This is a genomic window from Sphingomonas azotifigens NBRC 15497, from assembly GCF_002091475.1.
GTDB lineage: Bacteria > Pseudomonadota > Alphaproteobacteria > Sphingomonadales > Sphingomonadaceae > Sphingomonas > Sphingomonas azotifigens.
In genome coordinates this window covers 57,672-103,927 of record NZ_BCTR01000003.1, presented here as the reverse complement: position 1 = coordinate 103,927, position 46,256 = coordinate 57,672, and the positions used below count along the sequence as shown (strand labels likewise).

At 68.6% G+C, this 46,256-nt stretch carries 35 protein-coding genes (1 of these 35 only partly in view); 22 read left to right on the top strand and 13 right to left on the bottom strand.

Annotated elements, in window-relative coordinates; all coding sequences use genetic code 11:
- Nucleotides 1-102 precede the first annotated feature (102 nt).
- Nucleotides 103-603, bottom strand: coding sequence for a beta propeller repeat protein (locus SAZ01S_RS02190; protein WP_174596074.1), 501 nt, complete (start codon nucleotides 601-603; stop codon nucleotides 103-105).
- 173 nt (nucleotides 604-776) lie between these two features.
- On the opposite strand from SAZ01S_RS02190, the gene SAZ01S_RS02185 reads away from it, so the two are divergent.
- The 5 genes from SAZ01S_RS02185 (at nucleotide 777) to SAZ01S_RS02165 (ending at nucleotide 9,523) form a co-directional block, all read left to right on the top strand.
- Nucleotides 777-1,754, top strand: a complete 978-nt coding sequence (locus SAZ01S_RS02185) for an alpha/beta hydrolase (protein WP_139809901.1) — start codon at nucleotides 777-779, stop codon at nucleotides 1,752-1,754.
- 454 nt (nucleotides 1,755-2,208) lie between these two features.
- Entirely contained in the window at nucleotides 2,209-5,241 is a 3,033-nt protein-coding gene (locus SAZ01S_RS02180) for a TonB-dependent receptor (protein ID WP_245824510.1), read from the top strand.
- Between the two features lie 110 nt (nucleotides 5,242-5,351).
- Nucleotides 5,352-6,848, top strand: coding sequence for a tryptophan halogenase family protein (locus tag SAZ01S_RS02175; RefSeq protein WP_084579613.1), 1,497 nt, complete (start codon nucleotides 5,352-5,354; stop codon nucleotides 6,846-6,848).
- Between the two features lie 51 nt (nucleotides 6,849-6,899).
- Nucleotides 6,900-8,474, top strand: a complete 1,575-nt coding sequence (locus SAZ01S_RS02170) for a GH39 family glycosyl hydrolase (RefSeq protein ID WP_084579611.1) — start codon at nucleotides 6,900-6,902, stop codon at nucleotides 8,472-8,474.
- Nucleotides 8,475-8,569: 95 nt separating this feature from the next.
- On the top strand, nucleotides 8,570-9,523 hold the full coding sequence (locus tag SAZ01S_RS02165) for an alpha/beta hydrolase (RefSeq protein WP_084579609.1): 954 nt from the start codon (nucleotides 8,570-8,572) through the stop codon (nucleotides 9,521-9,523).
- A 24-nt stretch (nucleotides 9,524-9,547) separates the two neighbouring features.
- Here the strand turns inward: SAZ01S_RS02165 and SAZ01S_RS02160 are convergent, their stop codons facing one another.
- Nucleotides 9,548-10,924: an aminotransferase-like domain-containing protein gene (locus SAZ01S_RS02160; protein ID WP_084579607.1), complete on the bottom strand. Its 1,377-nt coding sequence runs from the start codon at nucleotides 10,922-10,924 to the stop codon at nucleotides 9,548-9,550.
- 211 nt (nucleotides 10,925-11,135) lie between these two features.
- On the opposite strand from SAZ01S_RS02160, the gene SAZ01S_RS23920 reads away from it, so the two are divergent.
- Nucleotides 11,136-11,282: a hypothetical protein gene (locus tag SAZ01S_RS23920; protein WP_167693046.1), complete on the top strand. Its 147-nt coding sequence runs from the start codon at nucleotides 11,136-11,138 to the stop codon at nucleotides 11,280-11,282.
- Between the two features lie 63 nt (nucleotides 11,283-11,345).
- Here SAZ01S_RS23920 and SAZ01S_RS02155 read toward each other — a convergent pair whose 3' ends face one another.
- The 3 genes from SAZ01S_RS02155 to SAZ01S_RS02145 all read right to left on the bottom strand — a co-directional run bounded on the left by SAZ01S_RS02155 (nucleotide 11,346) and on the right by SAZ01S_RS02145 (nucleotide 16,017).
- Complete coding sequence (locus SAZ01S_RS02155; protein WP_084579605.1) at nucleotides 11,346-14,390, bottom strand: TonB-dependent receptor domain-containing protein; 3,045 nt, start codon at nucleotides 14,388-14,390, stop codon at nucleotides 11,346-11,348.
- A gap of 676 nt (nucleotides 14,391-15,066) precedes the next feature.
- Entirely contained in the window at nucleotides 15,067-15,225 is a 159-nt protein-coding gene (locus tag SAZ01S_RS23915; RefSeq protein WP_167693045.1) for a hypothetical protein, read from the bottom strand.
- Nucleotides 15,226-15,360: 135 nt separating this feature from the next.
- Nucleotides 15,361-16,017: a TetR/AcrR family transcriptional regulator gene (locus SAZ01S_RS02145; protein ID WP_084579601.1), complete on the bottom strand. Its 657-nt coding sequence runs from the start codon at nucleotides 16,015-16,017 to the stop codon at nucleotides 15,361-15,363.
- Between the two features lie 83 nt (nucleotides 16,018-16,100).
- On the opposite strand from SAZ01S_RS02145, the gene SAZ01S_RS02140 reads away from it, so the two are divergent.
- The 14 genes from SAZ01S_RS02140 (at nucleotide 16,101) to poxB (ending at nucleotide 33,852) form a co-directional block, all read left to right on the top strand.
- Nucleotides 16,101-16,766, top strand: coding sequence for an O-methyltransferase (locus SAZ01S_RS02140; protein ID WP_084579626.1), 666 nt, complete (start codon nucleotides 16,101-16,103; stop codon nucleotides 16,764-16,766).
- Between the two features lie 159 nt (nucleotides 16,767-16,925).
- Nucleotides 16,926-17,498 (top strand): RNA polymerase sigma factor, encoded by a 573-nt coding sequence (locus tag SAZ01S_RS02135; RefSeq protein WP_084579625.1) that lies wholly within the window; start codon nucleotides 16,926-16,928, stop codon nucleotides 17,496-17,498.
- Entirely contained in the window at nucleotides 17,456-18,400 is a 945-nt protein-coding gene (locus tag SAZ01S_RS02130; protein WP_139809900.1) for a FecR family protein, read from the top strand. The genes SAZ01S_RS02135 and SAZ01S_RS02130 overlap by 43 nt, the downstream gene beginning before the upstream one ends.
- Nucleotides 18,401-18,479: 79 nt before the next feature.
- On the top strand, nucleotides 18,480-20,966 hold the full coding sequence (locus SAZ01S_RS02125; protein ID WP_084579597.1) for a TonB-dependent receptor: 2,487 nt from the start codon (nucleotides 18,480-18,482) through the stop codon (nucleotides 20,964-20,966).
- 99 nt (nucleotides 20,967-21,065) lie between these two features.
- Entirely contained in the window at nucleotides 21,066-21,986 is a 921-nt protein-coding gene (locus SAZ01S_RS02120) for a metallophosphoesterase family protein (protein ID WP_084579595.1), read from the top strand.
- Nucleotides 21,987-22,307: 321 nt separating this feature from the next.
- Entirely contained in the window at nucleotides 22,308-24,197 is a 1,890-nt protein-coding gene (locus tag SAZ01S_RS02115; protein WP_084579593.1) for a PAS domain-containing sensor histidine kinase, read from the top strand.
- On the top strand, nucleotides 24,194-24,853 hold the full coding sequence (locus SAZ01S_RS02110; protein ID WP_167693044.1) for a response regulator transcription factor: 660 nt from the start codon (nucleotides 24,194-24,196) through the stop codon (nucleotides 24,851-24,853). The genes SAZ01S_RS02115 and SAZ01S_RS02110 overlap by 4 nt, the downstream gene beginning before the upstream one ends.
- Before the next feature lie 20 nt (nucleotides 24,854-24,873).
- Nucleotides 24,874-25,242, top strand: coding sequence for a response regulator transcription factor (locus SAZ01S_RS02105; RefSeq protein ID WP_084579589.1), 369 nt, complete (start codon nucleotides 24,874-24,876; stop codon nucleotides 25,240-25,242).
- A gap of 147 nt (nucleotides 25,243-25,389) precedes the next feature.
- On the top strand, nucleotides 25,390-26,799 hold the full coding sequence (locus SAZ01S_RS02100; protein ID WP_218018008.1) for an NAD-dependent succinate-semialdehyde dehydrogenase: 1,410 nt from the start codon (nucleotides 25,390-25,392) through the stop codon (nucleotides 26,797-26,799).
- 211 nt (nucleotides 26,800-27,010) lie between these two features.
- Complete coding sequence (locus SAZ01S_RS02095; protein ID WP_084579585.1) at nucleotides 27,011-28,657, top strand: hypothetical protein; 1,647 nt, start codon at nucleotides 27,011-27,013, stop codon at nucleotides 28,655-28,657.
- Nucleotides 28,654-29,748, top strand: coding sequence for an HlyD family secretion protein (locus SAZ01S_RS02090; RefSeq protein ID WP_084579583.1), 1,095 nt, complete (start codon nucleotides 28,654-28,656; stop codon nucleotides 29,746-29,748). Before SAZ01S_RS02095 ends, SAZ01S_RS02090 begins: the two co-directional genes overlap by 4 nt.
- Nucleotides 29,745-31,130 carry an efflux transporter outer membrane subunit gene (locus tag SAZ01S_RS02085; protein ID WP_084579581.1) on the top strand — a complete coding sequence of 462 codons (1,386 nt, stop codon included), beginning with the start codon at nucleotides 29,745-29,747 and terminating at the stop codon, nucleotides 31,128-31,130. The genes SAZ01S_RS02090 and SAZ01S_RS02085 overlap by 4 nt, the downstream gene beginning before the upstream one ends.
- A 163-nt stretch (nucleotides 31,131-31,293) precedes the next feature.
- The gene (locus SAZ01S_RS02080; protein WP_084579579.1) at nucleotides 31,294-32,094 is read left to right on the top strand and encodes an acetoacetate decarboxylase family protein; all 801 of its coding nucleotides are present in this window, start codon (nucleotides 31,294-31,296) and stop codon (nucleotides 32,092-32,094) included.
- A gap of 36 nt (nucleotides 32,095-32,130) precedes the next feature.
- The gene (poxB, locus tag SAZ01S_RS02075; protein WP_084579577.1) at nucleotides 32,131-33,852 is read left to right on the top strand and encodes a ubiquinone-dependent pyruvate dehydrogenase; all 1,722 of its coding nucleotides are present in this window, start codon (nucleotides 32,131-32,133) and stop codon (nucleotides 33,850-33,852) included.
- A gap of 74 nt (nucleotides 33,853-33,926) precedes the next feature.
- Here poxB and SAZ01S_RS02070 read toward each other — a convergent pair whose 3' ends face one another.
- The 4 genes from SAZ01S_RS02070 to SAZ01S_RS02055 are packed head-to-tail and all read right to left on the bottom strand — an operon-like array spanning nucleotide 33,927 to nucleotide 39,808.
- Complete coding sequence (locus SAZ01S_RS02070) at nucleotides 33,927-34,151, bottom strand: GntR family transcriptional regulator (RefSeq protein ID WP_084579575.1); 225 nt, start codon at nucleotides 34,149-34,151, stop codon at nucleotides 33,927-33,929.
- Nucleotides 34,151-35,569, bottom strand: coding sequence for an efflux transporter outer membrane subunit (locus SAZ01S_RS02065; RefSeq protein ID WP_084579573.1), 1,419 nt, complete (start codon nucleotides 35,567-35,569; stop codon nucleotides 34,151-34,153). The genes SAZ01S_RS02070 and SAZ01S_RS02065 overlap by 1 nt, the downstream gene beginning before the upstream one ends.
- Nucleotides 35,570-35,571: 2 nt before the next feature.
- Nucleotides 35,572-38,682, bottom strand: coding sequence for a multidrug efflux RND transporter permease subunit (locus tag SAZ01S_RS02060; RefSeq protein ID WP_084579571.1), 3,111 nt, complete (start codon nucleotides 38,680-38,682; stop codon nucleotides 35,572-35,574).
- A gap of 1 nt (nucleotide 38,683) precedes the next feature.
- Nucleotides 38,684-39,808: an efflux RND transporter periplasmic adaptor subunit gene (locus SAZ01S_RS02055; RefSeq protein ID WP_139809898.1), complete on the bottom strand. Its 1,125-nt coding sequence runs from the start codon at nucleotides 39,806-39,808 to the stop codon at nucleotides 38,684-38,686.
- Between the two features lie 126 nt (nucleotides 39,809-39,934).
- Between SAZ01S_RS02055 and SAZ01S_RS02050 the strand changes: the two genes are divergently transcribed.
- The gene (locus SAZ01S_RS02050; RefSeq protein WP_084579569.1) at nucleotides 39,935-40,612 is read left to right on the top strand and encodes a response regulator; all 678 of its coding nucleotides are present in this window, start codon (nucleotides 39,935-39,937) and stop codon (nucleotides 40,610-40,612) included.
- Complete coding sequence (locus SAZ01S_RS02045; RefSeq protein ID WP_084579567.1) at nucleotides 40,609-41,682, top strand: ATP-binding protein; 1,074 nt, start codon at nucleotides 40,609-40,611, stop codon at nucleotides 41,680-41,682. The genes SAZ01S_RS02050 and SAZ01S_RS02045 overlap by 4 nt, the downstream gene beginning before the upstream one ends.
- 59 nt (nucleotides 41,683-41,741) lie before the next feature.
- On the opposite strand, the gene SAZ01S_RS02040 is transcribed toward SAZ01S_RS02045, so the two are convergent.
- The 4 genes from SAZ01S_RS02040 to SAZ01S_RS02025 form a co-directional block, all read right to left on the bottom strand.
- The gene (locus tag SAZ01S_RS02040) at nucleotides 41,742-43,325 is read right to left on the bottom strand and encodes an alkaline phosphatase D family protein (RefSeq protein ID WP_084579565.1); all 1,584 of its coding nucleotides are present in this window, start codon (nucleotides 43,323-43,325) and stop codon (nucleotides 41,742-41,744) included.
- Nucleotides 43,322-44,305, bottom strand: a complete 984-nt coding sequence (locus SAZ01S_RS02035; protein ID WP_084579563.1) for a FecR family protein — start codon at nucleotides 44,303-44,305, stop codon at nucleotides 43,322-43,324. Before SAZ01S_RS02035 ends, SAZ01S_RS02040 begins: the two co-directional genes overlap by 4 nt.
- A 76-nt stretch (nucleotides 44,306-44,381) precedes the next feature.
- Nucleotides 44,382-44,945 (bottom strand): RNA polymerase sigma factor, encoded by a 564-nt coding sequence (locus tag SAZ01S_RS02030; RefSeq protein WP_084579561.1) that lies wholly within the window; start codon nucleotides 44,943-44,945, stop codon nucleotides 44,382-44,384.
- Between the two features lie 126 nt (nucleotides 44,946-45,071).
- Nucleotides 45,072-46,256: the final stretch of a TonB-dependent receptor gene (locus SAZ01S_RS02025; RefSeq protein ID WP_084579559.1), read on the bottom strand. It continues 1,806 nt past the right edge of the window; only the last 1,185 of its 2,991 coding nucleotides appear in the window; the start codon falls outside the window, past its right edge — the gene reads right to left on this strand; its stop codon occupies nucleotides 45,072-45,074.

The window sequence follows — 46,256 nt, the reverse complement described above, 5'->3', positions numbered from 1 at the left end:
ACGACGTGAAGGTAACGCTGGAGCGCGCCAGCCCCTCCCCTAGCCCCTCCCGCAAGCGGGAGGGGAACGCAGGCGCCGAACCCGGCGCGTGTTGATTCATATTCATTTCCTCTCCCCTGCCGGATCGCCATAGAACAGCCCGCGCCCGTCGGTGCCGAGATATACCCGACCGGCGACGCGCGGGTCGCCCGAAATCACGCGGAAACGCAGGCCCCATTGGTGCCCGTCGTCATTGATCCGCTGCCAATGTTTCCCCAGATCGTCCGAGCGCCATACCGCGCGAAGATCGCCCATCCTGCCGCCGGCATAGAGCGCCGGCACCCGGCCCGCCCCCTTGCCCAGCCCGAACAGCTCGACCTGCAGCGCCCCGCTCGCCGGCACGAAGGACGCGCCGCCATCGGTGCTGCGCCACAGCTGCGCGCCCAGCTTCAGCCGGAGTTCGCCCGCCGCGAAGGGCGAGGCGACCGGGCTGAACACGATGCCAGGCGCATAGCCGCCCCCGCCGACGGTAAGATAGGGGATGGCATCCTGCGCTCGCAGCGGCGCGGCGGCGCCGGTCAGCGCCCATGCCGCAAGCATGCCGAATGCGATGGGACGCCCCATTCCTCTCCCCATGATCCTCCGACAACGTTGCCGGTGCACGATCCTGCTTCCACAGGTTAGCGCTACCACCTATAGAAAGAAACCGCTGATTTGAAATTTGCTTTTACATATGGATGCAGGTTTCGATCGCAGGACGATCCATGCGGCATCGCGGACGAGGAGAGGAAAGGTTTATGATCCAGGATGTTAGCCGCCGCATGCTGCTGGGCGGCATGGCCATGGCCGCCGCCGGCGCGACTGCCCTGCCCGCGCACGCCTTCGCGGATGGCAGCGACGAGGCGCTGCCGCTGTGGCCCGGTTCGCCGCCGGGCGCCCCCGCCCCGCTGCCCACGCCCAAATACGACCAGCGCTCGAAAGACCCGGCGTTCAACGATCGCTGGCTGACCGGCGTCGGCCAGCCCTCGCTCACCGTGCGGCGGCCCGCCCGGCCGAACGGCACCGCGGTGATGCTGGTGCCCGGCGGCGGCTATGGCTTCCTCGCGATCGACAATGAGGGCGAGGAGCAGGCGCGCTGGCTCAATGCGCTGGGCATCACCGCCTTCATCCTGCGGTACCGCCTGCCCACCGAGGGCTGGGCCCATCGCAACACCGCGCCGCTGGCCGATGCGCAACGCGGGCTGCGGCTGATCCGCGCCAACGCGGCGCGCTGGAGCGTCGATCCGGCGCGGGTGCTTGCGCTCGGCTTCTCGGCCGGTGGCCATCTCGCCGGCAGCCTCGCCACCCGCCATGCCGAGCGCGTCTATGCGCCGGTCGACGCGGCGGACCGGCTGTCCGCACGTCCCGATCTGGCCGGACTGATCTACCCCGTGGTCAGCATGGCGGCACCGTTCGCCCATGGCGGATCGCGCGACAATCTGTTCGGCACCGGCGCCGATGCCAGGGCGCTCACCGCCGCCTCGGTGGAAACGCGCGTCACCGCCGATACCTCGCCGATCTTCCTGACCCATGCCAGCGACGACGGGCTGGTGCCGATCGCCAACAGCCTCGCGCTCTACCAGGCGATGCTGGCGGCCGCCCGCCCGGCGGAACTCCACGCCTTCGACCAGGGCGGCCACGGCTTCGGCGTCCGCCTGCCCAAGACCGTCCCCGCCTCCGCCTGGCCTACGCTGTTCGCCGCCTATGCGCGGCGCAGCGGCCTGCTCGCAGCTTGAGCGGAAAGGCGGCCCCGCTGGCATAGCCGCATAGCGGGGCCGCCGCACCGCGGCTCGGCACGCCCAAGCCCGCCACCGCCATTTCGCCTTCACCGACCATGAGTCGGCGCTTACCGCTGGCCCGGGAGCGATTTGCGTCGAGCTGACGAAAGATGAGGTCATGCGCGCAGGCCCGACTACGCAGGGCGACTACCAATCGCGCTAAGGCAATCGATTTCGCACTGACAACGATCCACACAAGCCATTGATCTTACAAGCGTAAAACATGTTAACGATACCACGCTTTTACGGGTAAAGCTGAGTTTCACATTATAGTTGCGATAAATAGGACGGAATGGTAGCGCAAACATCGGATGCCGGGATGACACCGGGACCGCCGTGCAGCGCGCCTCGATCGCGTGCGCCGGCCTCAACCAACTTGCACCTGCGCCGTTCGCGCCGAGGAGGGGACTTCGTGACCTATCGCTTCACATCATCGTTTCATTCGACGTCCATGACCGCCATGCTGCGCGCCAGCGCCTCGCTGGCAACGCTGTCATTGCTCACCCCCGTCGCCGCGCTGGCCCAGACGGCGGCAGCAGCCCCGCAGGGCAGCGAGACGGCGACGCAGGACGACACCCAGGCCGATGGCGCGCAGGAAATCGTCGTCACCGGCATCCGCGCCTCGCTGCAGAGCGCGCGCAACCGCAAGCGCGATGCCGAGCAGGTGGTGGATTCGATCACCGCGCAGGATATCGGCGCCCTGCCCGACCGCTCGGTCTCCGAAGCGCTGCAGCGCGTGCCGGGCATCACGCTCCAGCGCACCAACGAGAACCGTGATCCGGCACGCCTGTCGTCCGAAGGCGGCGGCGTGTTCGTGCGCGGCCTTTCCTGGGTCCGCTCGGAGCTGAACGGCCGCGACGTCTTCTCGGCGAACAACGGCCGCGGCCTGTCGTTCGAGGACGTGTCGTCGGACCTGCTGGTCGGCGTCGACGTGTACAAGAATCCCTCGGCCGACCTGGTCGAAGGCGGCATCGGCGGCATCGTCAACCTGCGTACCCGCAAGCCGTTCGATGCGCCGGGCTATGTCTTCGCGCTCTCGGGCGATGCCAACTATGCCGATCTGCGCAAGAAGACCTATTGGTCGGGCAACGGGCTGGCCAGCGGCCGCTGGAACACCCCGCTCGGCGAGATGGGCCTGCTGCTCAGCTACTCGATCAACAATATCGGCAACCGCACCGACAGCATCTCCAACGGCCGCTATGATCGCGGCACGCTGACCGCCGCGCAGGGCGGGCTGGCCGCGGGCAGCAACGTCTACATCCCCGCCAATATGGGCCTGCGCCGCATCGACTGGCAGCAGAAGCGCACCGCGTTCGACGGCTCGTTCCAGTGGAAGCCGACCAGCACGCTGACCTTCACCGCCGAGGCGCTGATCGCCCAGGCGACGCCGCGCGACATCGAATATGCGATCGGCGACAACGGCACGCCGCCGACCGACGACCCCTCGTACAAGTTCGGCCCGAACAACGAGCTCGTCTCCGGCGTCATCGCCAACCGCCAGCTGAACCTCGACACGCGTTCGGGCTATCAGCGCAAGCGCACCCAGGACTTCTCGGGCAACCTGCGCTGGACCCCCGATACGCACTGGACCGTCACCGGCGACCTGCAATATGTGAAGTCGACGGCGCAGGTGAGCAGCATGACGGCGTTCACCCAGACCAACACGCCGGCCACCTTCGACTTCAACTTCGCCGGCGACGATCCCAAGCTGGTGATCACCCCGACCCCGGCAGGTGGCTCGCTGACCAAGCAGAGCGACTATTGGTGGGCCGCGGCGATGGACCATCTCGAAGACAACGAGGCGCACGAATGGTCAGGCCGCGCCGATGTCGAATACACGTTCGACAGTGGCCTGCTGCGCTCGCTCAAGGTCGGCGGCCGCTATACCGACCGCAACGCGATCACGCGCCAGACCGGCTACAACTGGGCCGAGCTTTCGGCACAATATTGGGATCCCGGCACGCCGGTGTACATGAACCAGACCGGCTTTGCAGGCGGCGCGCAGAACACCGGCCTGCCGAACCAGTCGCAGCTGATCACCTACAACAACTTCTTCCGCGGCAAGGTCTCCTCGCCGGGCGCGGGCTTCTGGTTCCCGGCCGCCAGCCTGGTCCAGAATAGCCCGACCGCCGCCTACGACTCCTATCTGAAATATGTGAGCAAGAGCTGGAAGCCGTATAACAGCGACGTCAGCATCTCCGGCCTGTCGGGCGGCGGCGTCAACGACCAGACCGAGCGCACCTATGCCGGCTATGTCGTCGGCCGCTTCGGTATGGACACCAGCCCGATCGGCCATTTCGACGGCAATATCGGCGTTCGCGTGATCCGTACCGAGATTTCGGCGGTCGGCTCGGGCGCTTCGCTGCCTGCGTACCCGAGCGGCACCTGCGTGGCCGGCACCCCGATCGTCGGCGGTCCGCGCGACGGCCAGCTGACCACCGCGGCAGACTGCGCGCAGTTCACCGCGGCGCAGACCTTCGCCCAGGGCTCGCTCGGCGTGGCAACCAGCGCCAGCAGCTCCTACACGGACGTGCTGCCGACGCTGAACCTGCGCTTCTTCCTGAAGGACAATCTCCAGCTCCGCTTCGCGGCGGGCAAGGCGATCTCGCGTCCGACCTTCGCGCAGCTCAACCCCTATGTGCAGCTGTCGTACAACTTCGCGAGCACGCCGAGCGCCGCGGTGGCGACGGGCACCGGCATCAACGGTCGCCTGACGCCGTTCACCGGCACCGCCGGCAACCCGAACCTGAAGCCGACCCGCTCGAACCAGTTCGACGCGAGCCTGGAATGGTATTTCGGGCGTGCGAACAGCGTCACGGTCGCTGCCTTCTACAAGGATATCAGCAACTATATCTTCGCCGGCACCACCGAGCGCCAGTTCACCAGCAACGGCCAGACGCTCACCTTCGACGTGACGCAGCTGACCAACGGCTCGAGCGGCAAGATCAAGGGCCTCGAGTTCAGCTACACGCAGTTCTTCGACATGCTGCCGGGCGCGCTTTCGGGCCTGGGCTTCCAGGGCAACTACACCTTCGTCGACTCGTCCGGCGGCAAGAACACGGCGATCAACGTGTTCGATTCGAACCAGACCACCGGCGCGGGCAAGGAACTGCCGCTCGAAGGCCTGTCGAAATATTCGTACAACGCCGCTCTCGTCTACGAGAAGTACGGCATTTCGGCGCGCGCCGCGTATAACTGGCGATCGCACTATCTGCTGACGACCTCGGCCGCGAACATCAACTTCCCGGTCTGGTCGGAATCCTACGGGCAGCTGGATGCGTCGGTGCTCTACTCGATCAACAAGCATGTGAAGATCGGCGTGCAGGGCACCAACCTGCTCAACTCGCGGACCTTCCTCGACGTGGGCGATCCGAACCTCAAGCCGCGCTACAGCTGGACGGATACGGACCGGCGCTTCGCCTTCCTGGTCCGCTCGGTGTTCTAACTTCCTCCACCTCCGCCCCCGGACACCACCAGGTATCCGGGGGCGCATTTCTTTGTCGGCTTGCGCTGCCTAGGCTGGCCGGCACAGAGCAGCTCGGGACGGACGCACGCGTGGCGCAGCATATCATCATCGCAGGCGGCGGCAGCGCGGGCTGGATGGCCGCGGCGCTCTTTGCCCGGCTGCGGCCGGCGCCGGATACCCGCATCACCCTCGTCGAATCCGATGCGATCGGCACGATCGGCGTTGGCGAGGCGACCATCCCGATCCTCCGGAACTTCAACCGGCTGCTCGGCCTGCACGAACCCGATTTCGTCGCCGCCACCCAGGGCAGCTTCAAGCTGGGCATCGAGTTCGTCGACTGGGGGCAGACCGGCAACCGCCACTTCCACGGCTTTGGCGATCATGGCGCGCCGATCGACGGTGCCGCCCCGCACCATCACTGGCACCGGCTGCACGCGGCCGGGCGGACCGGCGATCCGATCGACGCCTGGTCGATGCCCGCGCTCGCCGCGGCGCAGGATCGCTTCGCGCCGCCCGAGGCGCTGCGCGGCGAAGCGGCGCAATATCGCTACGCCTATCATTTCGACGCCGGCCTCTATGCCCGGCTGCTCCGCAGCTATGCCGAAGCGCGCGGCGTCACCCGCGTCGAGGGCCGCATCCTTGACCTCGAGCGCGATGCCGAGACCGGCGACCTGCGCGCGCTGCTGCTCGACGACGGGCGTCGGCTGGACGGCGACCTGTTTCTCGATTGCACCGGGTTCGCCAGCCGCCTGCTCGGCCAGGGGCTGGAGGTCGGTTTCGTCGACTGGTCGCACTGGCTCCCCGCCAACCGGGCGCTGGCGCTTGGCTGCGCGCGGGCGGGCCGGTTCACGCCGTTCACCCGCTCGACCGCACACGCCGCCGGCTGGCAGTGGCGGATCCCGCTCCAGCACCGCACCGGCAACGGCCTGGTCTATAGCAGCGCGCACCTTGCCGACGATGCGGCCGAGCAGCTGCTGCGCACCCATCTGGATGGGGCCGCGATCGGCGAACCGCGGCTACTGCGCTTCACCACCGGCCGGCGCGCGCGCTTCTGGGCGCACAACGTCGTCGCGATCGGGCTGGCGGCGGGGTTCATGGAACCGCTCGAATCGACCAGCCTGCAGCTCGTCCAGACCGGCCTCGTCCGGCTCGCCGAGCTGTTGCCCGCCGGTCCGGTCGATCCGGTGATCCTCGCCGAATATAACCGCGAGACGATCGCCGAATATGAGCGGATCCGCGACTTTCTGATCGCGCATTATTGCATCAGCCGGCGACCCGAACCGTTCTGGCGCGACATGGCGGCAATGCCCCTGCCCGACACCCTCGCCTACAAGCTGGCGCTGTGGGACGCGATCGGGCGGGTGCCGCTCTACGCGCAGGAGTCGCACCAGGAGCCGAGCTGGGTGGCGATCCTGCTCGGCCAGGGGCGGTTGCCCCGCGGCCATGATCCCGCCGCCGACCGACCGCCGCTCGACGGATTGGCGACGCTGCTCGCCGAACGCCATGCCGCACTCTCGGCAGCGGTCGGGCGCATGCCGCCACACGATCATTTCGTCGCCCGCACCTGCCGCGCCGAGGCGGCATGACGGCGCCGCGACCATCGACAGACCAAGCATAAGACAGAGGGGAGAGACAGGATGCGCATGGCAGGTATCGCGATCGGCGGACTTTTGCTGGGTTTCGCACCGGCACCGCTGCTCGCACAGGATGCGACGCCACCCGCCCGCACCGTGCGCGTCGACGTGGCGACTGCCGGCGCGCCGGTCGACCGCTTCTTCAATCTCTCGATCGGATCGGACTATCCCGGCACGCTCCAGCGCGACGATTCGATGGCGCAGCTGCGCATCGCCCGCGACGAGCTCGGCATTCGCTATATCCGATTCCACGCGATCTTCCACGACGTGCTCAAGACGGTCCAGCGCAGGAACGGCGTCGTCACCTATGACTGGACCGGCATCGACGCCCTGTACGACAAGTTGCGCGCGCGCGGCCTCAAGCCGTTCGTCGAACTCGGCTTCACCCCCGAGGGGCTGAAGACTTCGGACAATGCGATCTTCTACTGGAAGGGCAACACCTCGCACCCCGAGCTGGGCGCGTGGCGCGATCTGGTCGCCGCCTTTGTTCGCCATGTCCAGGCGCGCTATGGCCGCGACGAGGTGCGCAGCTGGTTCTTCGAGGTGTGGAACGAGCCCAATCTCGACGGCTTCTGGGAAAAGGCCGACCAGAAGGCCTATTTCGACCTGTACGACGCCAGCGCCCGCGCGATCAAGGCGGTGGACCCGGCGCTGCGGGTGGGCGGCCCCTCCACTGCCGGCGCCGCCTGGGTGCCCGAATTCCTCGCCGACATGCACCGGCGCGGCACGCCGGTCGATTTTGTGACGACGCACACCTACGGCGTCGAGGGCGGCTTCCTCGACGAACAGGGCAAGCAGGATACCAAGCTGTCGCCCTCGCCCGACGCGATCGTCGGCGACGTCCGCAAGGTGCGCCAGGAAATCGCCGCCTCGCCCTTCGCCACGCTGCCGCTCTACTTCACCGAGTGGAGCACGAGCTACACGCCGCGCGACCTGGTGCATGATTCCCATGTCAGCGCCGCCTATATCCTCACCAAGCTGAAGGCGGTGCAGGGCATCGTCCAGGGGATGAGCTACTGGACCTATAGCGACCTGTTCGAGGAGCCGGGCCCGCCGACAGCGGCGTTCCAGGGCGGCTTCGGGCTGATGAACCCGCAGGGCATCCGCAAGCCGGCCTGGTTCGCCTACAAATATCTGAACGCACTCCATGGCCGCGAGGTGGCGACAGGCGATCCCTACAGCATCGCCTCGGTCGCGGGCGGAAACGTCGCGCTGGTGCTGTGGGACTGGCATCAGCCCGTGCAGCCGGTGAGCAACCGCTCCTTCTATGCCAAGCTCGTCCCCGCCAAGCCGGAGGCACCCGCGGACATTCGCCTCGCCCATCTGCGCCCCGGCCGCTACCGGCTGCGGCTGTTCCGCACCGGCTATCGCCGCAACGACGCCTTCTCCGCCTATATCGACCTGCACATGCCGGCGACGCTGCGCACGCAGCAGGTCGCCGACCTGCAACAGGCGACGCGCGACCTGCCGGAGCGGGACGAGACGGTCACCGTCCCCGGCAGCGGCCGGCTGCAGGTCAGGCTGCCGCTTCGCACCAACGACATCCTGCTGCTGCGGCTGGAGCCGTTGCGCCGCTGACGGGCGCGGGTGCGTTCCACACGCTCGATTTCGTGGTACCCAAGTCGGCAGGAACGACAGGGCGGGCATATCGCCTTTGCGCGAGGAGCAGGAACATGGCCGGAATCGAGATGACGCGACGTACCCTTCTTGGCGCTGCCGGGGTCGCGGCGGCGTTTCCCGGGCACGCGGCGGCGCAGACCGCGCGCGATCACCGCGGCGCGCTGCCGCCCCGCTGGTTCCAGGCGGAGGTGATCGATCTGTGGGGCGCGGCGATGCCGGAAAGCGGCTTCGCGCCGAAGCCGCTAGCCGCCGATGCGCCGCCCGCGCTGCTGCGCAACGTCGCGCGGCCGACGCTCCACCGGTTTCCGGCAGCCCGCCCGAACGGCACGACGGTCCTGCTCACCCCCGGCGGCGGGTACAGCGTCGTTGTCGGCACGCATGAGGGGACCGATACGGCCGAGGCGCTCGCCGCGCGCGGCTACACCTGTTACGTCCTGATCTACCGCCTCCCCGGCGAGGGCTGGACGCATCGGCAGGACGTGCCGCTGCAGGATGCGCAACGCGCGATCCGGCTGATCCGCGCCCGGGAAAGCTCGCCCCGCGTCGTCGCGCTCGGCTATTCGGCCGGCGGCCATCTCGCCGCCAGCCTCACCACCGGTTATGGCGAAGCCGTCTACACGCCGCGCGACGCGACCGATCGGCTGTCGGCGCGGCCCGATGCCGCGGGGCTGATCTACCCGGTGATCACCAGCGAACGGCCGTTCGCCCATGCCGGATCCTTCGCCCAGCTGCTCGGCCCCTCGCCGGACGCGGCCGCGCTGGCACGGCGTTCGCCCGAGCTGCATGTCGACGCCAACACCCCGCCCTGCTTCCTGGTTCATGCGCTGGACGACACGGCGGTGGCACCGGAAAACAGCCTGAAGATGCTCGCCGCGCTCCGCGCCGCCAAGGTGGCGGCCGAGGCGCATTTCTTCCAGCGCGGCGGGCACGGCTTCGGCCTGGGCACACCCACGCGCCCCGACGGCGAATGGCTCGAAATGTTCGATCGCTGGCTGCGCGAGCTATAATCGCCAGTCTCGCCGCGCGATCGATCAGACGAGCGCGATCTTTCGGGTAACGTCGGGCGTGGTCACCGCATCGAGCAGGCGCAGCGCCCGCTCGAGCCGATCGCGCGACGTCGATCCGCCGATCGAGACGCGCAGCGCCGGGGCCGCGCTCGCCGGCGTCACCGCGAAGGCGTCGCTCGCCACCACCGACAGGCCGTGCGGCCGCAGCGCATTGACGATCTCGGCGGTGTTGGCGCCGTCGGGCAACGGCACCCAGAGATGATAGCCTTCCTCCTGCGCGCGGAAGCTGCCGGGGCGCAGCACCGCGCGGACGATGGCCTGCCGCGCCCGCGCCTCCGCGCGCACGGCTTCGCGCAGCGTGTCGAAGCTGCCGCCCTGCAGCCAGTCGGCGACGACCGCGACGTTGAGCGGCGGCGCCATCACCGCGGTTTCGTGCAGGTCGGCCGCCAGCCGCCAGGCCGCCGCGACATCCGGCGCCGCGACCCACGCCACCCGCAGGCCGGGCGAGAGGATCTTCGAGACGCTGGCGATATGCCAGCTCCGCTCGGGCACCAGCGCGGCGAGCGGTGGCTGCGGCTGTTCGGGGAGCAGGCCATAGGCGTCGTCCTCGATCAGCTTGAGCCCATGGATGCGGATCACCGCCGCCAGCGCCTCCCGGCGCGCGGTGCCCATCGTCGCGGTCGTCGGGTTGTCGTTGGTGGGGACCAGATAGACGGCGGCCACGCCCCCGCCGCAGGCGGCGAGCGCTTCGGGGAGCATACCCTCGGCATCGCTATCGATCACCTGCAGCACCAGCCCATAGCGGCGCGCGACGGCGAGCAGGCCGGGATAGACATAGGGGCCGACCGCCAGCGTGTCGCCGGGGCGGAGTTCGGTGCTGATCACCGCATGCAGCGCATGCTGGCCGCCGGCGCTGACCAGCACGGTATCCTCCTGCGCCGAAAGGCCGCGCGCACGGAGCAGCGCCGCGCCTGCCTCGCGGGCCAGCGCCATGCCGCCGCGCGGCTGGTAATGGAACGGCGCGGGACCGTCGGCACGGCCGAGCAACTGCGCGACCGAGGCGCCGAACGCCTTTTCCAGCTGCCGGTCGGGCAGTTCGGGCGGGGCGTTCATGCCGGCATCGGCCGGCTCCCGGTACGGGATTCCGCCCGGGCTCGCCGGGTTCCGCACGAAGCTGCCGCGCCGGCCATCGCCTTCGATCAGGCCGAGCCGCTGGGCCTCGCCATAGGCGCGGGTGATGGTGGTAAGGTCGACGCCGAGCAGCTCCGCGAGCATCCGCTGCGGCGGCAGCCGATCGCCCGGATTCAGCACCCCCGCCGCGACGTCGCGCGCGATCGCCTGGGCGATGGCGAGATATTTCGGACCCAGCGTTCCGGCAATGTCGGGATTCCAGCCTGGCATCGGCCCTGGCTTAACGGGTTCCATACAAAAAGCCATACACGATGCGGATGACACCCGCGCGCAGGCAGGGGCCCGTCGGTTCGTCGGCGTCAGCCTCCAGGCCGCGCCGCCGCTCTCACCTAAACACACGTATGTCTTTGCTTCGACAAGCGTAGAATGGCGCCGTTCCCGGCACCGGGCGCACATTGCACCAACTCGTGAGGAGGCGAAGATGCGCGTGAACTATGCCCGTAACACCGGCCGCCCCTGGGCGGTTCGCATTCTGCTCGACAGCCCGCAACCGCGCGCATCGCGGCGGGCACAGACGATGCCGTTCGACGATCCGCTGCCGCGCCCGGCGGCGCCCGGCCGCGCATGACGGCCTGAATCAAATCGGGGCGACGCGAACGCCGCCCCGATATCGTTACGCTACCGCGCGACTTCAGAAGCTGAAGTTCGCACCGGCGCTGAAGTTGCGGCCGACCAGACCCGCATAATGCCAGCTGCTCAGATAGTTCGGATTGCTGGTATAGGCGCCCGCTGCCAGCGGTGCGCGGGCATCGGTGAGGTTCTGGACGTTGACGAAGAAGCGGAACTTGTCGTTCACCCGCACCGCAGCGTTCAGGTCCGTGTAGATGAACGGACGGATGAAGCACTGATAGGTCTTGTCCGTGCCGGTGACCGGTACCAGCGTGTTCTTGCACGACAGATCGATCACACCGTTCGCGTCGGGCGTAATGCGGTCGGCCGCCACCTGCTTGATCCGCCCGACATAATAGGTCGTCGTGGTCAGCGAGAGGTTGCCGATCTCGAGCGCGTTCTGCCAGTTGCCGCGAATGCGCGGCGTGCCGCCGCCCGAGGACAGCCGGTACGGCCCCAGCGTACCCGCATATTTCTGCACCACGCCCGTCGGGGTGACGAGATCGAGGCGCATGACGCGGGTGATATCGAGGCGGCTGATCAGGCGCACGTTATCCGACAGGCGGAAGTTGGCGCTCGCCTGCATGTCGAGACCCGAGCTCAGCTGGTAGTTGGCGTTGACGTAGGGCACGTCGTACACCAGCAGACGCGGCAGCGCGTTGGGGTTCGAGGGATCCGGTGCGTCGATGACGCGGCAGGCATAGCCCGGACCCACCGCGGCGAGCGCGGCGCATCCGTCTTTCGCGTTGGTCTGCTTGTAATAGGCGGCGACCGCATCGGGGCCCAGCGGGCCGCTGACGATCAGGTTCGACTTCTTGATGTTGTAATAGTCGAGCGTGAGGTTCAGCCAGCGCGTCGGCTTGAGCATCGTGCCGACGGTGATGCTGCGCGACACTTCCGGCAGAATGTCCGGATTGCCCTTGGAGCCGCTGCCGAGGCTGTAGTTGTTGGTGTAGGCCGCGTTGCCGGGGTGCGCAGCGACGAAGCTGGACGGCAGGGTGAAGGTCGAGAAGCCGGCATAGCTGCTTGCGGGGTTGTTCTCCGCGAAGGTCGGTGCGCGGAAGCCCTGCGAATAGGTGGCGCGGAACGACACCTGCTCGATCGGCGAGAATTTCGCGCCGACCTTGGGCGAGAAGTGGCTGTAGCCCTGCGAGTAATGGTCGTAACGGCCCGACACGTTGAGATCCAGGGTCCGCGTGAACGGCGCGTCGATCTCGAAGAAGCCGGCGGTCACCGTCTGGCGACCCTGGGCCGACGAGGTGTTCAGCCCGTAGAAGGAAAGATCGGCATTCTGGCTGCGGTTCATCAGCGTCTCGCGGCGGAGCTGGAAGCCGCCGCCCACGTTGAGCGTGCCGCCCGGCAGCTCCATCAGCGACTTGATCAGCGAGCCGCCGATCGTCGCGACCGTCGAATAGGACGGCGTGGTGTGGTTCGGCGAGACCTGGGCGCGCACCGCTGCGGTGTTCAGCTCCGGATTGACGAAGTTGTACGACCCGGTGTTGATCGCGTTGAGCAGGCCGTTGATGTTGATCGCGCCGTACTGGGTGACGCTGAAATTGTCGCGCGCATAGACGCCGTTCAGGCGGAACTTGAAGCCGTTGCCCAGGTCACCCGAGATGCCGGCGGTGGTGCGGAACACGTCGACATAGCGGAAGCTGCCGGTGGGCAGGTCGCCGAACAGATAGAAGATGCGCGCGGCATTCTGCGACGGATCGGCGCCTGCCACGGCATAGGGATTGTTCGGGTTCAGCCGCTTGTCCGCCGCCGTGGCGCAGTTCACGCCCGCAGCGCAAACGTAGAACGGCAGCACGATGCCCGGATTGCTCGACGAGAGCTCGGCCGCGCCACCAAAGGGCTGGGTCGCGCGGATATTGGACGGCGCGCTGATGATGCTGACTTCGGAATGCGAGTAGCTGCCGCTGGCGAACGCCTCGAAGCTGTCGGACAGGCGCACGCTGAGGCGACCGGTCGTCGAATAGCGCTGCTGCTTCGGCTGGATGATGAAATATTCGTCGGGCAGGTTGTGCGCGCAGCCGGTGCCCTGCTCGTCCTTCTTGTTCACCGTGAAGGTGCCGAAGGGGCAGGCATTGGGGTTGAGCAGCTGATACTGGTTGGTGAGCGGCGCGCCGATCTGGCCCGACAGCGGGTTGTTCGGATCGGTCTGCCGCACGCGGGTCACCACCGCCTGCGGGTTCGACGTCGTCAGCGATTCGTCGTTGAGGTTCTGATCCTTCAGGCCGCTGGCACGCAGGTCGAGCGTGTTGAACGGATAGCCGCGATCGTGGTTGGTGATGTACCCGTCATAGGTGTATTCCCCGTTCAGGTAGAAGTTCCAGCCCTGCTCGCGGTAATCGCCCAGGCCGCCGGTCAGCGTCGCGCGGTAGTGCGAACCATCGCCATGGCCGGTGGTGCCGGCCTGGACCGAGCCTTCGAGGCCCTTGAAGTTCTTCTTGCTGATCAGGTTGACCACGCCGCCGATCGCGTCCGCGCCATAGGTGGACGAGGCGCCGTCCTTCAGCACTTCGATACGGTCGACGATGCTGAACGGGATCGAGTTGAGGTCGACATAGGCGTTGTGGCCGTCGTCGTTGAGCGGGAAGTTGGCCGAGCGCAGGCCGTCGATCAGCACCACGGTCGACGACACGCCGAGGCCGCGCAGCGAGACGGCGGCGCCGCCGGCCGAGAAGCCGTTGCGGAAGCCGGTCGAGATCGAGCCGGCGCTGTCCGCCGAAACCGAGCGGATCGCATCCTGCGCGGTGGTGATGTTCGCGCGCTGCAGCGTCGCCGCGCTCAGCACGGTCACCGGCGAGATCGAGCTGGCGTTCGAATCGCGGAACAGCGTGCCGGTGACGACGATGGTGGCACCCTGGCCAGCATCGGGCTTGGCTGCGGGAGCGGCGGCAGCATCCTGCGCCTCGGCGGTCTGCGGCGCTGCGGTCTGATCGGCTGCGACGGCATCCACCACCTGGCTCGGTACCGCGGTCTGCGCATATGCCGGTGCGGCAATCGCCGTCAGCAAGGCCGCAGTCGAAATCCCATACCGCAGGGTAGAAAATGCGGAATTCATCAGTGTCACCAAACCCTTCCCTTTTGCTGCAACGGCCACATCCTGGCTCGTTGCACTCGCGCCTGCCGGGGCGCTGCGAGGGGCGGCTATCATCGGCGAAGTTAAGGAGCTTTTAAAAAAACGGCGAGCCCACGCGTTTCTGCAAACATTACACTAGCATTTCGATACGCATAATACCCACTTACTGATCAATATCTCCAATATCACTCCCACCTATGCGTCAGAATGTCAGCGATATGCTTGGTGAATAGCAATCAACACGCTACAGATCGCCTGAGTTTCATCGGGTATTGATGACAAGACAGATTCAGGCAACGTCCTGCAATATGTCGAAGCTTGATTATATGCAGTGCAACATCGTCAATCTCGACGCGTCGCATATAGTCGTGCCGGCGAGAGATGCTGCATCGCAACACAATATCCGCGATCATGTCGGGAACACGTTCCGACCTCGTGCAGGGGCGGATCAATAGCGCTAAGAAGCGGTCATGCGTGCCACGCAGGCCATATTTAGCCTCGGCGCCGCAGGCGATGCATCCTGGCCCCCGACCATCGCGGTTCAGTGTCGGTATCACTATCCGGCGGCCGGAAACGACACGTATCGCCTAAGCCGACAAGGTCGTATCGCCGATCGGCTCCGCTTCGGCTGCGTTCGCACGGTCGCGTATGGTCGCGTTTACTTCACCCCCCGGTCCCCGCGCAGAAGATCCCGTTCGGCACGGTCGATCGCCTGCAGCAGATCGTCGAACCGGGTTTCATCCTCGATGCGATACACGCGCGTGAAGGTCTGACCGAGCCTCTCGAGGTCGTTCTGGCTGAGCAGGCCAACGGCCACGATACGCTCCCTTTCGGACATCTAGCTTCCCGTAAAATGCTATGCTGCCAAGGATAACTCTCGCTGGGGCCAGCGTATCCCGAATAGGACGGCAGGAATGCTGTTCGGCAACAAAATTGCCGTCGTCGCGCACATCTACGCCCCCTGCCCCGCCGCCGGCGCCATCAGCCGTTCCAGATAGGCGCAGAGCATGTCCGCCAGCGCATCGGCATAGGTCGCGATTTCGGCGGGCGTTCGGGGAGCTTCGGAAAAGCCACTGCCGACATGCCGCAGCGTGGTCCGGATCACGTCCGCCGCGAGCGCCTGCACGTCGGGTGCCGCCGCCGGTACCGCCGCCGCGACGAAGCGATCGAAGAGGCCGGCGGCTTCCTCGCGCGCTGCGATGGCTTCGGGCGCGTCGCGGTAGAGCGGTGCCGCGTCGTTCAGCGCGCCGCGCACCGCCGACTCCTCGCATTCGCTGACCAGGAACGCGTGGACGAGGCGCCGCAGCCGCACCAGCGGCGCAACCGTCTCCTCCTCCAGGATCGCCGCCAGCAACGCGCTGGTGCGGCGCCATTCGTCGTGCTGCAGGCGGAACAGGATCGCCGCCTTGTTCGGGAAATACTGGTACAGCGACCCCACGCTGACCCCTGCCCGTTCGGCGACTCGCGCGGTGGTGAATCGCCGCGCCCCCTGCTCCGCCAAAACCTGAACAGCCGCTTCGAGCACGGCGGCGAGCAGCGCATTCGAGCGGGCCTGGCGCGGCTGTTTGCGCGAGACGACGGGGGCGGAAGCGGAAGCGCTGGAAGGCATCGGCACCAATGCGAATAGGAAAGCTGACGAACTACTCATATTTTTCGGGACGAGCAACGACTGCTCGATCCAAGGAGATGATCATGACCACGCTCACTGCGGCGCCCGTGGCGCCGCTGCTCGATCGCCTGTTCGCCGCGGCTGCCGCCGAAGCCTCACCGCGCACCAGCCCCGCCTTCGCCGCGCTTTCCGCCGAGGAAGGCGATCGGCTGTTGCGCAGCAAGCAAGACTATCGGGCACTGTATGCCGCGCTCGCCGACTTCGCGCTGCCGGTGTCGCCGGCGACCGGCCGCCTGCTCTACATGCTGGCCCGCGCGACCCACGCTCGCACGATCGTCGAGTTCGGCACCTCGTTCGGTCTTTCGACCATTCATCTCGCGGCGGCGCTGCGCGACAATGGCGGCGGGCAGCTGATTACCACCGAGTTCGAGCGGCCGAAGATCGAACGGGCGCGCGCCAATCTCGCCGAGGCCCGGCTGGTCGACCTCGTCGCGTTCCGCGAAGGAGACGCGCTGGCGACACTCGCCGCCGACCTGCCCGCCACGATCGATCTGGTGCTGCTCGACGGCGCCAAGGCGCTCTATGGCGACGTGCTGGACCTGCTGGAGCCACGGCTCCGCGCCGGCGCGGTGATCGTCGCGGACAATGTCGATCATTGCCCGGACTATCAGGCACGGGTGCGCAGCGGCGGCGGCTATTTGTCGCTCCCCTTTGGGGACGATGTGGAGCTGAGCGTCCGGCTCGGGTAAGCCGAGGCGTGGAAGGCGCGCCTGGCAATATTGCAGCGCGCCTTCCAAGGGACGTCTCCTGCGCCGAAGCGCTACGGGAGGGGCTCGCCCCGCCTGCACGAGTCCCCGGTTTGTAAAATACCGCCGCTAGCGGCGCCTGCAGCCGAAGTGGAGCATGCGTTGAGCTGGCTGCGGGACATCGATCGCTGGTTTCTGGCCGAAGTGCTGCCGCACGCGGCCGCCTATCGCGCACGCGCCGCGCATTTCTGCGGGCGTGACGAGGCGGAAGACCTGGTCCAGGAAGCCTATGCGCGCGTCCTCAAGACGCCGGACCACAAGGCCATTGGCGCCCCCCGTGCCTTCGTCCTCACCATCATCCACAACCTCGCGCTGGAGCGGCTGCGCCGTGCCACCGTGGTGCGGATCGATCTGCTGGCGTCGCTCGACATGCCCGATCTCGCCGATCCCGCACCCGATGCCTTCGCCGTTGCCGCCGGGCGCTCGGAGCTGCAGCACCTGCTCGCCCAGATCGAGGCGCTGCCGCCGCAATGCGCGCGCGTGCTCCACATGCGCAAGATCCAGGGCATGCCCCCCGCCGCGATCGCCGAAGCGCTTTGCATCTCGCTCTCGACCGTGGAAAAGCATATCGCTAAGGGCCTCGCCCTGATCACGAAGCGCCGCCGCGAACGTGCGCTTCCCGCGGAGGAATCTTGGCCGACCCGATCGACCCCGAACAGCGCCACGCAGACCTGATCGACGAAGCGGCCGAATGGCTGGCGGCGCTCGATTCGGGTTCGGCGAGCGTTTCGGCGTTCGAAGCCTGGCGTGCGGCGGATCCCCGGCACGCGGTTGCCTTTGCGGAGGTCGCCGGCAGCTGGCGCGACCTCGATGCGCTGCGCGTCTCGCAGAGCGACCTGCCGCCCCCGCCGCTTGCCGACATGGCGGAAGAACAACCGCGCCCGCGCCGCCATTTCCTGAAAGCGGCGGCGGGTGTCGTCGCCGTCGCGGCGATGGGCGGCGGCTTCGCTTACCGCGCCTATGCGCGCGGAAAGGCGGAAACCGTGATCGGCGAGCGCAAGACCGTCGCCGTGGCAAACGGCATCGCGGTCGACCTCAATACCGACAGCTGCATCTACTGGCGCGACGCCATACCGGCCGCGCTCTGGCTGGAGCGCGGCGAAGTGGCGATCCGGCTGGGTGCCGGCCGCGCGCTCGACCTGCGCACCCCCGGCGGACAGTTCCGCCTCGCGCCCGGTACCTATAATGCCCGGCTCCGCGGTGCCGCGTGCGAGCTCGCGGTGATGGCGGGCAGCGTGACCGATGCGCGCGGCATGCAGGCGACCGCGGGAGAGGTCGCGCTCGCCACCCAGGGCATGCTCGAGCGGCGCGCCGAGGCCGCCGATCTCGCGCGCATCACCGCCTGGCAGAACGACACGCTGGTGCTGAACGGCGAGAGCCTCGATTACGCGCTGGCCGAGATCAACCGCTACCAGCCGCATAAGATCATGATCGGCGATCCGGCGCTCGCCCGGCTGCGGCTGGGCGGGACCTTCACCACGCGCGATCCGGCGGAATTCCTGAGCGCGCTGCGCAGTTCGTTCGGCGTTCGCGCGACCGTCGGCACCGACGGCGGCATCGTCCTCACCCGCGGCTGAATTTTTTTCGCAGGCGAATGGCGGTTTCGCCGCGCCCATCCATCCTTGCTGGGACAAACGTTACCAAAGCGGGGTTTCCATGCACAAGTTTCTGACGACGACCGCCCTGGTGGCGGCCGCGCTGCCGGCTGCCGCCCATGCCCAGGCACCGCGCATCGCGTTCGACATCAAGGCCGGCGACACGGCCTCCGCGCTCAACAGCTTCGCGCGCCAGGCGGGGGTCCATGTGATCTTCCCCTATGACGCGGTGGCCAGCCGCAAGGTGGCGGCGCTGCGCGGCAGCTTCACCCGTAGCGAGGCGCTGCGCCGCCTGATCGCCGGCCAAGGCCTGGTGATCGCCGAGGAAACCCCCTCGATGATCTCGCTCAAGGTCGCCCCGGCAGAGGCCCCCAAGCCCGAGCAGCAGACGGCCGAGGCGACCATGGGCGAGGAAATCGTCGTGCTCGGCACCGGGGAATCGCGCCAGGTGCAGACCGTGTCCGAGCTCGCGATGCGCAAGACGACGCCGGGCACCTCGCCGCTTCGCGCGCTGAGCCGGCTGCCGGGGGTGAATTTCGACTCCTCGGACGCGCACGGCACCTATGAGGCGGCCACCCAGCTCTCGATCCGCGGCTTCCTCACCGATCAGATGGGCTATACGCTGGACGGCGTGCCGCTCGGCAACATGCAGTATCGCAACAACAACGGCCTTTCGATCAACCGCGCGCTGCTCAGCGAGAACAACGGCCCGGCGACGCTCTCCCAGGGTGCCGGCGCGCTCGGCACCGCCTCGACCAGCAATATCGGCGGCACGGTCGACTTCACCTCGATCGACCCGACCGCCCGGTTCGGCATCGATCTCGAGCAGAGCTATGGCAGCGCCGACAGCTGGCGCAGCTTCGGCCGGGTCAACACCGGCACGCTGCCCTGGGGCGGCATGCTCACGCTGTCCTATGCGCATGATCGCCAGGGCAAGTGGAAGGGCTGGGGCAAGCAGGAACAGGACCAGATCAACGCCAAATATGTCCAGCCGCTGGGCAACGACGTCAAGTCGACCACCTTTCTCGACCTGATCGATCGCCGCGAGGACGATTACAACGACACCTCACTCGCCCGCCTCAAGACCTATGGCTGGGATTTCGACAATCTGCCCACCTTCGCGCTGGCCGAGCAGCTGGCCGTGCTGACCCAGACCGGCGGTACCGCGCCCGCCCCCTATCAGGCGCCCGACGACACCGTGTACCAGGGCGGCGGCGTGCGGCGCGACCTGCTCGGCTACGAGAAGCTCGATTACCGGATCAGCCCGCGCCTCTCCGGCTTCACCACCGCCTATCTACACCTCGACAAGGGCATCGGCACCTGGGCCGACCCCTATGACCCGACGCCCGCGGCGTTCGGCGGCTCGCCCGTCTCGGTCTCGGCGCTGCGCTACGATCTGAACCGCAAGGGCGTGATCTCGCGGCTGAAGTTCGAGGCCGGCGCACACAAGATCGAAGCCGGCATCTGGTACGAACACAATATCTTCGACCAGGGCTCGTACCTGTACGGCCTTGAGAAGGGTGTGACGCCGCGCGAATTCCAGCGCTTCTACACCGACCCGTTCAAGACCAAGTTCCGCAACCACTTCGTCACCGACACCGTGCAGATCGACCTGGGCGACACGTGGCAGGCGACCGAACAGCTGCGCATCAACGCCGGGGTGAAGGGCGTCGTCTCGACCAGCACCGCGACCAGCATCACCAGCGCGACGCCGATCAACGGCTCGATCCAGGCCAAGAACTGGTTCCTGCCGACCGCCGGCATCCTCTACACGCTCGACGGCAGCAGCGAGTTCTTTGCCGACTATACCCGCAACATGGCGGCGTTCGTCGCCTCCACCTCGAGCGGGCCGTTCTCGAGCAGCTCGCAGGCCGGGTTCAACTATATCCGGGGCGATCTGAAGCCGGAGATGACCAACACCTTCGAGGCCGGCTATCGCTATCATGATCGCGCGGTGCAGCTCTCGCTCACCGGCTATTACGTCAAGTTCACCAATCGCCTGCTCGCCTCGTCGATCAGCGCGGTGGTCGTCGGCAACCAGAATGTGCTGCAGAATGTCGGCGGCGTCTCGTCGCGCGGCGTCGAGGCGGCAGCGAACTGGAAGTTCCTGCCGCACTGGTCGCTCTATGGCAGCTGGGCCTATAACGACGCGACCTATGACGACGACGTCCAGCCGCTGGGCGGCGCGCGGATCCCGACCAAGGGCAAGCAGGTCGTCGCCTCGCCGCGCCATGTCGGCAATGCCGAGCTGAACTATGACGACGGCACGATCTTCGGCACGCTCTCGGCGCATTATCGCAGCAAGCGCTACTACAGCTATCTGAACGACGCGCCGCTGCCGGGCGCGGTGAACTTCAACCTCTCCGGCGGGTACCGGTTCAGCCGCCTGCTCGACGTGCAGGTCAACGTCACCAACCTGTTCGACAAGCAGTATATCGCCTCGACCGGCACCGCCGGCTTCGTCACCTCGGATCCGAACGGCACCTATACGACGCTGCAGCCCGCCGCGCCGCGCCAGGTGTTCGGCACCGTCCGCGTCCACTTCTGACATTTCCCCCCGGCGGGAGCAGATCGAGCGCTCCCGTCGCAACTGGGCGGCGCCTCCCTCCAGGGGGCGCCGGCCTTTTGGCGCATCGAAAGGATCGACATGCACCGCAGAACCCTGTTGCGCGGCGCCCTCGCCGCACCGCTCGCGCCGGTCGCGCTCCGCGAGGCTGTGGCGGCACCCGAAAGCTTCACCTTTGCGCTGCTCGGCGACTGCCACATCCGGCCCGAGCTCGATGCGGTGCGCGGCTGCACGCTGTGCTTCGAGCAGGTCTCCGCCTCGCCGGTCGACTTCGTCCTCCAGAATGGCGACCATATCGAGGATGCGCTGGAGACCAACCGCACCCGCGCGACGATGCTGATGGACCTCTATCAGCAGACCGAGCGCGCGCATCTGCGCAAGAAGGTCTATCACGTGCTCGGCAACCATGATTGCCTGGGCGTGTTCCCGGCGAGCGGCGTCTCGCCCGACGCGCCCGAGTACGGCAAGCGCTTCTACACCGATCGCTTCGGCCCGCGCTATTATGCCTTCGATCACAAGGGCGTGCATTTCGTGGTGCTGGACTCGGTCGGCATCACCGCCGATCGCAGCTACGAAGGCCGCGTGGACGCGGAGCAGCTGGCCTGGCTGGCGGCCGATCTCGCCGCGCAGCCGGCAGGCGCCCGGATCATCGCCGTCACCCATATCCCGCTGATCACCGCGATGCGCTGTTACGAACCCGAGAGCTGGCTGAACACGCCGCACAACTGGACCAACGTCGTCAACGCCCGCGAGGTGCTGCGCATCCTCTACGCCCACAAGGTCCTCGCGGTGCTGCAGGCGCACAGCCATGTCTATGAGCGCATCGAGCTGAACGGCATGGCCTTCATCACCACCGGCGCGGTGGCGGGCGCGGACTGGCGCGGGTCGTTCCTCGGCACGCCGGAGGGCTATACCGAAGTCACCGTCGCCGGCCGCACGGTCCATAGCGATTATCGAACTTACGGCTTTGCAAGCGTGGATCGCGAAGACGTGCCGATCTGACCACGGCTTCAAATTCGTGCAGCATCGGGACGCAGGCTGGCTGAACCGAGTTGACGGACGACCGCAGATCCGGAAGGGGCGCCGCGATTCAAGCAGGGCGCAGAACGTGAGTGGAAGGTCGACCAACGGGCGCTTACGGTTTGCGCCGTGCGCCGCAGGCGAAGCATTGGTACATCCCGCTAGCCATCGGCGGACCGCTGCGGTGTTGCATGTCGCGGCGCCGGCGACCGGGCTTCAACGGGAACAGCCGGACATGCCGTCGGCACATGACAACCTGTGCGCAGTGCACGCGATCCGCGATCTGACGGGTCGGCGCGCGGCATGAAGGCCGGGCTCGTGGCACGCCATTCCGGCCGCGCCATCGTCTTGACGATCGCGACGGCCGTCGTCCTCGCGCTGTGCGTGTTCACGTCCGACATGCCCAATGCGATGCACGGCACGGCGACGATCTTCTACCTGACCGCGATCCTGCTGGTCGCCCGTACCCGACTGCCGCGCATCCTCGTCCTTGCCGGGGCAGCCTGTGGCGGGCTGACCCTGATCGGCTGGATCCTGCTGCACTGGGGGACGGCGCTTGGCCAGGCGGACCTGCACCATGTGCTCAGCCTGGCGGCAGTCGCGCTGACCACTCTGCTGGTGACGGGCCACCACAGCGCGCAGGCGCCGCTCGAGGAGCAGGCCCGCATCCTCGAACTGACCCACGACACGGTGATCATCCGCAATGCCGAGGACGTGATCGTCTATTGGAATGCCGGTGCGGAGCGCCTCTATGGCTGGTCGCGCGAGGAAGCGTTGGGCCGCCGGTCGCAGGAAATGCTGGGCACCACCTTCGTTGCCGGCGACATGCCCGACCTGCTGGCGAGCGGCAGCTGGTCGGGCGAGATCGCGCGCCAGCGCAAGGAAGGCGATCGCATCCTGCTCGCCAGCCGCTGGTTCCCCCGCCTCGACGCCAAGGGTCGCCCGGTGGGAGTGATCGAGACCAGCACCGACCTGACCGAGGCCCGCCGCGCCGCGGCCGCGCGGCGGCTGTCGGAAGAACGCTACCGCGCCATCTTCAATGCCGCGTGCTTCCCGATCTGGGAGACCGACCTCAGCTGCCTGCTCGAAAGCGCCTCCCCGCATGCGCTGCGGTCCGGCGCGTTCGACATCGACCATATCGCCGCGCACGCCGTGGTGCGGAACGCCAATCATGCGGCGGCAACGTTGTTCGGGCTGGAAAGCCGGACGGCGCTGATCGGACGCTCGCTCGGCCCTTTCTATCCCCCGGACCAGGCCGACAAGATCCGCCGGATCTGGGCCGACCTGTATCGCGGCGCGCGACAGGTCGAGGAGGAGGTCCAGCTCGTCAGCGCCGACGGCCGCCTGGTCGACATCCTCCTCCGGCTGACCCTGCCCGACGGTGAGGATCCCTGGCGCCGCGTGCTGGTGATGGCGGTCGACATGACCGAGCAGAAGCGGGCGCAGGCGCGGCTCGTCCAGGCCCAGGCCGAGATGGCGCATGTCGCGCGTGTCACGCTGCTCGGCCAGCTCGCCGCGACGATCGCGCACGAGGTAAACCAGCCGCTTTCGGCGATCATCACCTATGCCAAGTCCGGCCGCCGCTGGCTGAAGCAGGAGACCGAGCAGGCGCCCGAAGTGGAGAACTGCCTCGATCACATCGTCGCCAGCGGCGCGCGTGCTGCAGACGTGATCGCGCGAGTCCGCACCATGGCGCGCAAGTCCGCACCGCAACAGGATCGGATCGACGTGCAGGATCTGCTCCATGACACGCTCGCGCTGCTGCAGGGCGATCTCCAGGCCAAACAGGTGACGGTCACCCTTAGGGTCCCCGCCAACCTGCCGCCGATCCGCGCCGATCGCGTGCAGATCCAGCAGGTGCTGGTGAACCTGCTGCTCAATGCCGAGCAGGCGATGAGCGACAAACCCGTCGGCCAACGCAGGATCTGCGTGGATATCGTCGAACGGGAGGGAAGCATCGTCCTCCACATCAAGGACAGCGGCTCGGGCTTCGAGGGCGACCCGGAACGGCTTTTCCAGCCCTTCTTCACCACCAAGGCACAAGGCATGGGCATGGGTCTCTCGATCTGCAGGTCCATCGTCGAGCAGCATGGCGGCACCCTTTCCGCTGCCAATGGGGCGGAAGGCGGCGCGGTGTTTCACTTCGCCCTGCCCGTCGCGCAGCAACAGCGGCAAGCGGATCGGGCCGCGTGACCAGCGATCACCCGTCCGGAAGCGTCGTGATCGTCGACGACGATGCCCAGGTCCGCGGTTCGCTGGATAGCCTGATGCGCTCCGTCGGCCTCACCGTACGTGCCCATGCGAGCACCGAGGCGTTTCTCCACGCCGGCCGTCCGGCCGGGCCCGCCTGCCTCGTGCTCGACGTGCAATTGCCCGGCGAGAATGGCCTCGATTTCCAGGAGCGGCTGGCCGAGCTGCAGCTTTCCATCCCGGTCATCCTCATCACCGGCCATGGCGATATCCCGATGACCGTTCGCGGCATGCGCGCAGGCGCGATCGATTTCCTGCCCAAGCCGTTCGACGACGAACAGATGCTGGATTCGGTGCAGATGGCGCTCGAACGCGACCGCCGGACGCAGCGCGCGGCACGCGAGCAAGCGGTACTCCAGGCGCGCTACAAAACGCTCACGCCGCGCGAGCGTGAGGTGATGGGGCTGGTCGTCGCGGGGCTGATGAACAAGCAAGTCGCGGCCCGCCTCTCGCTGTCCGAAATCACGGTGAAGATCCATCGCGGCAAGGTGCTGCGCAAGATGGAGGCACCGTCGCTTGCGGATCTCGTCCGCATGGCCGAGCAGCTGGCGGTGCGCGACGAAACCATCCACCGCTATCCTACGCCGGCTCGGGCCTGACCGAGACCAAGGGAGAGACGATGCAGCATCCTACCGTCATCGGGGTGGTCGACGACGACCCGGGCGTGCGCGGCAGCATCGACAGCTTCATCCGTTCCGGCGGCATGCGGACCATCGGCTTCGAAAGCGTGGAAGCCCTGCTCGCGTCGGGCGCCGAAGCCGAGCTGACCTGCATCGTGACCGATCTGCACATGCCCGGCCTCTCCGGCCTGCAGCTGCAGCAGGAAATCGCCCGCCGTGGCTGGCCGCATCCGCTGATCGTGATGACCGCCTTCCCCACGCCCGAGGCACGGGCGCAGGCGCTGCACTGGGGTGCGGCCGCCTTCCTGACCAAGCCGATCGATCCCGATTGCCTGCTCGACGCGATCGAGTGCGCCACTACCAGGTAGGCGCACGCCGGCAGCCGGGGCCCGATACCTAGGTTTGTACGAAACCTAAGCATGATTCATCTCCGGGCGCTGCGTCGTCAGGGAATGCGAAGCCCCGCGCCACCCTTCCTTCCAGGCCTGGCGCCGGCAGAGCTTTTGGAGATGTCCATGACCAGTTTGAGCCCCTATGTCAGCGTGAACCCCGCCAGCGGCGAGACGCTGGCGACCTTCGCGCTGCATACCGACGCGCAGGTGGAACAGATCCTCACCTCGGCACATGCGGCCTTTCAGGGCGAATGGCGCGCGATGGGCGTTGCCGGCCGCGCCGAGATCGTCGGCACCACCGCCCGCCTGATGCTCGAGCGGATCGAGCATCTCGCCCAGCTGGCCACGCGCGAAATGGGCAAGCGCCTGCAGGAATCGCGCGACGAGGTGACGATCAGCGCCTCGATCCTCGCCTATTATGCCGCGCATGCGGAGCAGTTCCTGGCACCGCGCCCGATCGCTTCCGACCGCTTCGACGCGCATGTAGAGATCGCGCCGCTGGGCGTGCTGCTCGGCATCCAGCCCTGGAACTATCCCTATTATCAGCTCGCCCGCTTCGCCGCGCCCAATCTGGTGGCCGGGAACACGGTGCTGGTGAAGCACGCGCCGGGCGTGCCGCAATGCGCGCTCGCCTTTGCGGACCTGTTCATCGCGGCGGGCGCGCCGAAGGGCGCCTATACCAACGTGTTCCTGACCAACGACCAGGCAGGCGCGGTGATCGACGATCCCCGCGTGCAGGGCGTGGCGCTCACCGGATCGGAACGCGCCGGCATGGCGATCGCGTCGCGCGCCGGTGCCAACCTCAAGAAGTCGACCATGGAGCTGGGCGGCAGCGACGCCTTCCTCGTGCTCGAGGATGCCGACATGGACACGACGGTCCAGCTGGCGATCCTCGGCCGCATCGGCAATTGCGGCCAGACCTGCATCGGCGCCAAGCGGTTCATCATCGTCGGGGAGGGGCGCGCGCGCGCGTTCGTCGAAAAGCTCGACGCCGCGATGGGCCAGCTCGTCGCCGGCGACCCGATGGACGAAGCGACCAATTTCGGGCCGCTCTCCTCCCAGGCGGCGCTCGACCATATCCTCGACCAGATCGACACCGCCGTCCGCCACGGCGCCCGGCTGGTGCGCGGCGGCGCGCGGATCGACCGGCCCGGCGCCTATCTGGAGCCGACGATCCTCGTCGACGTCGCGCGCGACAATCCGGCCTATCGCGAGGAGTTCTTCGGACCCGCCGCCATCGTGCTCGCCGCGGCGGACGAAGACGAAGCGATCGCGATCGCCAATGACTCGTCCTATGGCCTGGGCGGATCGGTCTATTCGACCGACGCCGCGCATGCCGCGCGAGTGGCGAGCCGGATGGAGACCGGCATGGTCTTCCTCAACTACCCCAACATCAGTTCGCCCGAGCTTCCGTTCGGCGGCATCAAGCGCTCCGGCTATGGCAAGGAACTCTCGAGCTACGGCATCGAGGAGTTCGTCAACCGCAAGCTGGTGTGCAGCGTGAAGGGTACGCCTGAGGCCATGGTGGCCTGAGGCGCATCCGTCGGCCGGGTTGGGCGCGCCGCATCGCGTCCAGCCCGACCGGCCTCGTTCGACCGGTGCGCAATCGAAACCTCTGTATGATTCCGGGCCCATCCGCGATCCGCCATCCTCAGCACCGTGCACATGTCGGAGATCGCCGCTTGAAGTACCGCATCGCGCTTCCCGGATGGGGCTGCGACCGTCCAGCCATGGCGGTATCGCCATGGCGGTGACCGCGGGCGCTCCCGCCGACGCGGCGGCGCTGGGTACACCCCCACCGTTTCCCGGCTCGCCCTATGCGCCGCAGCACACGACGCGGCGGCGGCTCGCCTATTTCCTGTCCGCCGTCGCGCTCGGCTGCGTGATCAACCTCGGCAACGGCATCCTCAGCGCCAACCAGTCGGTGCTCGCCGGCGCCGGCGGCGACGACCTGACGACGACGGCGCTGCTGCCCGGCGTGTATGTCGGCTGCAACGCGGCGGCCAATCTCGTCCTGGTCAAGGCACGCGCGCAGTTCGGCATCCCGGCGCTCACCCGCGTCATGATGCTGTCCTACGCGATCGCAGCGCTGCTCGTCTTCTTCGCGCCGGGCACCACTACCGCGATCCTGCTGAGCGGCGTGTCCGGCACCGCGGCCGCCTCGCTGACCACCTTGTGCGTCTATTACGCGATGCAGGCGCTACCCGATCGGGTGAAGCCCGCCGGGCTGATCATCGGGATCGGCACGGTCCAGTTCGCCACACCGCTGGCGCGGCTGGTGCCGGTGGACGTGCTGGCGCAGGGCGGATGGCCCGCCTTCGCGATGATCCAGCTGGCGATCGCGCTGTTCGCGCTGGTCATCGTCTTCGCCTGCCCGCTGCCGCCGACCATCCGCGTGAAGATGTTCAGCGGCACCGACCTGCTCACCTATGGGCTGATGCTCGGCGCCAACCTGCTGCTGTGCATCACCCTGTCGGAAGGTCGCCTGCTGTGGTGGCACGACACGCCCTGGCTGGGGCTGACCCTCGCCGCGGCGCCGCTGCTCTACGCCGCCGCGCTGTCGATCGAGCGGGTGCGACGCGTTCCGATGCTGCGGCTGCAATGGTTCGGCACGGGAACCATCCTCCGCTTCGCCGCGGTCGCAGTCATCATGCGGCTGGCACTGGCGGAGCAGTCGTTCGGCGCGGTCGGCCTGCTCGGCAGCGCGGGACTGAGCAACGACCAATATCATCTCCTCTATGGCTGCATCGTGCTCGGCGAACTCGCCGGCATCGTTGTCGCCGTCGTCACCGCCTCGGAGCGGCGGATCCCCTATCAGGTGCTCGTCGCCGCGCTGGTGATCGCCTATGGGGCGTGGCTCGATGCCGGATCGAACGACCTTACCCGGCCCGGCGAACTGATCTTCAGCCAGACGCTGATCGCCTTCGGCACCACCCTGTTCATCGGGCCGACCCTGATGTTCGGCGCCGCGGCGATGCTGCGGCGCGGGCCCGACTATCTGATCAGCCTGGTCGTGCTGTTCAGCGTCAGCCAGAACATCGGCGGTCTGGTCGGGTCGGCGCTGCTCAGTACCTATCAGGTCGCGCGCACCAAGACGCACGCGGCGGCGCTGATGGAGGGAATGCGCACCGGCGACCCCAGCATCACCGACCGGATCGCCCAGGGCAGCCATGCGCTCGCCGGCACGCTGCAGGATCCCGGCGCGCTCGCCGCGCAGGGCGCCGGCCGGCTGGGCCAGGCGGTCGGCCGGCAGGCGGCGGTGCTCGGTTTCCTCGATGCCTTCACGCTGGTGATGCTGGTCGCGCTCGTCGGGGCCGCAGTGATCGCCGCCGGCCTGCTTCGCCAAAATTTCAGGGAGCGCCGATCGGCGCAGTTGGGAGCTCGTTCATGAACGCCGCCACCGCCACCGCGGACGCCGAAGGCACGCCGCCACCGCCGGCCACCTGGCACCCCGCCCGTCGCGGGCCGCTGGTCGTCGCGCTGCTGCTGCTCGCCGCGCTGCTCGCCGCCTGCGCCGTGCTCTATGCGTGGCAGCTGCCGCCCTTCCGCAGCGGCGAAGTGACCGACAATGCCTATGTCCGCGGCCGCACCACCGTGATCGCCCCGCAGGTCAGCGGCTATGTCAGCGCCGTCCTCGTCCGCGACTATCAGCAGGTACGTAAGGGCCAGGTCCTCGTCCAGGTCGACGATGCCATTTACCGCGCCCGCGTCGCCCAGGCCCAGGCCAATCTCGACGCGCAGGAAGCCGCGCTCGCCAACAGCCGCCAGGCGCATGCCGCGCGCACCGCCGACGTAAGCGCCCAGGCGGCCGGGCTCGGCAGCGCCCAGGCCCAGCTGCAAAAGGCCCGTGCCGACATGCGCCGCGCCGAAGACCTGGTGAAGGACGGATCGATCTCGCGCCGCGAATATGACCAGACCCTCGCCGCGCTGAAAGCCGCCACCGCGGGTGTCGAGCAGAGCCGGGCGGCCGGCAATGTCGCGCAGGAGAATGTCCGTACCGTCGATGTCGGCCGTGGCGGCCTGGTGGCGCAGGTGGAGGCGGCCCGCGCCGCGCTGCGGCTGGCGCAGATCGATCTGGAGCACACCGTGATCCGCGCGCCCGATGACGGGCAGGTCGGCGAGATCGGCGTGCGCCTCGGCCAGTTCGTCACCAACGGCACCCAGCTCTTCTCGCTGGTGCCCAACGACCATTGGATCATCGCCAACTACAAGGAAGACCAGATCAGCCGCATCGCCATCGGCCAGCCGGTGAACATCCGCGTCGATGCGCTCGGCGGCGCAAGGCTGACCGGCCATGTCGCGCTGCTCGCACCGGGCACCGGTTCCGAATTCGCGGTACTCAAGCCCGACAACGCCACCGGCAATTTCGTCAAGGTGCCGCAGCGGATCGGCGTGCTGATCCAGGTCGATGCCGGGCAGGCGCTGGCGGCACGGCTGCGGCCGGGCATGTCGGTCGAGACCCATGTGGAGACCCTCCGGTGAAGCGCTGGCCGCTGCTGCTGGCACTTGCCGCCGGCGCCTGTGCGGGGCCCCGCCCGCAGCCGCCCCAGGCCGCCGGCATCACCGCGCCGGCCGGCTGGCGCGACGGCAATCCGACCGCGACGGAGCAGGTCGATCCGCAATGGTGGGCCAGCTTCGGCGATCCCGTGCTCAGCGACATCGTCCGGCAAGCACTGGCCAACAACACCGATGTCGCTACCGCGGCGGTGCGCGTGGAGGAAGCCCGTGCCCGCCTGCGGCTCGCCACCGCGCAACAGCTGCCGAACGTCTCCCTCGCCGGCGGCGGCGTCCGCGAGCGCTATGTCAATCCGTTCGGCCAGGCGGTGGAGGCCTGGGCCGGCCAGGGCCAGGCGAGCGTCGCCTATGATCTCGACCTGTTCGGACGGCTCCGCACCGCCTCGGCCGCCGCCCGCGCGGCGCTGCTCGCCAGCGAGGATGCCCGCGAGAGCGTGCGGCTCGCCGTCGCCGCTTCGGCCGCATCGGGCTATATCCAGCTACGCGCGCTCGATGCCCGGCTCGCCGTGCTCAAGGCGACGCTCGCCGCGCGGGAAGACGCGCTGCGCCTCGCCCGACGGCGCAGCGATGCCGGCTATTCGACCGCGCTCGAGCTGCGCCAGGCCGAGGCCCAGCGCGATGAAACCGCGCAACTGATCCCCGCCACCGAACTGGCGATCCGCCAGCAGGAGGACGGCCTGTCGCTGCTGCTCGGCACGACGCCCGGCGCCATCCCGCGCGGTGCCCCGCTGGAATCGCTCGCGCTGCCGGGCCCCGCCCCCATGCTGCCGGCCACGCTGTTGCGGCGACGGCCGGATATCGCCGCCGCCGAACAGCAGCTGGTCGCCGCCGACCGGTCGCTGGATTCCGCGCGCGCGGCCTTCCTGCCGGGCGTCCGGCTGAACGGCGACGGCGGCTATGTCGCCTCGTCGCTGCTGCTCAACAATCCGATCGCGGTGTTTTCGCTCGGCGGATCGGTGTTCCAGCAGTTGTTCGACGGCGGACGGCTGCGCGCGCAGCAGCGCGGCGCCGCCGCCCAGCGCGACGAGGCAGCCTTCGCCTATCGCGCCGCCGCGCTGCGGGCCTTCCGCGAGGTCGAGGACGCATTGGCCGCGATCGACAAGACCCAAAGCCAGGAGGCACTGCTGCTGCGCGAGCGCACCTCCACCCAGGCGCTGCTGACGCTGGCGACCAAGCGCTACCGCGAAGGCTATGCCCCCTATCTCGACCAGATCGATGCCGAACGCACCCTGCTCGGCACCGACCTGTCCGTGGTCCAGCTGCGTGCCCAGCGACTGACCGCCGCCGTGTCGCTCTACCAGGCGCTCGGCGGCGGATGGTCCGAACAGACCACCGCGCCGCCCCGATAGCCTTCCGTTCGGGCGACCACATACAGAAGTGTGATTCCAGCGCGCGCTGGGCCCGCGCTAGATCTCCGGCGGTCGGCGGGAAGGCCCGCGGCACGCATCAGCAATGCGGCCGTACCCATTGTCTTCAACGCCCAAAATGGCTTTGCAACGAAAGGTATTCTCGATGCTGAAAGGCTTCACGGTCCCGCTGACGCCCACCGGACAGTCCTCCCTCGTCAGCACGCCGCCATGGTATTATTCGAGCGACTGCATGGCGGTCGAATATTGGGCGGACCCCGCAGCGCTGGCCGAGTTCCTGCCGGACGGCGTCGAGCTGGACGCGGAGTCGAATGGCCGCGCGATGTTCTCGTTTCTCGACTGGCAGTTCACCGCCTCGAACGACGAGCTCACCGATCCCGCCCGCTACCAGTATCGCGAGGCATTCCTGCTGATCGAGGCGCGCTTCGAAGGCATGCCGATCAATTACTGCCCCTTCATCTTCGTCGACAATGACTCGGCGATCGCGCGTGGCTGGGCCCAGGGCTTCCCCAAGCGGCTGGCCTCGGTGTTCCAGACCCGTAGCTTTGCCGCCCCAGGCCCGGCCGCAGCGCCGCTCGCGCCCGGCAGCCGCTTCGGCGCCAGCATCTCGGCCCATGGCGAACGGCTCGGCACCGCGCGCGTCCAGCTGGAGGAACCGGTGGCGGATCCCACCACCGTGTTCAACCGCCCGACCGTGATGCGCCGTTATTTCCCGCAGCTCGCCGGCGCTCCGGACGCCAAGGCGCCGGTGAACGAGCTGGTGCTGTCGGTCACCGACGACGCCGCGATCGTCAACCTGTGGACCGGCTCGGCCGAGCTTTCGATCCCGGAAGTCGCCGGCGAGGAAATGCACCGGCTGGCGCCGCTGCGCATCGGCCGCGGCTTCCGCTTCGGCATGGCCTATACGGTCACCGACCTCAAGATCCTGCGCGACTACAACGCCTGAGCGGCGTTCCCGACAAACCCACAGAAAGGATCGCACATGGGCAAGACGGCGGCGGACTATATGACGGACGTGCTCACCCAGGCCGGGGTGAAGCGCATCTACGGCGTGGTTGGAGATAGCCTCAACGGCTTCACCGACTCGCTGCGGCGGCAAGGCACGATCGAATGGGTGCATGTCCGCAACGAGGAAGGCGGCGCCTTCTCCGCCGCCGCCGAGGCGCAGCTGACCGGGGAACTCGCGGTGTGCGCGGGCAGCTGCGGCCCGGGCAATCTCCATCTGATCAACGGGCTGTTCGACGCCCACCGCAGCGGCGCGCCGGTGCTCGCCATCGCCGCGCATATCCCGAGCAGCGAGATCGGCATCGACTATTTTCAGGAAACCCATCCGCAGACCCTGTTCAAGGACTGCAGCCATTATGTCGAGCTGGTCTCGCACCCCGCGCAGCTCCCCCAGGTGCTGCTGCGCGCGATCCGCGTCGCGGTCGCCAAGCGCGGCGTCGCGGTCGTCGTCCTCCCCGGCGACATCGCGCTGCAGGCGCTGGATCACGACGTGCCGGGGATGCTGGTGCCGCCCAGACCCGTCGTTCGGCCCGCCGACGCGGATCTGCAGCGCCTCGCCGACCTGCTCAACAGCGGCAGCCGGGTGACGATGCTCTGCGGCGCGGGCTGCGAGGGCGCGCATGCCGAGGTGGTCGCGCTCGCGCGCAAGCTGCAGGCGCCGATCGTCCACACGCTGCGCGGCAAGACCTTCATCGAATATGACAATCCCTATGATGTCGGGATGACCGGGCTGATCGGCTTCGCCTCGGGCTACAAGGCGATGCTGTCCTGCGACACGCTGCTGCTGCTCGGCACCGACTTCCCCTACCGGCAATTCTATCCCAAGGATGCGCGCATCCTCCAGGTCGATTTGCGACCCGAGGCGCTGGGCAACCGCGCGCCAGTCGAGCTGGGCGTGATCGGCACGGTGAAGGACACGCTCGACGCGCTCCTGCCGCATATCGCGGAGAAGGCGAATTCGGACCATCTCGAGGCGGCGCTTGCCGATTACCGCGCGGCGCGGGCGCAGCTGGATGCGCTCGCCGAAAGCGGACCCGACACCCCCAAGATCCATCCGCAATATCTCGCCCGCGTGCTTAGCGAGGAAGCGGCGGACGACGCGATCTTCACCTGCGACGTCGGCACGCCGGTCGCCTGGTCGGCGCGCTATCTGGCGATGAACGGCAAGCGGCGGCTGATCGGCTCGTTCAACCATGGCTCGATGGCCAACGCCATGCCGCAGGCGATCGGCGCGCAGGCGACCTATCCCGGGCGGCAGGTCATCTCCTTCTCGGGCGATGGCGGCTTTGCGATGATGATGGGCGAGTTCGTCACGCTGATCCAGACCGGGCTGCCGGTGAAGGTGGTGGTGCTGAACAACGGCACGCTCGGCTTTGTCGAGCTCGAGATGCGCGCCCAGGGCTTCCTCCCCGAAGGCGTCGGCCTCACCAACCCGAGCTTCGCGGCGATGGCCGAGGCGATGGGCGTGAAGGGCATCCGCGTCGAACGCCCGCAAGAGCTACGCGCGGCGGTGCAGGCGCTGCTCGCCCATGACGGCCCCGCCCTGCTCGACGTGGTCAGCGCTCGCCAGGAGCTGATCATGCCGCCGACGATCACGTTGGAAGAGGTCCACAAGTTCGGGCTGTTCACGCTGCGCGCGGTGCTCGACGGCCGCGCTGGCGAACTGGTCGACCTCGCCCGCACCAACCTGCGGCTCTGACCTTCGCCGAGAACGGGGCTCTCTGCGTCCAACGCCACCGGGCGGACGGGCGCAGCGGCCTCGTTCGCGCTGCGTCACCCTGGCGTCGACGCTGCCGCGTCCCCGCCGATCCAGGCATCGAGCAGCGCGCGGTGCTCGACATGGGCACGGGCGTCCCGGCCAGCCGGCCCGATTTGCGCGATCACATAGCGCTCCGCCAGGATCGCAAGCCGCTCGACCAACTGGGTGGTCAGCAGCCCGTAGCGATTGCCGATCCACGCCTTACCGGCCTCCGGCTTGGGGGCGACGGGTGCGTGCATCAGCGGGCGCCTTCGGTTTCGGGGTCTCCGCCGAGCGCGCGGAACAGCGCGGCGGCCGCCGCCAGTTGCTCGCGTCGGGCCACGAGCGCCGCCTGCCGCGCCGCGTAGGTTGCCCGTTGCGCATCAAGCAACTCCAGGCGGCCGGTCTGGCCAGCGCGATAGCCAAGATCGGCCAGCTGGAGGCGGCGCTCCGCCTGGGACGTCGCGGCATCCATCCCGGTCAGCTGCGCGGCATAAGTCGCCTGCGCGGCGAGCCCGTCGGCGACCTCGCGGAAGCCGGTCTGGATCGCCTTCTCGTAGGTCGCCACCGCGATCGAGGTCCGGAGCCTCGCCAGGTTGAGGGTGCCGCGCAGTTCACCGCCCCGAAAGATCGGCAGGCTGATCGCGGGCGCATAGGACCAGGAACGGTTGGCGCCCTGGAAGAGGTGGTCGAGCGCGAGGCTGGCGAACCCGAAGGCACCGGTGAGCGAGATGCGCGGGAAGAACGCCGCGCGCGCCGCGCCGACATCGGCATTGGCGGCACGCAATTCCTGTTCGGCCTGGACGATATCGGGCCGCCGGAGGAGCAGGTCCGATGGCGTTCCCGCCGCGAGCCCGGTGCGGATCGGTTGCGCCGCCAAGGGGCTTGGCGGCGGCAGGTCGGCCGGAGGCGGTGCGCCTATCGCAAGCGTCAGCGCGTTCGTCGCCTGCGTCGCTTCGCGCTCGCGCTGCACCAGATCGGCCTGCGCCTGTCGCACCTGCCCTTCGGCCTGCGCCAGATCGGCGCCGCTCGCTTGCCCGGCCGCGTGGCGCCGCCGGGTTATGTCGAGCGAAGCGCGCCAATCCTCCAGCGTCGCGCGGGTCAGCGCCTGCTGTTCGTCGGCGAGCCGCTCGTTCCAATAGGCGTCGGCGACGGCGCCGATCACCGCCAGCCGCACCGACCGCCGCGCCGCGACCGAGGCGAGCCAGCGGTGGAACGCCGCCGCATCCAGCGCGCGCAGCCGGCCGAACAGGTCGATCTCGAAGCTGGTCAGCGCCGCCTGTGCGCTGAACTGGCCGAATTCGAACCCGCTGGCGCCGCTGCCCGCGCCGGACGCGAGGCCGACGCCCGCCCCTGCGACACTGGCGGGCTGTCGCTGGCGGGTATAGCCGCCGTCGAGATTGATTGCGGGCAAGGCCTGCGCGTGCTGGATCCGCACCTGGGCCCGCGCCGCCTCCGCATGCAGCGCCGCGATCCGCAGGTCGCGATTGGAATCCAGCGCCAGTTCGATCAGCCGCTGCAGCCGCGGATCGCCGAACATGCTGCGCCATGCGGGAAGCGCCTCCACCCCATCGGCAGCAGGATAGGCAGCGGCTACCGGCGCAGCCGGCAGGCTGAGCTTCGGCGTCATCGAACAGGCGGAGGCCGCCAGCAGCAGGGGAAGCGCCCGAATGCGCATCGTCACGCCTCCCGGCCCGTTCCGCGGGTACGCCAGCGCTCGGCCAGCCCCACCACAACCACGAAGAATACGGGCACGAAGATCAGCGCGAGCACGGTACCCGTGATCATGCCCCCGAACACGCCGGTGCCGATCGCATGCTGCGTCTCCGCGCTCGGCCCGCCCGCCAGCATCAGCGGCACGACGCCCAGCGTGAAGGCGAGGCTGGTCATCACGATCGGGCGCAGCCGCACCCGCGCCGCGGCGATCGCAGCCTCGACCAGGCTGCTGCCGGCCGCGCGATACTGCTTGGCGAATTCGACGATCAGGATCGCGTTCTTGGCGCTCAGCCCGATGATGGTGATCAGCCCGACCTTGAAGAACACGTCGTTCGACATGCCCCGCAGCGCCACCGCGGACACTGCGCCGATCAGGCCAAGCGGCACCACCAGCATCACCGCCACCGGGATCGACCAGCTTTCGTACAAGGCTGCCAGCACCAGGAACACGACCAGCATCGACAGCAGGAGGAGCATCGGCGCCTGCGCGCCGGCGTCGCGCTCCTGCAGCGACTGGCCGGTCCATTCGATCGCAAAGCCCGGCGACAACTGCGCCGCAAGTGCTTCCATCTCGCGCATCGCCTCCCCGCTCGACGTACCGGGGGCGGCGCTGCCGGTGATGCTGACCGAAGGATAGCCGTTATAGGTCGAAAGCTGGAGCGGACTGGTGCTCCAGACCGGCGTCACCAGTTCGGCGAGCGCGACCGTCCTGCCCTCGGCACCGCGCACCCGCAACCGCAGCACGTCGTCCAGGTTCATGCGATCCTTGGCATCGGCCTGCACGATCACCTGCTGCAGCCGCCCCTGGTTGGGGAAGTCGTTGACATAGCTGCTGCCGAGCGCCGTGCCGATCATGTCGCTGATCGACGCGAACGACACGCCGAGCGCGCGCGCCTTGGCGCGGTCGACGTCCAGCCGCACGCTGGTGCCGGCGGGCAGCCCCTCGGCATAGACGTTCGCCAGCTTGCTGCTGCGCGCCGCATAGCCGAGCAGCAGGTCGCGCGCGGCGAACAGCGCCTGCCGCCCCTTGCCCGCGCGATCCTCCAGCCGCAGCGTGAAGCCCGACGAGGTGCCGAGTTCGTCGATCGCCGGCGGCATCAGGTTCATCACCTGGCCTTCGTGCACCGCGCTTGCCATCGCGGCATCGGCGGCGGCGACTTCGCGGCGCACGTCGGTGCCGGCACGCGCGCCCCAGTCCTTCAGCATGGTGAACACCATCGCGGCGTTGGGGCCCGAGCCCGAAAAGCCGAAGCCGAGGATCGCCTCGGTGGTATCGATGCCGGGGCGGCCGTGCATGTGCCGCTCGAACGCCTGCACCGCCTCCAGCGTGCGGGCGGAAGTGGCGTCGGCGGGGAGCTGGAAGCTGGTCATGAAATAGCCCTGATCCTCTTCGGGCAGGAACGACGAGGGAAGGTTGAGCAAGGCCACGCCCAGCAGCGCGACGATGCCGGCGAACACCAGCATCATCCGCGCGCTCCGCTTCAGCAGCGCGCGCACCCAGCCCTGGTAGCGCCGGGTCGCGGCATCGAACTGCCGATCGAACCAGGCGAAGAAGCGGTGCTTGCGCGGTGCCTCGTCCAGCGGCTCGAGCAGCGTGGCGCACAGCGCGGGCGTGAGCGTGAGGGCGAGGAAGGCGGAGAACAGGATCGACACCGCCATCGCCATCGAGAATTGGCGATAGATGGTGCCCACCGATCCCGACGCGAACGCCATGGGGATGAACACCGCCGACAGCACGAGGGTGATGCCGATCACCGCCGGCGTAATCTCGCGCATCGCCCGGGACGTGGCGTCGCGCGGCGACAGATGCTCCTCGTGCATCAGCCGTTCGACATTCTCGACCACGACGATCGCATCGTCGACGATGATGCCGATCGCCAGCACCATGCCGAACATGGTGAGCACGTTGATCGAATAGCCCGCCGCCAGCATCACCGCGATCGTGCCGAGCAGCGCGATCGGCGCGACGATCGCCGGGATCAGCGTGTAGCGGACCTTCTGCAGGAACAGGTACATCACCAGGAAGACGAGCAGCATCGCCTCGGCCAGCGTGTGCAGCACCTTCTCGATCGAGATGCGCACGAACGGCGCGGTATCGAACGGCGCCGACCAGCTCATCCCCGGCGGCAGCGCGCGCGCCAGCTCGGCCATGCGCGCACGCACCGCCTGCGAGGTGGCGACGGCGTTGGCGCCCGGGCTCAGCTGGATCGCGGCCGAGGCAGCGACCTTGCCGGCCTCGCGCGTGGCGTTGCCGAAGCTCTGCCGGCCCAGCTCGATCCGCGCGACCTTGTCGAGCGTGACGCTGGACCCATCGGGATTCGCCTTCAGGATCACCCGGGCGAAATCCTCCGGCGTCTTGAGCTGGCCGTCGGCGGTGAGCGGCACCAGCACGCGCTGGCCGTTCGCCGTCGGCTCCGCCCCCAGCGCGCCGGGCGCGATCTGGACATTCTGCTCGGCGATCGCGGCCGTCACGTCGGCGGCGGTAAGGCCGAACCCGGCGAGCTTCGCCGGATCGATCCAGATCCGCATCGCCCGCTCCGCAGAGAAATTCTGGACGCGGCCGACGCCGGGCACGCGCTTCAGCTCGTCGACGATGTTGCGCGTCATGTAATCGGAAAGCGCGACCTCGTCCTGCCGCCCGTCCGAAAGCAGGCTGACGATCATCAGAAAGCCGGACGAGGCGGATTCGACCGTCACGCCGGTCTGGCGCACCACCTGCGGCAGCCGGGCTTCGATCGCCTTGAGCCGGTTCTGCACGTCGACCTGCGCCATCTCGGGATTGGTGCCCGGGCGGAAGGTGGCAGTGACCGTCGCCGATCCCGACGTATCGGCCGAGCTCTCGAAATAGAGCAGGTTCTTCACGCCCGAAAGCTCGCGCTGGATCAGCGAGACGACGCTGTCGTTCAGCGTCTGCGGCGTGGCCCCCGGGTAGCTCGCGTAGATGCTGACCGTCGGCGGCGCGACGCTGGGGAAGCGCGCGACCGGCATCTGCGGGATGGCGAGCACGCCCAGCAGCACGATCGCGATGGCGATGACCCAGGCGAAGACCGGGCGATGGATGAAGAACTGGGGCATCTCAGCGCGCCGCGCCGCTTTGCCAGGGGATCTGCTTCACCGGCGTATCGGGCTGGACGCGGTCCTGCCCCTCGACGATCACCACTTCGCCGGCGCGAAGGCCCGCGAGGACCACATAGCGCCCGTCGACGATCGGGCCGAGCTGGACCCGCCGCACATGTACCCGGTCCTGGGTATCGACCACCGCAAGCTGGGCGGTCCCGTCGTCGGCGCGAGTCACCGCCTGTTGCGGCACCGTAAGCGCAGCGGACATACCGGGGCGCGGTAGCCGCGCGCGGACGAACATGCCGGGCAGCAGCCGCTCGCCGGGATTGGCGACCTCCACCCGCACCAGCGCATCGCCGGTGCCGGGATCGACGGCGATGCCGGAAAAGAGGATGCGGCCCTTCACCGGATGCACTGCCCCCGAGGCCGTCACGATCTCCACCGGCCCTGCCGTACCGCCGGCCTCGCGCAGCGCGGCGTAGCGCTCGGCCGGCTGGCGGACATCGACATAGACGCGGTCGATCTGCTGTATCGTCGCCAGCGGCGCGGTGTCGGCGGCGGTGACCAGCGCGCCTTCGGTAAGGTTGGCGGCGCCGATGCGACCGGAGATCGGCGCGACGATTCGCGCAAAGCCCAGGTCGACCTGGCGGCGGCGCAGCGCGGCGCGCGCCTCGGCCAGCTCGGCGGCAGCCTGCTTCCAGGCCGCCACGGCATCGTCATAGCTCTGCCGGCTGATCGCATCGGTATCGACCAGCGGCTTCAGCCGGTCCGCCTGGGTGCGTGCACGGGTATAGGCCGTGGCGGCCTTCTCCACCGTGGCGCGTGCGCTATCGGCATCGGCGCGGAACGGCGCCGGGTTGATCTGGAACAGCAGCTGGCCGGCCCGCACCGCCGCGCCCTGCTCGAACGAACGCCGCGTGAGCATGCCGCCCACCTGCGGCCGGATCTCGGCGGTACGGAACGCGACGACGCGGCCCGGCAGTTCGTCGGTAGGCGCAACCGGGCTCGGCGCGACGCGCAGCGTGCGCACCTCGACCTCGGGGGCGGAGTCACGCGGCGGCTCGGCGGAACAGCCGGCGAGCACCAGTGCGGCCGGCAAGGTCCGCACAATGGCGCGGGGGAAAGCAAGGGATCCGATCATGGCCGCGCCTATCCGGGCACGTGGTTGCGACCGCATCGAGATTGTGTGGAGACTATGTGGAGGCCGACTGGCGGCGTTGCCGGCTCCGCTGATAGGAAGCGCTATGCCCGTCGGAGCCCGCACCCCATGAACCCGCTCGCGCTGATCGCCGAGGACGCGCGCGACATCGCCGACATCCTCCGCGCCTATCTGGAGCGCGAAGGCTTCCGCACCGTGCAGGCAGGCGACGGGCGCACCGCGCTGGACCTGCATCTGGCGCTCAAGCCCGATGTCCTGCTGCTCGACCTGTCGATGCCGCTGGTCGACGGCTGGGAGGTGCTGTCCGAGGTGCGCCGCCGGGGCAGCACGCCGGTGCTGGTCATCACCGCGCTCGACCAGGATATCGACAAGCTCCAGGCGCTGCGCGTCGGTGCCGACGATTATGTGGTCAAGCCGTTCAACCCGGTCGAGGTGGTCGCGCGGGTGAAGGCGGTGCTGCGCCGGGCAGGTGCCGCGGCCGCGGCGGGCGTGCTGCGCGTCGGCCCGGTCGAGATCGACACCGTCGCCCATCTCGTCCGCACCGACCGCGGCGAGGTAGCGCTGACGCTTACCGAGTTCCGCCTGCTCAGCCATATGGCGCGCACGCCGACCCGAGTCTTTTCGCGCAGCGAGCTGGTCGATGCCTGCCTGCCGGGATCGGACGCGCTCGACCGGACGGTGGACAGCCACATCAGCAAGCTGCGCCGCAAGCTGGAACAGGCCGGCGCCGCCGACATGCCGGAGGGCGTGCGCGGGGTCGGCTACCGGCTCTGGTCGCGGGGATGACCAAGCGGATCAGCCTGGCCCGGCAATTGGGGGTCGCGATGGCTGCCCTGGCGACGATGGCGACCATCGTCAGCACGGCGGCTTTCTACCTCGTCTATGGCGTGCTCGAGCGGCTGCGCGTGGTCGCGCCGCTGCCGCCGGGGGTCGAGGACACCACCGGGCTGGATATCGGCATCACGCTCGCCGCATGCGTGGCGGGGGTCGGGATATCCCTGGCGGTGGCCGTGCGCGTGGCACGGCGGATCGTCCGCCCGCTGGGTGCGGTGGGCGACGCGGCCCGACGGATCGCCGAGGGCGATCTCGCCACGCGGATCGATCCGAGCCCGGATGCCCATGGCGAGACCTCGCGCCTGATCGCCGACTTCAACGCGATGGCAGACCGCCTCCAGCGGATGTCGGAAAACGTGCAGGTCTGGAACGCGCAAATCGCGCATGAGCTGCGTACACCGCTCACGGTGCTGCGGGGGCGGCTGCAAGGCGCCCAGGACGGCGTGTTCGCGCTCGACGCCCAGCTGGTGGCGGGGCTGCTCGTCCAGGTCGAGGGGCTGACGCGGCTGGTCGAGGATCTGCGCAGCGTCAGCCTGGCCGATAGCGGCCGGCTGGAAGTCGAGCTCGCCGATATCGATCTTGCCGCCGAGCTCGCGGCGCTGGCCCCCACCCTCTCGGCCATGCTGGCGCCGGCGGGCTTCGGGCTCGAGCTGGACCTGCAACCCGGGATCGTACGGGCGGATCGGATCCGCATCCGACAGGCGGTGATCGCCCTGACGGACAATGCCGTACGCCACGCCGATCGGTGCACGGTGCGCATCACGACCGCGTTCGCCGGGGACATGGCGGTGCTCACCGTGGCGGACGAAGGGCCCGGTCTCGCTGCCGGCCTTGAAGTCGATGCGTTTCGCCAGTTCGTGCGAGGTCCGGGCCCGTCGCGCGGGTCCGGACTCGGCCTGGCGGTGGTGCAGGCGATCGCCCGCGCGCATGGCGGCGAGGCGCGCTATCTGCGGACGGAGGACCGCTCCATGTTCCGCATCCTGTTGCCACGCCGCGAACCCGTGGCGGCGACATCGGGGTAGCGCCCCCCAACCCATCTTCTTCGCATCGAATCCGAGGGGGCCCCGGCTTGCCCCGACGATCAGCCGACGCGCATGCCCCGCTGTCCTGCAGCGACGGTGAAATGCGCCAGTGTCCGCGCCGGACTGTCGGGATTGGCGGGATCTTCCAGTCCGACGAAGCGGATCGCGCATTCCGCAGGAGTCATCGTCGCCGAGGCATAGCCCCGCACCTGATGTTCGGCGAAGCGAAAGCCGGGGGTCCGCGCGGCGCTCTGCTTGAACAGCGGATCGTGGTTCTTGCTCGTCAGCGATCCGCCGACGAATTCGCTGGCGATCGGCGGCGCGTCCGGCCGGTCCGGATCGAGCAGGTCGACCGCGGCGAAGGCGTGGATGTCGCCGCTCAGCACCAGCGGGTTGGCCAGCTTCGCATCGCGCCAGTGCCGCAGAATCCGTTCGCGCGTGGCGGGATAGCCGCCCCAATTGTCGAGCGTGTACTGATCCGGGGCGGCATCGAGATGCGCGGGGTTGAGCCGCGGGGCATCGGCCATCAGCGTCTGCTGGGCGAGCAGGTTCCACTGCGCGCGCGATTGCGCGAAGGCATCGTGCAGCCAACGCTCCTGCGCCGCGCCGAGGATGCTGCGCGCGGGATCGCGCCGCTCGGGGCAATCGGGCGTGCGCGTGCGATAGGGCCGGTGCTGCGCGGCGAGCTCAGGCGGCTGGCACGGGCGGGCGCTGCGATACTGTCGATCGTCCACCAGCTGGAACGCGGCCAGGCGGCCCCATTGCAAACTGCGATAGAGCTGCATCGCCGGGCCCTGCGGCATGCTCGCGCGGCGCAGCGGCATATGCTCCCAATAGGCCTGGTAGGCGGCGGCCCGGCGGCGCAGAAAGGCGGCAGGATCGCCATTGTCCTCGTCCACCGCATCGGCATAGTCGTTGGCGACTTCGTGATCGTCCCAGATTACCGCCCAGGGCGCGGCATGATGCGCCGCCTGGAGCAGCGGATCGGTCTTGTAGGTGGCATAGCGCACCCGGTAGCCGCCCAGATCGACCGGTTCCGGATTGCGGTGGATGCGCACGTCCTGCTGCGGACCATTCTCGTAGATATAGTCGCCCAGGAACACCACCAGATCGGGCGCTTCGGCCGCGATCAGGCGGTGGCCGGCATACTGCCCCGCCTCGTATTTCTGGCACGAGGCGAAGCAGAAGCGCAGGCGATCGACCGGCTGATCGGCCGCAGGGGCGGTGCGGGTGCGCCCGATCGGGCTCGCCTCGCCATTGGCGAGGAAGCGATACCAATAGGGGCGGTCCGGACGGAGGCCGGCAACCTCGACATGGACCGAATGCCCCCAGCGCGGCTCGGCGAGCGCGGTGCCGCGCGCGGCGACCCGCCGGAACGCCGCGTCCTCGGCGACTTCCCAGCGCACCGGCACCGTGCGGGCCGGCATCCCGCCATCGATCGCCAGCGGCTCGGGTGCCAGCCGCGTCCACAGCACGAATCCTTGCGGCAGCGGCTCGCCGGAGGCGACGCCCAGCGTGAACAGCGGCCGCGCGGAAAGCCCCGCGGCGCGCACCGCGGTCAGAAGCAGGCCAGCGGAAGCCCCTGCCCCGCTGGCGCAGAGCAGCGCGCGACGGTTCCACGGGGCGGCGAACGGATCGGTCATGGCGCGGTTCTTTCGCGGTAGAGCAGGATGCGATCGGGCCGGTGCTCGGCGCGCAGCCCGAAGTTCAGCGCCAGCGCCTGGAGAAATTCGCTGGGATCGCTGGTGAGAAAGCGCCCGCCCAGCCGCAGCCGCCCGGCCTCGGCATCGCCGAGCACCATCGGGGTGCGCAGATAGCGGTTATATTCGGCCACGGCCTCGGCGAGCGTCTGCCCTTCGAAGATCAGTTCGCCCTCGCGCCAGGCGGACCGGGCGCGCAGCGCGTCCTCGGCCACCGGCCGGGGGATCGCCGGCGCCTCCGCCGAGACCGACACCGCATGGCGCCGGGTCAGCCGCACCGCCCCCGCGCCGCCCTTGCGGGCGAGCAGTTCCGCTTCGCCGCTGATCGCGACGACATCCACGCGTTCGGGCGCGAGCAGCCGCAGATCGAACGCGCCGCTTCCCAGCTGCAGTGTCGCAGGGCCGGCATGCACCGTGCACGCGGGCGCTCCAGGGGCGAGATCGAGCCGGAGCTGGCCGCGTTCCAGCGCGACTTCCAGCCCCTGGCCGCTGCGCCACCAGCGCAACCGGCTGGCGGTGTTGAGATCGAAACAGGCGCGCTCGTCGACATAGAAACGCTGCCGCTCGCCCACCGCGGTCTCCACCGTATGCGCGGCAGCCCGCTGCAGGCTGAGCGCAACGCCCGCGCCGGCTGCGACCGCGCCCAGCCCCGCAGCCTGAAGCAGGCGACGCCGCGCCGGGCGTACCGGCACCTCCACCTCCTCCGACACCGGAGCTTCGGGCGCACCCGGTTTGGCGGCGGTGCGCGCAAAGCGGTCCAGCCCGCGCCATGCCTGGTTGAGCCGGATGAACGCGATCGCATGGGCCGGATCGGCCGCCCGCCACGCCTCGAACGCGGCGGGATCCGCACGGCCGCAGTCGAGCGCCGCCAGCCACGCCGCCGCCTCTGCCTCGATCGGGTCCTGATCCTGCGGTTCGCTCAACGGGTGCCGTCCATCTCTTCGCGCATGGCGCGTGTATGAACGATGCGCGCCGCCGGCAAAACCGCTACTGCGCCGCTCACGCCTTGCGGCGGGCAGGCGCCTTTGCGGGCGCCGGGCCGTCGCTCGCCTCGGCGCGGAGCGCCCGCGCCACCGCCAGCGTGCCGCGTGCGAGATGCGTCTCGACGGTCGACAGGCTGATCCCCAGCAATTCGGCGATCGCGCGCGGCGCCATCTCCTCGAACTTGCGCAGCTGGACGACTCGGCGGCACATCGGCGGCAGCGCATCGACGGCTGCGATCATCCGCGCCAGCTCCTCGCGCCCGCTCGCTACCGCGAAGCTGTCCGGCGCGGGATCGGGAAATTCCACCTCCTCCAGGGCGGCGAACTGCCGCATCGGCACGATGCGGGCGCGGCGCATGCGCTGCAGGGCGCAGTTGCGGATCGTCCGCACGGCATAGGCCGGCGGGTTGGCGATCCCCTCCCAAGCCTGCAGCTGGAGCAGTTGGGCATAGGCTTCGTGCAGCAGGTCGCGCGCCTCGTCCGGGTCGCCCGTCCAGCGCCGCGCCTGCTGGAGCAGCGCCGCCTCGTGCGGCAGGATGGCCGACGCGAACCAGGCGTCGATCGGGCGAAGCCAGGACATGGAAAAGCCTGCAAAGGGAAAGAATGGCTTCACCTAGACGGCGATTGATACGCGGCTGTGACAATCGCCCGACCGCGCACGAAAAAGCAGCGTCCCGGCGCGCCACCGCGGGGACGCCGCCGCGCCTCATTTCGCCACGCCCGGCTTGAACACCAGGCCGAACCAGAGCGTGCGCCCCACCGGATAGCGCGTCTGGAGCAGCTCGCGCTGTTCGCCCAGCCGCGCGCGGAACGGCGCCTTGGTGAGGTTCTGCACCTGCGCCGTCGCCTGGAGCCATGGCGTCACGTAATAGCTGCCTTGCAAGTCGATCTGGTCACGCGCATCCTGCCAGATGTCGCGCCACGCCGCCCCGGAATCGACTGATACCGGCGCCGCGCCGATCCGGTTCCAGGCGAAGCGAACATTGGCCGGCCCACGCGAATAGAAGAGCGAGGCGTTGTAGATATGGTCCGGCTGGTTGAACAGCGCGCCGATGCGGCGATTGCTGCCGTTGCTCATCACGAAATCGAAATGCCCGTCGAGCCAGCTGGCGTTGAGCGAGACGCCCAGATCCCGTAGCGGCCCGGGCAGGAAGTCCAGCTTGTCCTGCACCAGCTGCACCTCGATCCCCTGCACCCGCGCGGACGAGGCGTTGACCGGCTGCGACACCGTGGCGCTCTGATAGGTCGTACCTTCGAACGCATAGTTGGTGTAGCTGATCGTCTTGGTAAAGATCTCGTCGGTGATGTCCTTGCGGAACAGCGCCGCCGAAACCAGCCCGCCCCGGCCGAGATACCATTCCGCCGACAGATCGTAATTCCACGCCCGGCGCGGCCGGAGCGCGGCGTTGCCCTGGGTGATCGTCAACAGGCTGGCGGGCGAGCCGTCGGGATTGGTGACGGCGTTGACCGAGTAGGTGGTGGTGGCGCCATATTGGCCGTAATCGGGGCGGCCGATCGTTTCGCTCACCCCGGCGCGCAGCTTGATCGCCGCGGTCGCATCGAAGGTCGCGACTGCAGAGGGCAGCGCATAGCCATAGTCGCGGTGGCGCTGCAGCGTGCGGCTGGTGCCGTTGACGCGCGTGGTCACGTCCACCGCGGTATCGTCGTAGCGCAGCCCGGCCTGGAGGTTGAACCGGTCCGCCCTCCAGCGGATCTGGCCATAGCCCGCGGCGATCGACTCGCGGAGCTTGAAATAGGCATTGTTGCTATCGGCGACGCGCGCGGTGCTCTGGCGAAACCAATCGGGATGGTCGACCAGCACGCCCTGCGCCTTGACCGCGTCGATCAGGTAGAAGTTGATCCCCGGCGCCATGATCGGGGTCAGCACCAT

Coding starts and splice junctions, on each gene's coding strand:
- SAZ01S_RS02095 (WP_084579585.1), top strand. CDS start 27,011: ATGGCGGTGACCGCGGGCGCTCCCGCCGACGCGGCGGCGCTGGGTACA.
- SAZ01S_RS02100 (WP_218018008.1), top strand. CDS start 25,390: ATGACCAGTTTGAGCCCCTATGTCAGCGTGAACCCCGCCAGCGGCGAG.
- SAZ01S_RS02165 (WP_084579609.1), top strand. CDS start 8,570: ATGGCCGGAATCGAGATGACGCGACGTACCCTTCTTGGCGCTGCCGGG.
- SAZ01S_RS02170 (WP_084579611.1), top strand. CDS start 6,900: ATGCGCATGGCAGGTATCGCGATCGGCGGACTTTTGCTGGGTTTCGCA.
- SAZ01S_RS02065 (WP_084579573.1), bottom strand. CDS start 35,569: ATGCGCATTCGGGCGCTTCCCCTGCTGCTGGCGGCCTCCGCCTGTTCG.
- SAZ01S_RS02185 (WP_139809901.1), top strand. CDS start 777: ATGATCCAGGATGTTAGCCGCCGCATGCTGCTGGGCGGCATGGCCATG.
- SAZ01S_RS02050 (WP_084579569.1), top strand. CDS start 39,935: ATGAACCCGCTCGCGCTGATCGCCGAGGACGCGCGCGACATCGCCGAC.
- SAZ01S_RS02040 (WP_084579565.1), bottom strand. CDS start 43,325: ATGACCGATCCGTTCGCCGCCCCGTGGAACCGTCGCGCGCTGCTCTGC.
- SAZ01S_RS02145 (WP_084579601.1), bottom strand. CDS start 16,017: ATGCCTTCCAGCGCTTCCGCTTCCGCCCCCGTCGTCTCGCGCAAACAG.
- SAZ01S_RS02055 (WP_139809898.1), bottom strand. CDS start 39,808: ATGATCGGATCCCTTGCTTTCCCCCGCGCCATTGTGCGGACCTTGCCG.
- SAZ01S_RS02125 (WP_084579597.1), top strand. CDS start 18,480: ATGCACAAGTTTCTGACGACGACCGCCCTGGTGGCGGCCGCGCTGCCG.
- SAZ01S_RS02105 (WP_084579589.1), top strand. CDS start 24,874: ATGCAGCATCCTACCGTCATCGGGGTGGTCGACGACGACCCGGGCGTG.
- SAZ01S_RS02030 (WP_084579561.1), bottom strand. CDS start 44,945: ATGTCCTGGCTTCGCCCGATCGACGCCTGGTTCGCGTCGGCCATCCTG.
- SAZ01S_RS02045 (WP_084579567.1), top strand. CDS start 40,609: ATGACCAAGCGGATCAGCCTGGCCCGGCAATTGGGGGTCGCGATGGCT.
- SAZ01S_RS02070 (WP_084579575.1), bottom strand. CDS start 34,151: ATGCACGCACCCGTCGCCCCCAAGCCGGAGGCCGGTAAGGCGTGGATC.
- poxB (WP_084579577.1), top strand. CDS start 32,131: ATGGGCAAGACGGCGGCGGACTATATGACGGACGTGCTCACCCAGGCC.
- SAZ01S_RS02080 (WP_084579579.1), top strand. CDS start 31,294: ATGCTGAAAGGCTTCACGGTCCCGCTGACGCCCACCGGACAGTCCTCC.
- SAZ01S_RS23920 (WP_167693046.1), top strand. CDS start 11,136: ATGCGCGTGAACTATGCCCGTAACACCGGCCGCCCCTGGGCGGTTCGC.
- SAZ01S_RS02160 (WP_084579607.1), bottom strand. CDS start 10,924: ATGCCAGGCTGGAATCCCGACATTGCCGGAACGCTGGGTCCGAAATAT.
- SAZ01S_RS02060 (WP_084579571.1), bottom strand. CDS start 38,682: ATGCCCCAGTTCTTCATCCATCGCCCGGTCTTCGCCTGGGTCATCGCC.
- SAZ01S_RS02140 (WP_084579626.1), top strand. CDS start 16,101: ATGACCACGCTCACTGCGGCGCCCGTGGCGCCGCTGCTCGATCGCCTG.
- SAZ01S_RS02155 (WP_084579605.1), bottom strand. CDS start 14,390: ATGAATTCCGCATTTTCTACCCTGCGGTATGGGATTTCGACTGCGGCC.
- SAZ01S_RS02120 (WP_084579595.1), top strand. CDS start 21,066: ATGCACCGCAGAACCCTGTTGCGCGGCGCCCTCGCCGCACCGCTCGCG.
- SAZ01S_RS02115 (WP_084579593.1), top strand. CDS start 22,308: ATGAAGGCCGGGCTCGTGGCACGCCATTCCGGCCGCGCCATCGTCTTG.
- SAZ01S_RS02190 (WP_174596074.1), bottom strand. CDS start 603: ATGGGGCGTCCCATCGCATTCGGCATGCTTGCGGCATGGGCGCTGACC.
- SAZ01S_RS02090 (WP_084579583.1), top strand. CDS start 28,654: ATGAACGCCGCCACCGCCACCGCGGACGCCGAAGGCACGCCGCCACCG.